This window comes from Streptomyces sp. SD31 (genome assembly GCF_052068475.1).
GTDB lineage: Bacteria > Actinomycetota > Actinomycetes > Streptomycetales > Streptomycetaceae > Streptomyces.
This window is the reverse complement of sequence record NZ_JBQHCX010000011.1, coordinates 227,557-282,827: the sequence shown is the minus strand read 5'-3', so window position 1 is coordinate 282,827 and position 55,271 is coordinate 227,557. Positions and strand designations below refer to the sequence as shown.

The 55,271-nt window shown below is 67.9% G+C and carries 55 protein-coding genes and 7 pseudogenes (1 of these 62 running past the window's edge); 31 read left to right on the top strand and 31 right to left on the bottom strand.

All coding sequences use genetic code 11. From position 1 onward, the window contains the following. The 3 genes in view from ACTMVF_RS24965 to ACTMVF_RS24955 are tightly spaced (at most 20 nt apart) and all read right to left on the bottom strand, a layout consistent with a single transcriptional unit that may run on beyond the window. A protein-coding gene (locus ACTMVF_RS24965) for an aldo/keto reductase (protein ID WP_441273329.1) crosses the window boundary here: on the bottom strand, positions 1-812 show its 5' portion. Its footprint begins 97 nt before the window's first position; the window shows 812 of its 909 coding nt (coding positions 1-812); it begins with the start codon at positions 810-812; its stop codon lies beyond the left edge, outside the window. Then, on the bottom strand, positions 809-1,981 hold the full coding sequence (locus ACTMVF_RS24960; RefSeq protein WP_441273328.1) for a ribosomal protein uL16 3-hydroxylase: 1,173 nt from the start codon (positions 1,979-1,981) through the stop codon (positions 809-811). The genes ACTMVF_RS24965 and ACTMVF_RS24960 overlap by 4 nt, the downstream gene beginning before the upstream one ends. A gap of 20 nt (positions 1,982-2,001) precedes the next feature. Beyond that, positions 2,002-2,151 carry a hypothetical protein gene (locus tag ACTMVF_RS24955; RefSeq protein ID WP_319256329.1) on the bottom strand — a complete coding sequence of 50 codons (150 nt, stop codon included), beginning with the start codon at positions 2,149-2,151 and terminating at the stop codon, positions 2,002-2,004. Positions 2,152-2,316: 165 nt separating this feature from the next. Between ACTMVF_RS24955 and ACTMVF_RS24950 the strand changes: the two genes are divergently transcribed. Then, positions 2,317-3,648, top strand: coding sequence for a hypothetical protein (locus ACTMVF_RS24950; protein WP_441273327.1), 1,332 nt, complete (start codon positions 2,317-2,319; stop codon positions 3,646-3,648). A 281-nt stretch (positions 3,649-3,929) separates the two neighbouring features. Here ACTMVF_RS24950 and ACTMVF_RS24945 read toward each other — a convergent pair whose 3' ends face one another. Next, entirely contained in the window at positions 3,930-5,537 is a 1,608-nt protein-coding gene (locus tag ACTMVF_RS24945; protein WP_441273326.1) for a hypothetical protein, read from the bottom strand. Between the two features lie 646 nt (positions 5,538-6,183). Between ACTMVF_RS24945 and ACTMVF_RS24940 the strand changes: the two genes are divergently transcribed. The 6 genes from ACTMVF_RS24940 to ACTMVF_RS24915 all read left to right on the top strand — a co-directional run bounded on the left by ACTMVF_RS24940 (position 6,184) and on the right by ACTMVF_RS24915 (position 10,701). Then, positions 6,184-6,489, top strand: a complete 306-nt coding sequence (locus ACTMVF_RS24940; protein WP_441273325.1) for a hypothetical protein — start codon at positions 6,184-6,186, stop codon at positions 6,487-6,489. Next, entirely contained in the window at positions 6,483-7,103 is a 621-nt protein-coding gene (locus tag ACTMVF_RS24935; RefSeq protein ID WP_441273324.1) for an RNA polymerase sigma factor, read from the top strand. The genes ACTMVF_RS24940 and ACTMVF_RS24935 overlap by 7 nt, the downstream gene beginning before the upstream one ends. Positions 7,104-7,108: 5 nt before the next feature. Then, positions 7,109-7,816 (top strand): hypothetical protein, encoded by a 708-nt coding sequence (locus ACTMVF_RS24930; RefSeq protein ID WP_441273323.1) that lies wholly within the window; start codon positions 7,109-7,111, stop codon positions 7,814-7,816. A 152-nt stretch (positions 7,817-7,968) separates the two neighbouring features. After that, positions 7,969-8,301, top strand: coding sequence for a hypothetical protein (locus ACTMVF_RS24925; protein ID WP_441273322.1), 333 nt, complete (start codon positions 7,969-7,971; stop codon positions 8,299-8,301). Positions 8,302-8,533: 232 nt separating this feature from the next. Then, the gene (gene uppS / locus ACTMVF_RS24920; protein ID WP_441273362.1) at positions 8,534-9,244 is read left to right on the top strand and encodes a polyprenyl diphosphate synthase; all 711 of its coding nucleotides are present in this window, start codon (positions 8,534-8,536) and stop codon (positions 9,242-9,244) included. Next, positions 9,241-10,701 (top strand): oxygenase MpaB family protein, encoded by a 1,461-nt coding sequence (locus ACTMVF_RS24915; protein WP_441273321.1) that lies wholly within the window; start codon positions 9,241-9,243, stop codon positions 10,699-10,701. The genes uppS and ACTMVF_RS24915 overlap by 4 nt, the downstream gene beginning before the upstream one ends. A gap of 183 nt (positions 10,702-10,884) precedes the next feature. Here the strand turns inward: ACTMVF_RS24915 and ACTMVF_RS24910 are convergent. Both ACTMVF_RS24910 and ACTMVF_RS24905 read right to left on the bottom strand, forming a co-directional pair. Then, positions 10,885-11,379: pseudogene (locus ACTMVF_RS24910) on the bottom strand (transposase); the annotation flags it as partial. Between the two features lie 443 nt (positions 11,380-11,822). Continuing rightward, positions 11,823-12,305: a hypothetical protein gene (locus ACTMVF_RS24905; RefSeq protein ID WP_441273320.1), complete on the bottom strand. Its 483-nt coding sequence runs from the start codon at positions 12,303-12,305 to the stop codon at positions 11,823-11,825. A 119-nt stretch (positions 12,306-12,424) separates the two neighbouring features. On the opposite strand from ACTMVF_RS24905, the gene ACTMVF_RS24900 reads away from it, so the two are divergent. The 3 genes from ACTMVF_RS24900 (at position 12,425) to ACTMVF_RS24890 (ending at position 14,188) form a co-directional block, all read left to right on the top strand. Then, complete coding sequence (locus ACTMVF_RS24900) at positions 12,425-12,577, top strand: hypothetical protein (RefSeq protein WP_441273319.1); 153 nt, start codon at positions 12,425-12,427, stop codon at positions 12,575-12,577. Positions 12,578-12,926: 349 nt separating this feature from the next. Beyond that, on the top strand, positions 12,927-13,436 hold the full coding sequence (locus tag ACTMVF_RS24895; RefSeq protein WP_441273361.1) for an NUDIX hydrolase: 510 nt from the start codon (positions 12,927-12,929) through the stop codon (positions 13,434-13,436). 68 nt (positions 13,437-13,504) lie between these two features. Beyond that, positions 13,505-14,188, top strand: coding sequence for a hypothetical protein (locus tag ACTMVF_RS24890; RefSeq protein ID WP_441273318.1), 684 nt, complete (start codon positions 13,505-13,507; stop codon positions 14,186-14,188). On the opposite strand, the gene ACTMVF_RS24885 is transcribed toward ACTMVF_RS24890, so the two are convergent. The 3 genes from ACTMVF_RS24885 to nadC all read right to left on the bottom strand — a co-directional run bounded on the left by ACTMVF_RS24885 (position 14,116) and on the right by nadC (position 16,497). Continuing rightward, positions 14,116-14,412, bottom strand: coding sequence for a DUF1330 domain-containing protein (locus tag ACTMVF_RS24885; protein ID WP_441273317.1), 297 nt, complete (start codon positions 14,410-14,412; stop codon positions 14,116-14,118). The genes ACTMVF_RS24890 and ACTMVF_RS24885 overlap by 73 nt on opposite strands. A 346-nt stretch (positions 14,413-14,758) precedes the next feature. Continuing rightward, positions 14,759-15,616 carry a PhzF family phenazine biosynthesis protein gene (locus ACTMVF_RS24880; RefSeq protein ID WP_441273316.1) on the bottom strand — a complete coding sequence of 286 codons (858 nt, stop codon included), beginning with the start codon at positions 15,614-15,616 and terminating at the stop codon, positions 14,759-14,761. Then, positions 15,604-16,497 carry a carboxylating nicotinate-nucleotide diphosphorylase gene (gene nadC, locus ACTMVF_RS24875; RefSeq protein ID WP_441273315.1) on the bottom strand — a complete coding sequence of 298 codons (894 nt, stop codon included), beginning with the start codon at positions 16,495-16,497 and terminating at the stop codon, positions 15,604-15,606. Before nadC ends, ACTMVF_RS24880 begins: the two co-directional genes overlap by 13 nt. A 333-nt stretch (positions 16,498-16,830) precedes the next feature. Here nadC and ACTMVF_RS24870 point away from each other — a divergent pair, with 333 nt between their 5' ends. Beyond that, a complete protein-coding gene (locus tag ACTMVF_RS24870; protein ID WP_441273314.1) occupies positions 16,831-17,310 on the top strand; it encodes a winged helix-turn-helix transcriptional regulator in 480 nt (159 codons plus the stop codon). An 852-nt stretch (positions 17,311-18,162) separates the two neighbouring features. Here ACTMVF_RS24870 and ACTMVF_RS24865 read toward each other — a convergent pair. Then, positions 18,163-18,279, bottom strand: a pseudogene (locus ACTMVF_RS24865) (NrdR family transcriptional regulator); the annotation flags it as partial. On the opposite strand from ACTMVF_RS24865, the pseudogene ACTMVF_RS24860 reads away from it, so the two are divergent. After that, positions 18,238-18,450, top strand: a pseudogene (locus ACTMVF_RS24860) (transcriptional repressor LexA); the annotation flags it as partial. The pseudogenes ACTMVF_RS24865 and ACTMVF_RS24860 sit on opposite strands and share 42 nt — an antisense overlap. 118 nt (positions 18,451-18,568) lie before the next feature. Here the strand turns inward: ACTMVF_RS24860 and ACTMVF_RS24855 are convergent. Continuing rightward, on the bottom strand, positions 18,569-19,228 hold the full coding sequence (locus tag ACTMVF_RS24855) for a hypothetical protein (protein WP_441273313.1): 660 nt from the start codon (positions 19,226-19,228) through the stop codon (positions 18,569-18,571). A 359-nt stretch (positions 19,229-19,587) separates the two neighbouring features. Here ACTMVF_RS24855 and ACTMVF_RS24850 point away from each other — a divergent pair, with 359 nt between their 5' ends. Together ACTMVF_RS24850 and ACTMVF_RS24845 are read left to right on the top strand one after the other, a co-directional pair. After that, positions 19,588-19,872, top strand: a complete 285-nt coding sequence (locus ACTMVF_RS24850; RefSeq protein WP_441273312.1) for a hypothetical protein — start codon at positions 19,588-19,590, stop codon at positions 19,870-19,872. A gap of 224 nt (positions 19,873-20,096) precedes the next feature. Continuing rightward, complete coding sequence (locus tag ACTMVF_RS24845) at positions 20,097-20,279, top strand: hypothetical protein (protein ID WP_441273311.1); 183 nt, start codon at positions 20,097-20,099, stop codon at positions 20,277-20,279. A 532-nt stretch (positions 20,280-20,811) separates the two neighbouring features. Here the strand turns inward: ACTMVF_RS24845 and ACTMVF_RS24840 are convergent. From ACTMVF_RS24840 to ACTMVF_RS24820, 5 genes are all read right to left on the bottom strand, one after another. Continuing rightward, entirely contained in the window at positions 20,812-21,294 is a 483-nt protein-coding gene (locus tag ACTMVF_RS24840; RefSeq protein ID WP_441273310.1) for a hypothetical protein, read from the bottom strand. A gap of 407 nt (positions 21,295-21,701) precedes the next feature. Beyond that, complete coding sequence (locus tag ACTMVF_RS24835) at positions 21,702-22,751, bottom strand: pentapeptide repeat-containing protein (RefSeq protein WP_441273309.1); 1,050 nt, start codon at positions 22,749-22,751, stop codon at positions 21,702-21,704. A gap of 688 nt (positions 22,752-23,439) precedes the next feature. Beyond that, positions 23,440-25,212 (bottom strand): pentapeptide repeat-containing protein, encoded by a 1,773-nt coding sequence (locus ACTMVF_RS24830; protein WP_441273308.1) that lies wholly within the window; start codon positions 25,210-25,212, stop codon positions 23,440-23,442. Positions 25,213-25,700: 488 nt separating this feature from the next. Then, positions 25,701-26,993: a tyrosine-type recombinase/integrase gene (locus ACTMVF_RS24825; RefSeq protein ID WP_441273307.1), complete on the bottom strand. Its 1,293-nt coding sequence runs from the start codon at positions 26,991-26,993 to the stop codon at positions 25,701-25,703. A gap of 21 nt (positions 26,994-27,014) precedes the next feature. After that, positions 27,015-27,665 (bottom strand): hypothetical protein, encoded by a 651-nt coding sequence (locus tag ACTMVF_RS24820; protein ID WP_441273306.1) that lies wholly within the window; start codon positions 27,663-27,665, stop codon positions 27,015-27,017. Between the two features lie 296 nt (positions 27,666-27,961). Between ACTMVF_RS24820 and ACTMVF_RS24815 the strand changes: the two genes are divergently transcribed. Next, a complete protein-coding gene (locus tag ACTMVF_RS24815; protein WP_441273305.1) occupies positions 27,962-28,165 on the top strand; it encodes a hypothetical protein in 204 nt (67 codons plus the stop codon). On the opposite strand, the gene ACTMVF_RS24810 is transcribed toward ACTMVF_RS24815, so the two are convergent. The 3 genes and pseudogenes from ACTMVF_RS24810 to ACTMVF_RS24800 form a co-directional block, all read right to left on the bottom strand. Beyond that, on the bottom strand, positions 28,162-28,476 hold the full coding sequence (locus ACTMVF_RS24810; RefSeq protein WP_441273304.1) for a hypothetical protein: 315 nt from the start codon (positions 28,474-28,476) through the stop codon (positions 28,162-28,164). The two genes, ACTMVF_RS24815 and ACTMVF_RS24810, sit on opposite strands and share 4 nt — an antisense overlap. Before the next feature lie 210 nt (positions 28,477-28,686). Beyond that, positions 28,687-28,973, bottom strand: a pseudogene (locus ACTMVF_RS24805) (HNH endonuclease); the annotation flags it as partial. A gap of 181 nt (positions 28,974-29,154) precedes the next feature. Further along, the gene (locus ACTMVF_RS24800) at positions 29,155-29,739 is read right to left on the bottom strand and encodes a TetR/AcrR family transcriptional regulator (RefSeq protein ID WP_391012241.1); all 585 of its coding nucleotides are present in this window, start codon (positions 29,737-29,739) and stop codon (positions 29,155-29,157) included. 155 nt (positions 29,740-29,894) lie between these two features. Between ACTMVF_RS24800 and ACTMVF_RS24795 the strand changes: the two genes are divergently transcribed. After that, positions 29,895-30,770 (top strand): NAD(P)-dependent oxidoreductase, encoded by an 876-nt coding sequence (locus ACTMVF_RS24795; RefSeq protein ID WP_441273303.1) that lies wholly within the window; start codon positions 29,895-29,897, stop codon positions 30,768-30,770. A gap of 33 nt (positions 30,771-30,803) precedes the next feature. Continuing rightward, positions 30,804-31,740: pseudogene (locus ACTMVF_RS24790) on the top strand (IS5 family transposase); the annotation flags it as partial. A 28-nt stretch (positions 31,741-31,768) separates the two neighbouring features. Here the strand turns inward: ACTMVF_RS24790 and ACTMVF_RS24785 are convergent. Both ACTMVF_RS24785 and ACTMVF_RS24780 read right to left on the bottom strand, forming a co-directional pair. Beyond that, the gene (locus ACTMVF_RS24785; RefSeq protein WP_441273302.1) at positions 31,769-32,488 is read right to left on the bottom strand and encodes a hypothetical protein; all 720 of its coding nucleotides are present in this window, start codon (positions 32,486-32,488) and stop codon (positions 31,769-31,771) included. A 131-nt stretch (positions 32,489-32,619) separates the two neighbouring features. Further along, positions 32,620-33,440, bottom strand: a protein-coding gene (locus tag ACTMVF_RS24780; RefSeq protein ID WP_441273301.1) for an IS5 family transposase whose coding sequence is annotated in 2 segments (ribosomal slippage) — positions 32,620-33,083 and positions 33,083-33,440 — 822 coding nt in all. Because the reading frame shifts where the segments join, the coding sequence is not laid out codon by codon here. A gap of 52 nt (positions 33,441-33,492) precedes the next feature. Between ACTMVF_RS24780 and ACTMVF_RS24775 the strand changes: the two genes are divergently transcribed. The 3 genes and pseudogenes from ACTMVF_RS24775 to ACTMVF_RS24765 all read left to right on the top strand — a co-directional run bounded on the left by ACTMVF_RS24775 (position 33,493) and on the right by ACTMVF_RS24765 (position 37,221). Then, entirely contained in the window at positions 33,493-34,269 is a 777-nt protein-coding gene (locus ACTMVF_RS24775) for an MBL fold metallo-hydrolase (RefSeq protein ID WP_441273300.1), read from the top strand. 327 nt (positions 34,270-34,596) lie between these two features. After that, positions 34,597-35,385 (top strand): annotated as a pseudogene (locus ACTMVF_RS24770) (IS5 family transposase). A gap of 384 nt (positions 35,386-35,769) precedes the next feature. Beyond that, positions 35,770-37,221, top strand: coding sequence for an amidase (locus tag ACTMVF_RS24765; protein WP_441273299.1), 1,452 nt, complete (start codon positions 35,770-35,772; stop codon positions 37,219-37,221). 274 nt (positions 37,222-37,495) lie between these two features. On the opposite strand, the gene ACTMVF_RS24760 is transcribed toward ACTMVF_RS24765, so the two are convergent. Both ACTMVF_RS24760 and ACTMVF_RS24755 read right to left on the bottom strand, forming a co-directional pair. Continuing rightward, the gene (locus tag ACTMVF_RS24760; RefSeq protein ID WP_441273298.1) at positions 37,496-37,981 is read right to left on the bottom strand and encodes a hypothetical protein; all 486 of its coding nucleotides are present in this window, start codon (positions 37,979-37,981) and stop codon (positions 37,496-37,498) included. Between the two features lie 318 nt (positions 37,982-38,299). After that, a complete protein-coding gene (locus ACTMVF_RS24755; RefSeq protein ID WP_441273297.1) occupies positions 38,300-39,046 on the bottom strand; it encodes a hypothetical protein in 747 nt (248 codons plus the stop codon). 187 nt (positions 39,047-39,233) lie between these two features. Between ACTMVF_RS24755 and ACTMVF_RS24750 the strand changes: the two genes are divergently transcribed. Together ACTMVF_RS24750 and ACTMVF_RS24745 are read left to right on the top strand one after the other, a co-directional pair. Next, positions 39,234-40,256, top strand: a complete 1,023-nt coding sequence (locus ACTMVF_RS24750; RefSeq protein ID WP_441273296.1) for a S66 peptidase family protein — start codon at positions 39,234-39,236, stop codon at positions 40,254-40,256. A 226-nt stretch (positions 40,257-40,482) separates the two neighbouring features. Continuing rightward, a complete protein-coding gene (locus ACTMVF_RS24745) occupies positions 40,483-41,013 on the top strand; it encodes an AAA family ATPase (RefSeq protein ID WP_441273295.1) in 531 nt (176 codons plus the stop codon). Positions 41,014-41,092: 79 nt separating this feature from the next. On the opposite strand, the gene ACTMVF_RS24740 is transcribed toward ACTMVF_RS24745, so the two are convergent. Both ACTMVF_RS24740 and ACTMVF_RS24735 read right to left on the bottom strand, forming a co-directional pair. Next, entirely contained in the window at positions 41,093-41,389 is a 297-nt protein-coding gene (locus ACTMVF_RS24740; protein WP_441273294.1) for a hypothetical protein, read from the bottom strand. A gap of 28 nt (positions 41,390-41,417) precedes the next feature. Then, on the bottom strand, positions 41,418-41,954 hold the full coding sequence (locus ACTMVF_RS24735) for a dihydrofolate reductase family protein (RefSeq protein ID WP_441273293.1): 537 nt from the start codon (positions 41,952-41,954) through the stop codon (positions 41,418-41,420). Between the two features lie 46 nt (positions 41,955-42,000). Between ACTMVF_RS24735 and ACTMVF_RS24730 the strand changes: the two genes are divergently transcribed. Together ACTMVF_RS24730 and ACTMVF_RS24725 are read left to right on the top strand one after the other, a co-directional pair. After that, entirely contained in the window at positions 42,001-42,498 is a 498-nt protein-coding gene (locus tag ACTMVF_RS24730) for a hypothetical protein (protein ID WP_441273292.1), read from the top strand. A gap of 94 nt (positions 42,499-42,592) precedes the next feature. After that, positions 42,593-42,898, top strand: a complete 306-nt coding sequence (locus ACTMVF_RS24725; protein WP_441273291.1) for a transposase — start codon at positions 42,593-42,595, stop codon at positions 42,896-42,898. Here ACTMVF_RS24725 and ACTMVF_RS24720 read toward each other — a convergent pair. Both ACTMVF_RS24720 and ACTMVF_RS24715 read right to left on the bottom strand, forming a co-directional pair. Then, positions 42,887-43,891: an IS481 family transposase gene (locus ACTMVF_RS24720; RefSeq protein WP_441273290.1), complete on the bottom strand. Its 1,005-nt coding sequence runs from the start codon at positions 43,889-43,891 to the stop codon at positions 42,887-42,889. The genes ACTMVF_RS24725 and ACTMVF_RS24720 overlap by 12 nt on opposite strands. Continuing rightward, positions 43,888-44,772, bottom strand: coding sequence for an alpha/beta fold hydrolase (locus ACTMVF_RS24715; RefSeq protein WP_441273289.1), 885 nt, complete (start codon positions 44,770-44,772; stop codon positions 43,888-43,890). The genes ACTMVF_RS24720 and ACTMVF_RS24715 overlap by 4 nt, the downstream gene beginning before the upstream one ends. 54 nt (positions 44,773-44,826) lie before the next feature. Here ACTMVF_RS24715 and ACTMVF_RS24710 point away from each other — a divergent pair, with 54 nt between their 5' ends. Both ACTMVF_RS24710 and ACTMVF_RS24705 read left to right on the top strand, forming a co-directional pair. Further along, positions 44,827-45,237, top strand: a complete 411-nt coding sequence (locus ACTMVF_RS24710) for a helix-turn-helix domain-containing protein (protein ID WP_441273288.1) — start codon at positions 44,827-44,829, stop codon at positions 45,235-45,237. 487 nt (positions 45,238-45,724) lie between these two features. Further along, positions 45,725-45,889, top strand: a complete 165-nt coding sequence (locus ACTMVF_RS24705) for a hypothetical protein (protein ID WP_441273287.1) — start codon at positions 45,725-45,727, stop codon at positions 45,887-45,889. 39 nt (positions 45,890-45,928) lie between these two features. On the opposite strand, the gene ACTMVF_RS24700 is transcribed toward ACTMVF_RS24705, so the two are convergent. After that, a complete protein-coding gene (locus ACTMVF_RS24700) occupies positions 45,929-46,282 on the bottom strand; it encodes an ArsR/SmtB family transcription factor (RefSeq protein WP_441273286.1) in 354 nt (117 codons plus the stop codon). A gap of 168 nt (positions 46,283-46,450) precedes the next feature. Between ACTMVF_RS24700 and ACTMVF_RS24695 the strand changes: the two genes are divergently transcribed. From ACTMVF_RS24695 to ACTMVF_RS24685, 3 genes are all read left to right on the top strand, one after another. Further along, positions 46,451-47,797, top strand: a complete 1,347-nt coding sequence (locus tag ACTMVF_RS24695; protein WP_441273285.1) for an aldehyde dehydrogenase family protein — start codon at positions 46,451-46,453, stop codon at positions 47,795-47,797. A 512-nt stretch (positions 47,798-48,309) separates the two neighbouring features. Next, positions 48,310-49,422 (top strand): alkene reductase, encoded by a 1,113-nt coding sequence (locus ACTMVF_RS24690; protein WP_441273284.1) that lies wholly within the window; start codon positions 48,310-48,312, stop codon positions 49,420-49,422. A 432-nt stretch (positions 49,423-49,854) separates the two neighbouring features. Continuing rightward, a complete protein-coding gene (locus ACTMVF_RS24685) occupies positions 49,855-50,409 on the top strand; it encodes a GNAT family N-acetyltransferase (protein ID WP_441273283.1) in 555 nt (184 codons plus the stop codon). Positions 50,410-50,645: 236 nt separating this feature from the next. Here ACTMVF_RS24685 and ACTMVF_RS24680 read toward each other — a convergent pair. The 3 genes and pseudogenes from ACTMVF_RS24680 to ACTMVF_RS24670 form a co-directional block, all read right to left on the bottom strand. Further along, a pseudogene (locus ACTMVF_RS24680) lies at positions 50,646-50,849 on the bottom strand (IS5-like element IS4811 family transposase); the annotation flags it as partial. 56 nt (positions 50,850-50,905) lie between these two features. Further along, the gene (locus tag ACTMVF_RS24675) at positions 50,906-52,024 is read right to left on the bottom strand and encodes a fatty acid desaturase family protein (protein ID WP_441273282.1); all 1,119 of its coding nucleotides are present in this window, start codon (positions 52,022-52,024) and stop codon (positions 50,906-50,908) included. Positions 52,025-52,031: 7 nt separating this feature from the next. Next, positions 52,032-53,087 carry a ferredoxin reductase gene (locus ACTMVF_RS24670; RefSeq protein ID WP_441273281.1) on the bottom strand — a complete coding sequence of 352 codons (1,056 nt, stop codon included), beginning with the start codon at positions 53,085-53,087 and terminating at the stop codon, positions 52,032-52,034. A gap of 87 nt (positions 53,088-53,174) precedes the next feature. Between ACTMVF_RS24670 and ACTMVF_RS24665 the strand changes: the two genes are divergently transcribed. Then, the gene (locus ACTMVF_RS24665; protein WP_441273280.1) at positions 53,175-54,314 is read left to right on the top strand and encodes a PucR family transcriptional regulator; all 1,140 of its coding nucleotides are present in this window, start codon (positions 53,175-53,177) and stop codon (positions 54,312-54,314) included. A 195-nt stretch (positions 54,315-54,509) separates the two neighbouring features. Then, the gene (locus ACTMVF_RS24660; protein ID WP_441273279.1) at positions 54,510-54,848 is read left to right on the top strand and encodes a thioredoxin family protein; all 339 of its coding nucleotides are present in this window, start codon (positions 54,510-54,512) and stop codon (positions 54,846-54,848) included. The last annotated feature ends 423 nt before the right edge of the window (positions 54,849-55,271 follow it).

The following is a 55,271-nucleotide window of genomic DNA, read 5'->3' as shown; positions in this document are numbered from 1 at the left end:
CTGGAAGCGGCGATGAGGACGTCCGTCACTCCTGGGCATGACGCGACCGCGAGGACGCACGCCTGTGCGGGGGTCAGGCCCGGCCGGATGAGGTCGGCGAGCTCCTGGTCGACGATGCCGGGGAGCTCACCGCCGTGCAGCGGCGCGGAGGCCATCACCCGCAGGCCCGCGCCGGCGGCGGCCGGGAGCGGGCCCCGGCCGTGAAGGGCCTGCGTGATCGGCGTCATCATCACCAGACTGACCGGCATCTGGACCGCGACCAGGTGGTGCCGGCCGCCCGCGGCTTCGGCGGCCAGGGCGAGCAGTTCCTCCACCGTGAACGCTTCCTCTTCCAGGCCCGCCCACGTGGCGATGCCGTACCCGGCAACGTGCCCGGCTGCCACGGCTTCCTCGAGGACGACGAACGCCTCCCGCAGCGCGCGGTGCAGGGCCGGGCGGTCGCCGGGGTGGGCGCGCTCCGGGTTGTGCAGCAGGACCAGGTCCAGCCGCTCGCGCCCGAGCTGCTCGCGGTTGCGGCCCATCTGCCAGCGCACGTACTGCGGGGCGAGGCTGTGCCCGACCACGGCCTGGTCCTCGGTGAGAACCCCGGCGTTCACGGCATCGGCACTGGTGGCCGCGGTGAAGTAGCCGGCCTTCGTCGCGATCCGCAGGGACGGGTGGGCGGCCAGGGCCGGGGCCAGCAAGTCATGAGCGCGGCCGGTGGCGTAGTTGGGGGCGGTGTCGATCCACTGCGCGCCGGAGGCGGCCGCACGGACGGCCGCCTCCGGGATCGCCCGGCACCGGTAGGTGCCCAGAGCGAGCTCCGCTGTCACAGCAGGCTCCCCACCGTCGCGGCCTGCCCGGCAGCGAGCTCCTGGACCAGCCCGGCGACGTCCTCCAGAGCGAGGCCGGCTGTTTCCGCGAGCGCGGCCAGATCCACGGTCCGGCCGTCGACCAGCGGGCGCAGCACCGCCTCCGCCTCGGGGGCGAACTCGAACGTGCTCCCGGCGGCGGAGAGCGTCACCGCGTCCTCGCCGACCTCCAGCACCGCGCGGGCGGTCGTCAGCCGCACCCGGAGGCCGCCGTCGACGGGGACGCCGTCAATGTACGGCAGGCTCGGCACCATCCGGCCGACGGCCTGGCCGTCCATCGCGGCCCGGTAGCGGGCGAGCAGCGTCGGGTCGTCCAGTAGTTCGGCGAGCCGCTTGCGCATCCCGTCCACGGCGTCGGCCTGGACGTCCGGCGCGGCGAGCAGCGGCAGGTCGCGCCGCCAGTCCTCGTGTCCGAGCAGCTGCTCGGACACCCACGCCATCAGGTCCGTCGCCGTGTGGGTCTGCAGACCGCAGGTGACATGCAGGGAACGGGTGCCCTGATCAGCGGAGACCGCGTGCCACACGCCGCGCGGCACATACAGAACGTCGCCCGGCCACAGGACCAGGTCGGCGACCGGCTCGGTGGGCGCCTCGCCCGGGTCCTCGATGTCGCGGTAGAGCGGGAACGGGCGGGTGGTGCCGTAGATCCGCCACCGCTTCGCGCCGTCCAGCTGAACGACGACGGTGTCGTGATCGTCCCAGTGAACGCCGAACCCCTCGGTGCTGGTCCACGACGCGTAGAGGTTCGCCTGCACGCGGGTACGCAGATCGCGCTCGATCGCTTCGCAGAGGCGGGCGAGCGGCTGGTGGAGTTCGTCGACGCTGTCCAGGGCGAGGGAGGCGCCCTCCTTCAGGCGGGCGTGCAGTTCGGCCGGGTGGAGGCGGTGCCACGCCGTGTGGCGGCGGGTGGCCACCGGCGTGGTGTAGCCGCCGACCAGCAGCGTCTCGCCGTCGCGGGACAGCCGCATGCGCGGCGGTTCCAGTCGGTGTGCGGCCAGGATCTGGTTGAGGTCGTCCCAGCTCATCAGTCCGGCGACATCGAGGGCGCCGGGGACGTGGCGGTATTCGCGGTGCAGTGCCTGGGCGAGGAAGTCCTCGCCCAGGCACGCCGCGATGGACGTGTGCGTCATCGCGTCAGGGCTTCCGATCGTCAGTCGTTGCCGTCGCTCTTGCCGGTGCCGCCGCCGTCCGAGGGGATGGCGTTGCGGCCCCTGGCGGCGACGATCTGCCGGCGGGAGCGGACCAGGCCGCCGGTCGACGGCCCGGACGTGGCGGGCGGGGGCGTGGCGGGACTCTGCATGGAATCCTCCTGCGGGGTTGGTAGCCGGGCCCTGGACAGCCGCGGCCGCGAACACCCCCAGTACAGCCACGGCGGACCCTGGCGATAACCCCGTGACGGGGGCCCCACGGTGGGTATGGCCGTTGGGCTGACGCACTGTCATTCCACGAGAGTTCTGGGGGACTTGTGGACGACTTACCGCCGTCACCCGCCCAGGCGCCGCGCCATCTGCTGGCCGACCCGGTGTTCGTCCGGGCCCTGCGCGAGCGGGACTTCACCACGGTCTTCGCCATGGCCCACGACGTGGGGATCTCCTTCAACCGGATCGCGGAGGCGTGTGCGCTCAAATCCGATCGTGTCAGCCAGATCGCCCGGGGCACCGCAGCTGTCACCGCGCTGGCAACTGTCGAGAGAATCGCCGGCGGACTGCGCATTCCCGGTGCCCTACTGGGGCTCGCTGCGCAACCCTGGGAGGACACCGCCGCCCACAGCACGGAGTCCCACCATGGAGAAGATGATCCGATGAAGCGCCGCAACCTGCTGCGCGGCGCACTGGCCGCCGGCCTCACCGCCCCGGCTCTCGCCGCCCTCACCGCCGCCCGGACCGACGTCGACCAGACCCTCTCCCCCGACATGCCCCAGGACTTGGCCCATCTGGAGGCCGCTGCCGAGAGCTACGGGTACGGCTACCACGGACAGCAGCCCACCCGCGTCCTGGCCGACCTGGTCACCGACTTCACAACCCTGCGCCCGCTGCTCACCGTCCCTCAGCCCGCACCGGTCCGGGCTCGGCTGTGCCGCACGGCCGGGCAGATGGCCGGGATGACCGCGATCGTCTTACACGACCTGGGCAGCCGCCGGGAGTCCCGTTCCTGGTTCGCCACGGCCGCCCGGGCCGCCGCCGAATCCGGCGACGACCAGCTGCACGCCTGGGTCCTCGCCCGCGAGGCGATGGTCCCGCTCAACTACGGCGCCCCGAAGGCGGCGGCCGGCCTCGCCGAACGGGCCCGTCACGTCGCCGGGCACCGGCCCACCGCCGCGGCGACCCTGGCGGCCGCCGTCGCCGCCCGCGCCTACACCCTCAACCACCAGAGCGAGCAGGCCCGCGCCGCGCTCGCCGCAGCCGACGCCCTCATGGACCGACTCCCCGAAAGCGAACGGTCGGACACCTGGCTCACGTACGGCGAGCAGAAGCACCACGTCCACCTCAGCCACGCCTTCACCACGCTCGGGGACACCCGCCTCGCCCACGTCAGCCAGGGGCGCGCCCTGGAGCTGTCCGCGCCGACCAGCACCATGACGCGCACCCTGCTGAACATCGACGCCGCCGCCTGCTCCCATCACGACGGCGACACCGAGCAGGCGTGCCGTCGTACCGTCGCCGCCCTGACAGCGCTGCCCGTCGACTACCGCACCGGCCTGGTCCGCCGCCGTGCCCTGGACCTGTACGAGGCCATCCCTGCTCAACACCACCGCGAGCGCGCTGTACGGGAACTACGCGACGTCGTGGCCAGCTGACAACGAACGCGCCGTCCCGACAGCCCAAGCGGCGGGCCTGTGGGGCATTGCAGGCCAATCTCTGCGGGGACGCGCATCCCACCATGGGGCGGACACTTCCCAGCGGGTGACAGGCGCCACCTGGGGCGCGCCCCGGTGCTCGCCGTGCACAGTGAACACCGTCGCCCATGACCGGGGATCGCGGTGCATGGCGAAAGCCTTACGGCCGGCGTCCACGGGGTCACTGGCCTCCAAGTCGATCTCCCAGCGCACGAGGAAGGAAGTCACGCCCCCGCACGGAGTCAAGCGTCGGCCAAGACAGGCGGCGCCTGCACCGGCGGCATGTCGAAAGTCTGCTTGCGGACTTGGGGGACCGCGAGTAGCGCGACGTAATGCTGGTGGCCTCCGAAGGCCAGCATCTCGCGGACCGCGACGATGTCCCTTTCACTGCGCTCAGCCATCAGCGCCTCAATCAGCCATGTCGCGTCCGTGTCGCTGAGCTGCAGCGCGATGGGTGAGATGAACCAGGCGGGACCGACCCGTGCCACTGCGGTCAGGAGTTGGTAGGCGTCCGCGTCTTGCTTTGACTCCCGCAGCGCAGCCACGATGGCGACCAGTGCGCCGGGCGAGCGGTTCGCTGCGATCGCGCTCAACAGCGCGTAGGCGTAAGCATCCCCGTTGTGGTGGGAGCGCAGCTCGGCCAGAAGGTCACAGAGATGGGATGGGGTTCCCTTGGTGCCTGCGACGTCCAGCAGCTCGTGGGCCAGCTCCCAGTCCTTCTCGCCGTCATCGGAGAGGAGCAAGACCGTCATCATCCCAACGAAGAGATCCGCCGGCGCTTCGAGAGCGAAGGAGACGAACGAAGATCCGTGCTCCTTCATCGCCCGCACCTGCGCCAGGATCCGCTGCGTCAACGCCTCAGCGTCTGGCTGGTCGGCTGAATCACCGGTCTCGGCTATGGCGGCTGAGTTGTCCAATGGATCGTCCTGGTGCAACTCGCAGGCAAGCTGGTCGAGACGCCGGGCACCGTCTTCCAAGTGCCGGGAGGCTTTGGCCAGCGCGTCATCGATGTCGTCCGCTGCTGTCTCGTAGTCCTCGCCTTCGGATGCCGAGGGGCTCGAAACCGTCAGTGGTGGGGAGTTATCCGGTTGTCCAGTGCCCTGACGCAGCCGCTCGAGTTCGTCCTTGAGGATGCGGATCTGCCCGGCTGCCTCTTCGGCCAGCCGGTCGGCCTTGCTGCGTTCCTCCCGGGCGCGGTCGAGTTCGGCTTTCGCGGACCGCCGCTGCTCTTCACTCCGCGCCAGCTTCTGACGCACCTCTGCCAACTGTTGAGGACGGTGTTCGCGCTCCCGAAGCCTGTCGCGCTCAGCTTGCATGGTGGTGATGTCGCGCTGGAGCTTGTCAACCATGGTCAACAGCACAATGACCAGCTGATGACTTCTGGAACGCTCACGATCCAGCTCCATGGCCCGCTCCCACGCCCGCATCAGCTTGTCCTGCAGGGCCAGTGAACGCCGCTGCACGGCGACCAGCTCGTTCGCCAGCGCAGCCGGGTCCGGCTTCCCCCTGGAGGTCTTCGCCGGCCGGGTGGGGTCTTTGCGCGAGGCGAGAGCTCGGGCTTCGGTGAGCATCCGCTCCCGGAGCGCGGCATCATCACCGGAGCAGATATCAGCGATCGCCTGGACGAACTCATTGTCCAGACGCACCCCGGCAAGCCGCTCGCCGATGGTGGAACGGCCAGGTATACGCCCGCTGCTGAAGTGCTCAGGCGTCAGCTGCGCCACGACGTCATCGATACGCAGCTGCGCAGTGTCCAGCCAGCCCCGCAGCAGACTCGCCAGGGCATCGGCCTGCTCCGTGGGACCCTTGAGATCACCCCACGGCTTGGTACGCCGCTTTAAGTCACCCAACCCGCTTCTCCATCCGTCCTGGCGCTGTCCGGCCCTGTCCGGCCCATCGGCCAGACAACTGGAACGGTCCTTCCAGCGCGGTGCAAGGTGTGCAACACCGCATGACACAAGCCCCCCCACTACCAGGGACACACGCCGTGTTCGCACGCACGTTTGGGAGACCCTACCGATGCCCGATCTTCTCCGGCACGCCCTCCACGAGATCATCCACGGACTCGTGACCGAGCTGCCCGCACAACTCGCCACAACAGCCATCGCAGCCCTCACCGCCGGCGCTCTACGCGCCCGACGCCGTCGCCGAATGACGAACCGGACCAAGCCCTCGCCCCCACCCAACAACTCTTAACTCCTGGGACACCACGGCCACTCGGCAGGGGCCAACAGGAAAGCCGCACCTCGGGGCGCCACGCGGGTGCGCAGCGCGAGACCTTCCCGCACGTGCCCGAGGGGTAAGCCCGGCCAGGCTGCACATCCGGCGGGGCACCGCGTGGCCCGTACGTTGCCGTACAAGGCCGGTCAGACTCGGTGTCTCTGCGGGCAGCTTCGGAAGTTTCCGTTCTCCGAGGGGAGAACGGGGAGGGGTCGACCGTCGAGTAGGTGAAGGCGCCACCTACGCGCCACTGAAACCCGACGGAGACCAACTCACATGACGTCGTCCTTGGACTGGGCCGGGCTTGTTTCGGCTGCAACGGCCACCGCGCAGGCGGCGGTCGTCATGGTGCAGGTGTACTGGGACCGGCGGCAACGCGGTACCAGGACGACGGAGCACGAAGAGTGCCGCCGCATGCCCCACCACGGCAAGGCCTCCCTGCCCGACACTCGTATGGTCCGCGTACAGGTCAGCGTCGCAGCCCACGCCCGTACGTCGGTCACGCTGGTCGTCCTCGTGGACGGCGGAGCCGACGGTGTGGACCCGATTTCGCTGCCTGCGAAGGGATACCGCCCGTGGTAGCGGGTGAAGCTGCAGCGGAGTCCTCCGTCCCCGCGGAGGGGCAGCCCTCCGCGGGGGCGGAGGTAGACCTGGCCAAGAGGCTGCTGGACTACTACGACACGTTCCTGGCGCAGGAAACGCGGTTCCTGCACAACACGTGCAACGGCGAGCTCTCGGAACAGGCCTGCGAGGACGTCGCCCAGGAAGCGTTCATGAGGGTGGCGAGGAAGGTCGCAGCCGCACAACTGGGACCCGGCGTGAAAATCGGGGCCTATCTGCGCACGACCCCATGGCATCTGGCAGTCGACACGCTGCGCGCCCAGAAGCGGACCGAGCTGATGGATGACACCGCGCTGGTGGCGGCGTCCAACCCGCGGAGTGAGGACGTCGATCTGCTGAAGGAGCTGGTCCGGCCCGCGATCGAGGCTATGCCGCCGCTCAGCAGGCGCCGCACGGTCGTCCAGCTGCAGAGCCAGGGTCTCGACGACACACAGATCTCCGCGGCCCTGGGCATAACCCCGGACCGGATCCACCGGGACCGGTACGCAGCCGTCAGCGAGTTGCGTAGCAAGCTGGGCAAATTCATCCGGGATGGGCACCGCAAGAAGACACGACGCTCGAAGAAGGACAGGTGAGGGTTGTGCGCCGCTTCACTGGCAGCGGCGGCCGCCCGACGCCGGCGGTACCGGCCGAGCTGCTGACAATCATGGACAAGCTCGTCGGGCCCCCCGACGTCTGGGATCGTCCCGACGGCGACTTCGGCCCCCTGAGCGACCTGTACGAGCTGGACGTCGAGGCGCGCCAGGAGGCGAACTCGTTGTACCGGCTCGGCTCCAAGGCTCTGGGCCGCGACGAGCTGTCCACGGCCGCCGACTGGCTGGGATCGGCGGCCGCCGCCGGCCATCCAGGCGCGCTGTTCCGGCTCGCTCTGGTCGCGCTCCGCTCCGGTAAGGACTGGAAAGACAACGCGTGGTTCCTCATCGCCGAAGCCGCTCGACACGGGCACGGTGACGCCCAGCGGCTTCTCGCCGCGTCCGCTGGCCGCCGCTCCCCTCTCACTGGCCGCGCCCCGCTGATCGAGGACACTTCATTCTTCGAAGAGGTGCGTCTCCTGCTCGGAGTTCCCCTCCCCCTTCTCCAGCCGGCCCCACCCGGTGCCTCGCCAGCTCCCGGTCGGCGGCCCAATACGCCAGACAGCTGCCACACGACGGACACGGACAGCCCAACGGCCGCGCCCGGGCCCGTCGTCGCCGCGCCCACCCGTTACGAGCCCGTACCGCACCCGGACAACACACCAAACCGGAAGCGGGCGCACCTGACCGTGCTGCCCGGGGGCCTGACCCCGTAGGTGCCGGGCATGTAGCCGTCGACAAGCTCGCCGCCCTCGGACTGGACTGGGCAGAGGCATAGGGCGCGGCCGCGGATTCCGCTGGAGACGCGCACCCCGCTGGCAGTGCGTTCGGTACAACGGGAAGTCCTGTTTCTGTTGGGGGGTTGGGAATGACCGCGAGCGAAGCGCCCAAGCGTGCCTTGGGGTACGAGAAGATGGCTCTCATCTGGGCGAAGAAGGCTCAGGAGGGGCAGGCAGGCGCAGCGGAGTTGGCGCAGACGTTCGCCGCACTGGCGATGTCTGCACGGATGGAACACATGCAGTGGCGCCTGCGGGTCCACGGTGATCAGCTCGAAGACGTGAAGAAGTCGATGGACATGCTCCGCCGCAAGCTGCCCGAACGCGCTGTTTCCTGGACCTGCGCCAGCCTCCGAACGCGTAGGCCCGCGGGCTGGTCGCCAGGGGAGGCTACCGACGCCGGTATGACGGAATCAGACGTATGACCCAAGGGTGGAGGCCACCCGTTTGGCCGCTTAGGCTCCTGTCGCACTGTCAGACTTCCGAGATGGAACACCCGGTGGGTGTGGGTGTGGGCGGCGGGGGCGGCGAGACGGGGTAGGTGTGAGGGACCACGGCGTCCCGCGTGCACGCGCGGCGACGGAGGACCTGCCAGACGGGCGACAGTACGACGACGGGCCGGACGAGCAGCGACGGGGCGACGGGTCGGTACGTGCGGTGCCGCGGCACGTGGCCTGCGTGATGGACGGCAACGGCCGCTGGGCACAGCGGCGTTCGCTTCCCCGCACGGCGGGTCATCGGGCTGCCGAGACCACCGTGATCGACATCATCGAGGCGGCCCGGGCCGCCGGTGTCGAGTGGCTCAGCCTGTACGCCTTCTCCACCGAGAACTGGAACCGTCCTGGCACCGAGGTCGACTACTTGATGCGCCTGGTCCGCCGGGTCGTGCGCAAGCACGCACCGCTGCTGCTCGCCCGCGGCATCCGCTGCCGCTTCCTCGGAGTCGCCGACCCGCGTATCCCTCGTGAACTGACCCAGGACTTCGAGGATCTGGCGACGCTGACTGCCGACAACCGGGGGATGACGCTGACCGTGGCCTTCGACCACGGCGGGCGCCGGGACATCGTGGAGGCCGCAAGGTCGCTGATCCGCTGCAAGACGCCCGCTGATGAGGTGACCGAGCGGCTCTTCGCGGACCACCTGCCGTTCCCCGACACCCCCGATGTGGATCTGGTCATCCGCACCTCCGGCGAGCAGCGCATCTCCAACTTCATGCTCTGGCAGGTCGCCTACGCCGAGTGGGTCTTCCCCGAGGTGCTCTGGCCGGACTTCCGGGCCCCCGACTTCCTGGCCTGCCTGCACACCTACCGGCGCCGCGACCGCCGCTTCGGCGGCGTGCCGCCCCGGACGAACGGAGACCCATCATGACCACAGGAACCACAGGAACGGCCGACGAGGCGCCCCTGTTCGGGCCGGAATCGCAGTTCAGCGCCTTCTTCGACGACCCGCGCTGGGCGCTGGCCATGATCCGTGCCACTGTGCTGGAGGCCGCTCACCCGCAGATCGGCGCCGCCCTGGTCGACAACTCCACCTTCGTTGCCCACCCCTGGCGCCGGCTGCGTAACACCTTCCTCAGTATGCGGCGTATGTTCGACAGCGACCCGGTGGTACGCGAACGGGAGGCCGCCCGGCTCAACCGGCTGCACGCGCGCATGAGCGGCTCCGACTCCCGCGGCCGCGCCTACGACGCGATGGACCGGGCAACCCGGGCCTGGGTGGTCGCCACCCTCTTCGAGAGCGCCGTCACCATGTGCCGGCTCAGCGGCCAGCCGCTCGACCAGGACACGATGGAGCGGATGTACGCCGAGTACCGCACGTTCCTCGCCGCGCTCGACGGCGACGCCGCAGAACTTCCCGAGGACCTGAACGACTTCTGGCCGTACTTCGACCGGGTCGTCGAAAACGAGCTGGAGAACACCGAGGCGGCCCGCGTCATCCTCTACCGGCTCTTCGACCACCTGCCCGCCCCGGCCCTGCTCGACGGCGCGCCGACGCTGTGGGCGGCCGGCCGCGCCGTCGCCGGTCCGCTTCTCGGCGCGATCACCGTCGCCTCGCTCCCCGAGCCCTACCGGCGCCGGGCCGGCCTGCCGGAGATGCCCGGCGCCCCGACCCTGATGCAGGGCGCATACCTCGCCGCCGGACTCGCCCGCTTCCTGCCCGAGGGCTGGATCAACGCCGAAAGCATCATCGAAACCCTCTCCCTATCGCCCGACAGCGACGACCCCCGCGCCCGGACCGTCGCCGCCCTGGCCGCCCGCATGAAACGGGCATCGGCCCTGCTCCGCCTCCTCACACCGCTAGGCGGCACCGACCCCGACCCGGCACCTTCCGCGGGCACAGGGGAGGGCCGACGCTCGGCGAAGGAGTTCTTCAGCCGAGTGCTGGACCAGACCGGCGACGGCCACCTCGACTGGCCCGACCTCGCCGCCATGGCCCGCGAACTCTCCACCCGCCTCGACCTGGACGAACCCGAAGAGAGTCGGCTCTACGACGCCTTCGCCGCCTGGTGGCGCGAGCTCCAGGCCGCCCTCGACACAGACGGCGACGGCCGCGTCAGCGCCGACGAGTACGCCGCAGCCGTCCCCACCCTCGCCGGACCCGCGCTCATCCGCGTCGCCGAGGTCCTCTTCGACGCCACCGACAAGGACCGCAGCGGGACCATCGACGCCGACGAATACCGCGCCCTCTTCCGCACCGCCTTCCACCGCGACCTCACCACCACCGACGGCGCCTGCGGCCGGAGTGCCTTCGTCGGCGACTTCCTCTCCTTCATGTCGGGCCGGCGCACGAGCACCCCGTACGACCCCCTCCTCGCCGACGCCTGACGAACTCGCGCCCGTTGGGCTCGCACCACCAACACCAACGAGTGATCAAGCGACGGGTGTTGACGCTCGTCGACGCTGAACGGCGCCGCTCTGCCTGGAGGCCTCTAGTAGTGCTTCGTTAGGTTCTGGTTCTGCTGGTTTTGAGGGGGCGACCGCGGGTGCTGCAGGTGCCGGTCCAGCACCTCAGCAGGTCTTGGAGTGCGTCGAGGGTCTGGTAGAGGCTCGGGTCGGTGCCTCGACTTTTGGGTCGAGCCTGCGGAGGGTGAGGAATGCCTGCGCGGCGGTGACGAGGGTGACGTGGTGGTGCCAGCCGCGCCAGGTCCGGCCTTCGAAGTGGTCGAGTCCCAGGCCGTGTTTGAGCTCGCGGTAGTCATGTTCGATCCGCCAGCGCATCTTCGCCCACCGCACCAGGTCAGCAGTTGGTGTGGTAGGCGGCAGGTTCGATATCCAGTAGTCCGTCGGGGCGTCCTGGCCGTCCGGCCATTCGACCAGGAGGCTCTGGGTGGGCAGGACGCCGTCCCACCGGCTGCGGCCCCCGCCAGATTCCTGAGCGGCGGCCAGGGACTGTTTGCCCGCGGGCCGCACCGTCAGCACCGCGAACCGTGAGGTCATCGCGCCCTTGCTGCCCTGCCGCCAGGTCACTTCGGAGAATCGCTCCGCACCCGCCTCCGCCGCGAGGGTGCCGTCGGCCCGGTCGATCACGACCATCAGCCGCGGAACGCCGTCGAGGTCGCCGTCGAGGTCGATACGGCGCTTCAGCTCGGAGGCGAGGCCGACCAGGGCGTCGTGGATGCCAGCGACGTTGCCGCGGTGCGTCACCGTCGGCGGGTTCCTCGCCCACAGGTGGGAGATGCGGGTGGTGTCGAGGACCAGGGCGTGGGCGCCCTGGTGGAGGAACTGGGCGGTGAGGGTGCGCAGGATGGTCGTGCCGCCGCCGGTGCCGCTGCAGACCAGGATGGGTCAACCGACGGAATTCGTTGAACTGCTGAAACGCGACCTCCGGGAGGCAACCGTCCCGTGAAGGAGTGCGGAGTTTCCCGGTGAACCACGGTACGCCGGTGCCGTGTGACTGAGCGCGCTCCTTGGTTCTGACCGCGCTTGCGTGCCGCCGCGTAGAGCAGTTACCTGAGGGACTCGAACGGGTTCGAGAACGAGGTCAGGTCGCTCACGCGGACCAGGCTGAGCTCACTGGGCTCGACCTCGAAGGCTGACAGGACCACTTCAGTGCTCTCGACGCATCCCCGTGCGACCCAGCAACTGTTGACGCTGTTGCGCCAGAGCTCGAACGTCATGGGATTCCCGTCTGTGGTGATGGTGACGGGTTCGGAGGCCGGCAAACCGGACAGGGGTTCCTCGCCAAGGTGGCAGTACATCCCGAAAGCCCGTACCAGAGCTTCGCCGGCCTCTGCGTTTCCGGAGGAGGCGCTCAAGACCGTGATGTGCGCGACCTGGGGATCGAAGTACGGAGAGCCGAACCACAGGGACACATGGACGTCGCCGGTGACTTGGTCGTAGCCGTGCCCCATGACCTGCCGTGATTCCGGCCAGCTGGCGTCGACGGCGAAGATGCTGAAGCCTTCTGTCGAGAGGCCTTGATCGTTCATGGGATCCCCCGCGTGCTCGTCCGTGATCAGGCATTCTGCCACCGCAAGAGAAGCAGCGGGCGGCTTGGGGCTGGGGCTGGTCGGTGCACGCCCGCACCGGTCTCCTTCCAGGTTGGACGATGAGAGCCTGTTACCCAGCAGATCGGCCGACTGCTCCTGGACACCGCGACGGCATCCTCCTGGGCAGCTGGGCGGCGCACTGGGTCGGCGAGATCACCGAGACCGTCGACGACCGCGACGATCCTGCCAAGCGCGCACGGTTCACCAGGTAGGTGGAGAGCTTCGTCCGAGCTGTCCATGGCCACGCTCGGCAGCGTGATCACCCTCCACCACGACCGAGGAGGCCGCCGGGCTTTGGCGCTGGCCACCGAGTTCGCGTTCCAAGAGCCCCCAAGATCCCCGAGCCGGTCCCGGGTTCCCAGTCTGGGAACCCGGGGCGGCGCGAGCGCCGACGAATGACCTTTCGCAGCGAAGGTTGAGTGATTCTCTGAGGCTGAGCACGATAGGTGTCGTATTTGCACGACAACTGTCGTCATCCGCGTCCGGCCTCCTGGTGCAGGTGCTTTGGGGCCAGCCTCCGCGGGTCGCCGAGAAGCGGCGTTGTCGGTGGGCTCTGCCAGGGTGTGCGTCGTGGATGAATTGGTGGAGCGTGTCGACGGTCGAGATCGCGTGCTGGGGGTGGTCAGCCGTCGGGAGGCCATCCGGGAGGGTTGGCTGCATCGGGTCGCCGTGACGGTGTGTCGTGATGATCGTGGCCGGATTCTCGTCCACCGGCGGTCGGAGCAGGTGTCGCGCTTCCCCGGGCTCTATGAGGTCGAGGTCGGTGGCGCCGCAAATGTCGGCGAGTCCTATGAACAGGCCGCCGCGCGGGAGCTGGCCGAAGAGATGGGCATTCGTGCGCTGCCGCGCCTGCTGTTCACGTTCATCAACCGCAGCGGTTTGAGCCCTCACTGGCTCGGCGTGCACGAAGCCGTGGTGCCGGACGCCGTGGTCCCCGATCCCGATGACGTCGCCTGGCATGGCTGGCTGACCGAGCCGGAGCTCGACTCGGCTTTGCTGGAGTGGCGCTTCACCCCCGACAGCCACGAAGCCTTCAGCCGGTATCTCGCGTTCCGGAGCACGCAGTCCTGACCTCTCCCGCCTCTCGGGCTGGGATGCCTGCTTGCGGCCAACGCGCCTTGTGAGAGCGGCTGATCGCCATGGCCGAACTCCCGGCGATCGCCGGCGCAGACCGCGCGACCGCACACCGCTACTTCGACGACTTCGCCCTCCGCCGACTTCCCGCCGCGCTCGCCACGGCCCGTCAGGACACCGTCACGGCGGCCATGGCACCGCTGGCCGAGATGTTCGCCGACGCCGGCGGCATGGTCCAGCTGAGCCGTGAGCAGGCTCGCGGCCGGGCCGGCGACTTCGAGATCATCGAGTACATCCTGCGTGCTCAGCCCGGAGGCGTGCCCGGCACCTGGGGCCATCACTTCGACGACTACCTCGAACTCTTCGCCCGAGCCCTGATCCGCACCGCCCTGTCCCGCCTGTGCCGCCCCGGAGGCACCTTCTACTTCTCCAACATCGCGACCCCGAACCCGTACGCCGCCCTGATGACCCACATCGGCCGCTGGAACCTCGTCGAACGCACCCCGCCGACATCGAGGCCGACGTTCGAGCCGCCGCGCCGCCGGGAACCGTCGCCGGACTGGACATCACTGCCGATGCCACTGGCCTGGCGCTGTTCGCGACGGTGCGGCGCGCGGACGAGCCGGGGTGGTCCCGGCAGTCGGCTTGGTGTTCGTCGCCGACGCAGCCTCGATCGTCAGTCGAGGCCTTCGATGATGCGGAAGTCGCGCTCGAAGCCGTCGGGGAGTTCGGCCAGCGCCTTCTGGTAGGCCGCACTCTCGTATGCGGCGACCGCCTGTTCGAAGCTGTCGAACTCGATCAGGACAACGCGCTCGACGATTCCGGCTTCGTGTGCGACGACCCGGCTGCCGATGCTGGCGAGCACCCGCCCGCCTGCGGCCTTGACGGCCAGACCGGCCAGTTCATTGTAGGCAGCAAGCCTCTCAGGGTCTGTGATGGTGGGGTAGACGCTGACCCAGTAGCCCTTGGCCACAGTTACCTCCTGTGTTCGGAATTGATGCTCAGAAGCTTGCTCAGATCCATGGCCGGCGCGCTGTAGGTCAGCGAGCCGACGGAGACGGCGTCGAAGTCGGACGGCTTCGATCAACCGGCTGGGGCTGCGGTCGGAGCCGGTCGAGTCGATGACCGGCCTCGCCGGAAGGGCGGCGGCCTGAACTGGAACGAAGAGGAGCCGACAAGTAGGGAGGAGTCGCACCAGTACGGCGTGATCGGCCATCAACCCTGAGCCCCTGCCACAGATGCCGCCAGAACTGGCCGGGCTCTCACCGGAGCAGTTGGACCTGCTGCGCACCGGCACCCTCGCCTTGAGCGCGCGGGCCTCATCGCATGACCCTGCGCACGATCGCTGCCTGGCCGCCGACTCGGATCCGGTGTCCCGTGCGGTCGCGGTGGACGGTCGCTGTGATGGTGGACGGGCTGCCGAGGTGGTCACCCATATCGACAGCGAGGCGGTGTGTGCCGAACTCGGCAGCATGCGCTGCCAGGCAGGCCGTGCTGTTGGCGTTGGCGATGTCCTCGGGGACGCCGATCGACGGGGCGAACATCCGGGCTGCTGCTCGGCCGTGTCGGTCCGGGGGCGAGTAGGCGTAGCAGCCCAGCAGACCGTAGCGGTCACAGGCTGCGCGTAACAGGGTTGAGTCCGGCGTGAGTTCGGCCAGTGCGGCGCGGGATCGGATGGGCAGCAGAAGCCTCGGCCGCCCGTTCGACGCCACGCAGGCGTCGCCGGCGACCGCGTCCTCCGTCAGTCCGAGGCCGCCTGCGACTGCCCTCAGTTCGGGTCCACCGGCGCTACGCAGGCTGACCGGGCCCGGGTCGAACGACGCCGTCAGGCCGTCATCGTTTCGGCTTGCCCGACCGTCGAAGCTGCGGTGGGCCGTACGCAGGACGGCACGGTAGTCGTGGTCGCCGCCTTCCCGTTCGGCGAGCACGGCGAGGGCGGCGACGGTGCCGTGTCCGCAGGCGGGCAATTCGTCCTGGGCGGTGAAGAACCGCAGTGTGTACGCGGGCTGACGACGCTCGATTCCGGTCGCGCGGAGGAAGACGGCGTGCGATGTTCCCAACTCCGTGGGAATGCGGCATCGCTCCTCGTCGGTGAACGGCGCGTCATCCAGAACGGCGGTCGGGCTGCCACCCGCGCCGTCTCGCTGACACGCGTCGACGACCGCTACCTCGGACATGGCACCGGGCCGGTGGTCAGCAGCATGGTCAGGTCCAGTGCGGGCGCGCTGTGCGTCAACGCCCCGACCGAGATGAGGTCGACGCCCGTCCCGGCGATGGCGGGAACTGTGTCCAGGCGGATGGTGCCCGAGGCCTCCAGCAGGATCCGGGAAGCGTCGGCCCGCCCGGCCCGGACCTTCACGACCTGCTCGATGTCGGCCACCGGCATGTTGTCGAGCATGATCCAGCGGGCTCCGGCGTCGAGGGCCTCGACGGCCTGGGTGACGGTCTGCACCTCGACATCGCTCTCCACGGTCTGCCCGGTGCGCGCCATCCCGCGCCTGACCGCCTCGATCGCGGCGGTCACCCCGCCCGCCGCGGCGATGTGGTTCTCCTTGAGCAGGACCATCGCCGCGAGATCGAGGCGGTGGTTGTGGCCGCCGCCGGCGGTGACCGCGTACTTGTCCAGGGCGCGCAGGCCCGGCGCCGTCTTGCGCGTGTCCAGAATGCGCGCCCTGGTCCCTGCCACAGCTTGGACGTAGCGGTCGGTCAGCGTCGCGATGCCGCACATGCGCTGCAGGAAGTTCAGCGCCGTACGCTCCCCGGTGATCAGGCTGCGCGCCGAACCGGACAGGTGCACCAGGACTTGGCCGTCGGCCAGTCGGGCGCCGTCGGCGACGGCCGGCTCGACCTTGACCTCGGGGTCGACCTGCGCGAAGACCTCGGCGACCACGGGGAGGCCGGCGGCGATGCCGCTTTGCCGGGTGCGGATCTCGGCCGTGGCCGCCAGGTCCTCGGGAACGCTCCACTCGGTGGTGATGTCCCTCCCTGACGCGTCCTCGGCCAGGGCGGCAGCGGCGGCGGCCCGTGCTGCCGCCGAGGGAAACTCAGTCGTGGTCATCTGGTCTCCAGCTCTGAGTGGACGTTGGCTTGGGGGCGGCAACCGCTGACGAGGCAGCACTGCCGTTCCGCTGGGCCGGTTTGCAGGACCTGGTGGATCCTGTACTCGATCTCCCGCGTGCCGGTCACCCGTCCCCCCGCCACGAACAGGTTCCGGGTGAGCCGTCCGTGCGACTCGGCGCCGACGTCGGACTCGGGGCACCTTGCGCATGTACCGGTCCTCCCGGCCGGTCTCGCCTCCGTCGACCCGGGCTTTCAGGAACGCCTCTCACCCAGGTCGTCAGGGCAGGTGCCACAACAGCCTCCTCCGTTTCGATTTCCGAAGCGGCCACCGATGCTAGCGTGTCGGAATTCGAAGCATCAATCCTGGAGAGCTGGACATCCCGACATGGCAACACCCAGACCTGGCAGTCCTGTTCGCGGCTCGACCACCGGCCGCCCCCTCATGGCCGCACTCGATCTGTTCGGGCGGCGGTGGAGTCTGCGCATCCTGTGGGAGCTTCGCGCGGGTCCGCTTGGATTCCGCCCCTTGCAGAAGCGGTGCGACGACATGTCCTCCAGCGTTATGCGGCAGCGCCTGACCGAACTGCTGGATGCCCAGGTGATTCACCAACTACCGGACAGCCGCTACGAGCTCACCCCGCTGGGACAGGAGGCGCGCCACGCCCTGAACCCCCTCGCCCACTGGGCGGAACGCTGGGCGGCCACGATCGACCCGCAGGGGTCGGACCACACCGACGGCCAGTCCGCCAGCCGCGTCTCACATCCGGACACCGTGGGCGACGGGGCGCCGGAGAGGGGCTCCGCGGACTGACGCCTCGGATCGGAGGCGGGGCGGGACCGCCGGGTCACGAGGTTGCCGTGCGACTCCAGGTCCTCCGGCTCGATCAAGTCTCGGGGTCGCACGTCGATCAACCAGGTCCCCGCCCGCGTGACCGCGAAGAAGTCCGGCGTGTGGCTGCGCCACTTCTCCGTCGTACGGAACCGGATACGCAGCGGCTGCGACAGCACCTCGACCAGGTCACTGGCGAAGTCCAAGGCCACGGGCAGCTGGTCCTCTTCGAGGCTCTCGAAACCGTGCAGGCGCCTCGTGGACACCAGTGACTCCAGACCCGGGCCTGTGCCGCTGCTCCCGCCGCCAGGTGAACCCCCGCATCGGCCCGCGGCTCGCCACCGGCACCTGCCCCAGGTGTCGGACCGGGCCCGTGATCTCGTCCCCGGCGTACTTCCACGTCGCCGTCCACCGGTCCGGCCAACCATCGGAGATGTCCAAGCCACCCCGCCCCGCGTCCAGCGCGACCGGGACCAGCAGGTCCGTCCACGTACAGCGGTGGGACCACAAAGGGCGCCGGGTATCGCTCATGCTCCCAGGGAAGCCGTACGGCTTCCCTGGGAGGGGCCATCTTCGAAGTTGACGACAACTTGCCTGCAAAGAGCGCGGATCACGTCAGGAACGATGCGAATTCGGCGACAGATGTCGCGCTCAGAGCTTCACGAAAGGCCAGGTCGGGACGGGAAGATGACGACACCTACCGTGCTCAGTCTCACTCCACACCCCTACGCGGGATCCTCACCCGGCGGCGGGTGCGTTTCTGCAGGTCAGCGCATTCCGTCGGTTGGCCACCATCAGCGAGCACGTCTCCACGGTCGTGAAACGACGGGATCAATCAGGACACTGGCGGCGCCTGCGGATCGACGTGCCGTCGTCGGTCGTACGGCTGTCGACGACACGGCTGTCGGGGTGCCTGCAAAAGGGACGTCTCGTCTCACCGGCCGACGGCAGGAGGTGATCGAGGTCATCAGGGAGTCCGTGCAGCGGCGTGGCTACCCGCCGTCGATGCGGGAGATCGGCCAGGCTGTCGGCCTGTCCAGCACGTCCTCGGTCGCACACCAGCTAATGGCACTGGAGCACAAGGGATTCCTCCGACGCGGCCTACGGCCCCCTCGTCCACGCGGCGCGATGAGTTGCGCACGATGCACCGCACTCCCCCACTCGATGGTGCGCACCGAGTGGACTCCGCTGTGCACCCGATGCGCACCACAGTGAGTTGCCGCCAACTTGAAGTCCCAGGTCAAAGGGCTGGTGTGATCGGCCTCTTGCTCAGGAACTGCTTCGCCGCCTCGATTGCTTCCCTGTTGAGCTCCTCGACGGAGACTCCCCAGTTCTCCTCCCATCCATCCAGGTTGAGAGCGCACGAGACCAGGGACTGCAGCTCTTCGGGGTAGCCGAGATCGTAGGCGGTGTCTGCCCAGATGAGGTGGGTGCCGGTGGCGGGGTCCAGGGTTCCGTCGGCTATCTGACCGGCGATCCAGTGGGCCATCGCCCACTCTGCGGCCCGAGGGTCGGCGGGCGGATGGAAGAGCAGTCCCAGTTCCTCCAGTACCCGGTCGAAGAGCGCTGGCGCTTCGGGTTCCTCGCTGCGGAGGAGGCCGGCCAATATGGCGAGGGAGGGACTCTCGACCTCGGCAATGAGTGCGTCAAGTCCTGCCTGGATGAGCCGGTCGGACCCGACGTGCCTACCGAATGCCCGCTCGCGCGCGATGTGGCTGAGCTGCTTGAGGGCGTCATCGCGGGTCATCAGAGTCTTCTCGGTCGGCGTCTTGAAAAAGAAGGCTCGCACATCCGCCGACGCTGCTGCATCGCGTTTCTCTTCGGCCCAACCGTGCTGACAGACGATCTTCTCTTCGGACTCCCGCCCGCGACCAGCACGAGTACCCAGAAGACCAATCACACCAGCCCTTTGACCTGGGAATTCAAGTTGGCGGCAACTCAGTGGCGTCCACTCCCCGACCGGTGCGCACGATGGCGTCCACTCCCACTCGGTGGTGCGCACCGTGATGCGGGAGTGGACGCCGCTCTGCGTCGCGCGCATCGGTTCTACGGACAGTGATGGTGCGGGAGGGAGAGATCTCCCCTCCGGACAAGCGCCACGCGGGCCACTGCGTGCCATCGCCGGGACGGTGGCGGGCGTGGTCAAGGGGAAACACGAAAACTCGTGGCTGGTCAAGGGTTGCGTTTCCCCAGCGGGGGTGGCCCATATGCCCGGTAGACGACCTGGACAAGGGGTGCGCATCGAGTGCACGGCATCCGATGTTCATCACCGTCCGTGTGCACCGGATGGAGCGGCAGGGAGTGGAGTTCACTCCCTGCCGCTCCATCGTGGTGCGCACCGCGCCAGGTTGCGAGTGCACAACATCGTCAGTGCGCGCGCCGGTGCGCACCATGAACTGCATCGTCACCACACGGTGGGCGATGAAGCGCACCGTCGACATCGGCTGCGCGCACCGAATGCCGGGTGTCCTGCACTCACCTCCGGAGGCGGCGCAGGCGCGCGAGCCGCCACGGGTTCGGCCGGCCACCGGGAAACTGCCGTGAACGGCGCCGGACCGGCGCCGGCGTAGGCGACGTGAACAGCGCCGTGCGTAGCCGGGACGCGTCCGCGAGCTGCTGGAGGTACTCCAGGCGCTCCGGCGACAGGTACGGCGGGGTCGGGGCAACCATCGGGGCCTCCGCGCTCAAAGGGGAACGGTCCCCCGCACCCTCCCCGCTCCCGGGTGGCCCCGGGGCCGGGCGCCAGTCGTCTCCCGGCGCCTGGCACGGTGACTTTGTCGTCGGTCCCGCCGGACGGTTCCCGGCCGTCACGGCTGGATGCCCTTGCCGGGACCGGGCTGCGGGTGCTGCTGCTCCTGCTCCTGGCGGCGCGGGTCGACCGGGTCGGCGGCCGGGTCCGGGAGCTCCCGGTCCTCGAGGGCGCGGCGGCGGGCGTCGGCTGCGCGGGGTGATGGCGGCGAGCCGCTCCAGGTTGGCCGGTGTGCGCATCCACGTCGCCGGGTCGGTCGTACGGCCCGCCAGGTACTCCTGCGGCATCGCGGCCTGCTGATGGGCCTGGACGGCGGCGGCCCGCTGCGCCGGGGTGAGCGCGGCGTCCCGCCCGGGGTGGTCGACGCCGTGCGGCGCCTCGGTGTGGCGGTCGGTGGGCGTGGCGGCCGGCGCGGTGCGAGCGGCGCGGATCGCGTTCCGCACGGCGAGGCTGGCGACCTTGGCCCGCTCGTAGCGGGTGGCGGCCCGCGGCGGCTTGCCGTCTACACCGACGCTCCACCAGCTGGTTCTGTAGGTGGGAGCCAGCAACGTTTGTCGACTGTTTCGGGTAGCACTTCGCGATCAGACGGCCGGGAAATGTCGATGAGAAGTGACAACGCTCGGGGGTGCTGAAGCTGAAGCTGGTGCGAAGAAGGCGGACGTGAAGCGAGCGCGGGCCACCTGGCTGGTTGAACAGAAGAGGTTGTGACACAGCGTCCGAAGCGGCCGTGTGGCTCAGGGGTGTAGTTCGGGCCAGTCGATGTCCCGGAGGATCTGGCGCCAGCCCTCGACGTCCCCGCTGTATCGCTTTCTGTCCCAGAACAGAGCCGGGACGCCATCGTCCACGACCAGAAGCCGTACCGACGTGCCTTGCCACACGCTTCTATGGCGCCAACCCCCGAACACCCGCTTCGCCAGACCCTTGCGCCCGGTGTAACAGCGCCTCACGTCGATGCTGTATCCGAGAGTGCCCTCGCCGGACTCAACGTCCCAGTCTCCGACGAAGTACTGCTTCTCGAACCGGTAGAGAACGTCCCTCTCGGATGACCAGGGCCGCAGTTCCTCTGCGGGTCCGCTCAGCCCATGCTCGATAACCACGAAGAACTCCTCGACGCGCGCCGCGTGTCGCTGCTGCCTGTTGAGTTCCTCGATGACCGGGGACAGGTCTCGGGCAGCCGCGGTCAAGACTTTCAGTGTCAGGCTGCGCTCGCGCGACATGCTTCTCCTCAGCAGGGCCAGTGGCCAACGTCAACGTGACTGTAGAGCGAGCCGCCCGACGTCGTCGACGCGGTTCTGAGGAACTCGCGACAGCCGAGGCGCTCTGCGCTCAAGTTGCGGCGGTGTCCTGTGCTCGGGCGGCCCGGGTGCGTGTGTTATCTGGGGGTGCGGGTGTGTTCGCCGAGGCCGAGCGAAGGTTCGCCTGTAAGGCATGTAAGGCAAGCGGTGGGAAGCGTTACGGTCGTAACGCTTCCTGGCTCTCCGACTACCTGGATGGCTGGCCTATCGCGCGGACCTCGGTCTTGGCCCATGACAGTGCTCAGCGTCCCGGCTGCAGCCGTCGTCACAGTGGCAACTCGCATCCCAGCGCGCCGGTGACGAGCCGTTGGTCTAAGTGGTGCGGTGCGCTATCGCTTTACGCCCTCCAAGTCCACCACGCCGACGAGGGTTAGGTTGTCCAGGCTCGCGTTGCGCAGGTCCGCGTTGCGCAGGTCCGCGCCGAAAAGGTTTGTGCCGCGCAGGTCCGCGTGGCGCAGGTCCGCGCCGCGCAGGTCCGCTTCGTACAGGCTCGCGTTGCGCAGGTCCGCGTCGGCCAGGCTCGCGTCGCGCAGGTCCGCGCCGTCCAAGCCCACGCTGTCCGGGTTCGTGCTGTCCGAGTCCGCGCCGCGCAGGTCCGCGCCTTTCAGGTTCGCGCGGCGCAGGTTTGCGTTGCCCAGGTGCACGCCGCGTAGGTCCACGTCGTGGAGGTTGGCGTTGCGCAAGTTCGCGGCGCCTAGGTCTGCGCCGCGCAGGCCCGCGCGGCGCAGGTCCGCAGCGCCCAGTTCTGCCCGGCACAGGTTCGCGGCGGTCAGGTTCGCGCCTTTCAGGTTCGCGGCGGTCAGGTTCGCGCCTTTCAGGTTCGCGTCGCGCAGGTCCGCGCCGTTCAGGTTCGCGCTCTGCAGGTCTGCGGCGATCAGCTTCGCGCGGCGCACGTCCGCGTCGTGGAGGTTGGCGTTGCGCAGGTTCGCGGCGTCTAGGTCTGCGCCGCGCAGATCCGCGTAGCGCAGGGCCGCGTAGCGCAGGCCTGCGCGGCGCAGGGCCGCGCCGCGCAGGTTGGCGCCGGTCAGGTTGGCATCGTGGAGGTCGACGTGGGCGGCCCCGTCGCGGTCCTGGTTGCGGATGGCGAGTGCGGTGAGGACGGCCTGGATGTCGCTGCCCAGTTCTCTGCCGGGCGGAGGGTCTTTGGGTTTCGGTGCGTGGCTGCGGATGTAGGTGGACAGGACATTGACGATGGCCGGCTGGTCGCGGGGGGAGTCCTTCATGATGCGCTGCAGGGCATAGATGCCACCGAGGCGGACTTCGAGGGAGTCGTCGCCGATGTTGCCAACGGCGGCGTTGTACCGGTCGGTGACCTGTCCTTCGCGGGTGAGGGCTTGTTCGTTGTTGACCTGCTGGATGGACTGCCAGGTGAAGAACACCGCGGCGAGGGTGGCGAGCGCGGCGAGGGCGCTGACGGCTTGCTGGAGGCGGGTCCAGCGGTCTGTTGTGGGGGCTGGGTGGGGTGCGGCGGGCTGGGGCGTTCGGTGGTGTCGGCGTGGTGGGCGGGGGCCGAGCGGGGCGGCGGGGCGGCGGGCGGCGCGTCCGGAGCGGCGGGGCGGTGTGGCGGCCATGAAGACGTTGATACGGGCGGCAGGTCGCCAGTGCACCCCTGTTGCGAAGCTGTAGCACTGAGTGGCGAAGATCGGCCGTCGGCTCCGCCTGGCGATCCCACTCCTGCTCTCCCGCCGTGCGGCAGCGCTGCTGCCCGTGCCGGAGCCGGCGCCCAGCGGTACCTGACGGGCCCCGCTTCCTCGGAGCCGTTCACCCCTCCGCATACAGCTTCGAGGTGAGCGCGACGGCCTCGTAGCAGCCGGTGCGGCACATCGTGACTCACAAGGCCAACATGCCTCAACAGCCCCCGGATACCTGCGAGGCATATACGAGGCAAAGACACCTGCCTCACATGCCTTCTCCGAACTAAGAAGTTGATGTTCCGGTTGTCGACGACACGACTCGGACGCTGTGCCCCGATATGCCGAGTGGTGCCCGATACTCCCCGCATGTACACCAGGGCAGCCCTGCCACGTCTGCTTAGATCACCCGCATGACCCCAACTCTGGCCGTGGGTCAGCGTTTGACGCGGTTACGGATGGCCAGGACCGCCAAGCCCAGGAGGACGGGCTCGCTCACGCGGGACGCCATTTCGATGTAGGTGCCGGTGGTGGTCAGGTCCTGGCCGGAGGAGCGAAACACCACGGAGTTGAGCGTGACGTTCAGGGCCTTCTCGAAGCGCTCTCCGGTGAGCCGGTCACCCGTGGGGTTCTGGGGGTCAGATTTGTCGATCTTGAAGGTGACTTTGCCTCCGCCGGGCGGCACGGTGCCCGTCGCTTCCTGCTTCGGGGAGTCCTTCGGGACCCCGAAGCCCATCAGCAGCATGGTGGTGATGAGCATGGCGGCGACGAGCCAGCCCACGGCACGGGAGGCGCGCAGGCCGTAGCCGGACAGCAGCCAGTAGCCGTGTAGCAGTCCGCGTTCGGCGCGGGTGGTGCCGGTGCGGTCATGGCGGCGCATCTCCATCTCGCCGTAGTAAAAATCTGCCGCCCCCGGCTCGTTCTTGCTGTCCTCCAGCGACTTGCGTAGCTGCCGGTAGGCCACGGCGACGGTCTCCGGTCCAGGAATGTGGGCGCGGTCTGGGTGGTACGGACTGGCCTCCCATCCGCCGTTGGCGGGCTGCTGCCCTCGGGCGGCGGCGCGCCAGTGGTGTTCCTCAACCAGGGTGTGTCGTCGCGACCACCGCAGCGGCGCTGGTCCGCGACGGCGCCAGCCGGTCGGAGGCCTGGAGAAGGTGATGCGACCCTCCAGGCGGAGCTGGTCCAGATGTACAGCGCCGGTGAACCGGCACTCGGACAGATCCACGTCCGTCAGCGTCAGGTGCGCGGCGTCCACCCCGCTCAGGGTCATCACCCGAACTCTCTTGCCACGGTCCCCCAGCACATCCTCGCGCAGCTGGGCGTCTCCCCAAAATCGGCGGAAGGGGGCTTGTTCGGCGGCCAGACTGAGCGGGTACTCCAGCACCGCCCCGGCCAGGTGCACCTCGGCATAACGCAGCCGCAGCACGCCCGTGGACTGCCACCGAGCTCGCTCAAGCATCAGTGTGGGCGCGGCGATCTGCACCGTCACCGGCGCACCGAACACCACACCGTCCAGCGACACAGTACCGCCACATCGCAACGGTCCCAGTTGCGGCGCTGTCTCGAACCGGGCCCTGCTGAAGCTAGCGTCGCCTTGGACCAACACCTCGCATAACTGGACCTCATCGGCAAAAGTGACCTCCTTGAACCAGGCGTCGCCAGTGAAGGTCGACGAAAGGAAACTGGCCCGGCCAGCGAAGGTCGCTTCATGGAAATTGGCGCTGACGGCGAAAGTGACGCTTTCGAACTCGGCGCCGCCGGTAAAGGTCGCCGTGCCGAACCAGGCGTCGCCGGCGAACCTGGCCCCATGGAACCAAGCTTTGTCAGTAAAAGTCGTCCGATCAAACCTGGCGACGTTGGTGAAGATCGCCCCGTGAAACCAGGCTGTGTCCGTGAAGATCGCGCCGTCGAAGCGGGCTTCCCCGGCGAAGCGGACCTTTTCGAACCAGGCTGCGTCGGTGAAGATCGCGGCGTCGAAGCGGGCTTCCCCGGTGAACGTGACATGGTCGAACCTGGCACCGATAAAGGTTGCCTCGTCGAACCTCGCCGTGCCGATGACGATCTCCCTCGCGAGCCCGTTGAATGCGAGGGGACCGAGTAGCTCGCCCAGCAGGTGCCCGCTGAAGCGGGTGCCACGGTGGTCGAGGTCAGCGCCGGGGGTCAGCGTGGCGAGGTAGGCGGTGCGGTCGGTCTCGTCCAGGTGGGCCATGCAGACGGCGTGTCCGGGAACGCGGATGCCACGGCAGCCCACCGGGTCCTCCACTGTGGCGTCGTAGCCACAGTGCGGCCAGTCAGGCGGGGTTGGGGAGGGTGTGAGGCTCGGGTGTGACATACCCGAAGGACGTTCGCGCACGGCCGGACAGTTGCCGACCTCGCCTCCGAGGCCGCACTGAAATCTTCGGTGCGGTCCGACAAGACGCTCTGAACTGCGGAAACGCCGAAGTCAGGTAACACGCCTTCTCCGAACAACCGCCACAGAGGTTGGCAGATCTCCAGCTATGTCGCAGTCAGTCCGTCCTATCCCGGTTCTCGGCTTCCCGAACTACGAGTTCGCTGATCGCTGGCATGCCGACGAACACCGGCGAGCTCTTCCGTCTCTCGTTGGCGCTCCATCGAGCAGATAGGCATCGATCTCTCCGCCAGTCAGGCTCCTCGCGGCCCGGGCCGGCGGGGAGACAAGAGGGACGGTGGCAGTCGTCACCTGGGCCTCCCGCCGAAGAGAACCTCGAGGGAGTCGCGGTTATAGGCCGGCGCGGGCGGGGCAGGAGGCGGGTCGTTGCGCTTGCGCTCCTGGCGGGCATGGTGTGCAAGACCTGCCGAGATCACGTCGTCCCTGGTGGGCCGGTTGTAGATGTCCAAGGTGGACAGATGCTTATGGCCGAGGATGTACTGGACGTAGACTGGCGGCATGTTCGGGTCGTCGAGCATCAAGAATGTCGCCGTGTGCCGCAGGTCGTGAAGAGTCCAGTTGGCGCCCAGGAGCTCGTTCGCGCGGTTGAACATCATGCGCGCCGCGTCGTACTCCAAAGGCCGCCAGGGGCGGCGCAGAGTCCACCACAGCGGCTGCGCGCGGCGGCGGGGGACGCCCTTCTTCCAGGCTTCTTCCTGGTATAGCCGCAGCCAGACGAACGCGTCGGGAGTGGCGGGCAACTCCTGGTATTCGCGCGTGCCTTTGCGGATCACGCCGATAGTCTGCTGGCCGACGACCGCATCGCTCTGCTTGGCGGTGAGCAGTTCCTCGGCGCGGGCGCCGGTGGCGACCCAGAAGGCCAGTAGGGCTCGGTCGCGGTGCGAGCGGAGACCTTCGAAGACCTCGGTGTACTTCTCGTCGGGGATGCGGCGCGGGATTCGCTTGGGGACCTTGGGCCGATAGAGGCCGGTGCGCTGCTGCTTGTGTTCCTTCTCGGGGTTGTGGTGGGCGTTCGCTCGTGCTGAGCGCCGATTGCGGACCAGAGGGAATGGATTGACCAGCAGTGACCCGGTGTTGCGCTCCAGGTGGAAGTCGTAGAAGGTCCGCAGCACCGTCTCGCAGTGCGCCCGGGTATTGGGCGCGTACTTCTTGCCGACAGTGGGCTTGCCCGTCACCGGGTTCTGAGCTCCCGGCGCCGGACTGCCGGTCCAGGCGGGTCGGGGTATGTCGGCGGGGTCCTTGCCGCGGTGGCGCCAGTGGACACGTACCGGCTTGTCCGCCAGCTTCATCCACAGCATGAAGTCCCGGGCATCCTCACGAACCGCGCGGTCCCACTCGATTCCGCATGCCCACAGGTAGCGCCACCAGCGCAGCAGATCCATCCCGTACGAGCGCGGCGTCAACGGCGAACTGTCTGCTGCCATCAGGTCTCTGAGGTACGTCGCGACAGGCTCGATCGGTCGTCCGAGCGGGTCCAGCACCTGGTACGGCTCCCAGGGGTCTCCCGTCTCCAGCAACTTGCCTAACTCAGGCAGCACAAAGTTCTTCAGATCCCTGTCGGGACGCTGTTCACCGGGCATGCCGGGAAGCTAGCAGAAACCCTAACTGACCTGCGAGGAAACACGAGTTAGTTCGGTCAACACGCCTGAAGCCTTCCGGCAACCCCAGATACCTGGCGAGGCGGTAGCTCCGCCCAGCACGCTGAGAGCGTGGACGTGGCCTTCGAGGAACGCCTCCTGGCCGCAGGAGGCGAAGACGCGGTGCACGGCCTTGCCCGAATACGACAGGCGCATCGCGAACACGAAGCAGGTGACCAGCTCACCGGCCAGACGTACCTTCACGTCGCCGAAGTCCACCTCCGCCTCGGCCCCCGACCTGTGGGACTGCGGAATGAACGCGTGTACCGCCCCGCGGCCGGCCTCAACAGCGATCTGGGGGCGACGGTCGGCGACATAGGCCCGCACCATCGGATAGGTCACCGCCTCCGCCCCATGCTCGTCCAGGAGCCGGTCGAAGATCCGCTTGACCGTGTGACGCTGCTTGCGCGGCGCATCCAGATCCGCCCGGAGCATCTGGTCGATCAACGGCTTGTAGGCATCCAGGCGGGTCCCGCGCGGCCGCGGCTTCTTCCGCGGCTCCGGCCAGACCGACTCCAACGCGGCCTTCACCGTGCGGAATCCGACTCCGTACTCACGCATCAAGGCCCGGTACGACATCCCTACCCGGGCATCACGGCGGATCGCCGCGTACAAGTCGACCTTGGATTTCGGTGGCGTCATCGCAGCCTCATCCCGCAGGGCACGTCAATGCTCCCACCGCAACCCCTCAAGCGTTGCCAGAACTCACAGACATCGCCCTCCGGCGAAACGAGGCGTTCTCGGCCCTGAGCGACAAGTGGTGTCGGATCCCGTCGACGAAACCAGTACCGGGCCCCTCTTGATGTCGTCGGCCGCCGTCAGCGCGGCGATCTGGCGGTCGAGCAACTACCCACGCCTCCGAGTGGGGTTCGGAGTCGGTTCCCGAAACCGGGGAGTTGGGTGGCGGCCGTGTGGACGACCTGTACGACGACTTCGTGGGCCGCTACACCTTCGCCTTCTGGCGGTTGATAGCCCAGGGTGTCACGGCCGCCGGCGCGCCCCAGACCGCAGCCGGGGGACACACGGCGGCGAGCGGCGCGGACACGCCGTCCCACCGAATGGCCTGCAATCGGCGCAACCCGGCGAACCTTCCTGTCACAGCACGGACCCGCTAAAGGCGCTGGATGGTGATGTGGCTGTGGCCTTGGATGACGCCCTCGGGGTCGAGGGGCGAGAGGTTAAGGGACTCCCCGGTGTCACTCGTTACGTGGACGACCCCCGGCACCTGGCTCGTCACCTGGGTAGTCCCCTCCGCGGCCACCTCGGTCCCGGTAACGCTGGCCTCCACACAGAACTCACCCGCCGTGGAGGAAACCTCGACCCCAGCACATACGGCCGAGGCGGTGGGCGCGAGAGCGATCACTCCCGAAAGGATCAAGGCGGCTGTACCGAACACAGCTGCAAGTCTGACGTTGAGTGTGGCCATGAGAAGTTCCCTCCTGGTGGGTAGGTGAGGACACTCAGGCGAAGAAATCCTCGCCAGTTGAAAGTCCCACCGCCCCCGGCCGCCGTGAAGAGAGAACATCAGATTGAGAGAACGTGCGGACGGGTCTCCGACTCGCCAGCAGGACCGTGAAGCTGGCCAACGCAACTCCCGCCGCCCGCGGACCCGGACGGCCGGGGGCTGGTGGCACGGTCAGGGGGCGGGTTCGTACGTCACCGTCTGGACCGGGCAGCGCGAAGCCGCGCCCTCCAGGGCGGCGAGCTCGGTGTCGTCGACGGCGAGATCCCAGCGGAGCTTGGTGCCCACCTATTCGGCGAGGTATCGGCAGTGGACGTCGAGGGCGGGCGGTAGCCATTCGGCGGGTCCTGGTCGGCCTTGCTGCGGTTGGAGCGTGCGGTAACGGCGATGAGGGAGGGCTCGGCACTCTGGTCGTTGGCGTACGTCTCGCGGCGCTGCGGGGTCCAGGCGGATGCGCCGCTACCACGAGGAAGACGACGGCTTCTCCGAGAACGCCCTGCACGGCGTGCCTTCATCCCCAGCAGTCCCGGCGGATTCTGCCTCCGCCGGGGGCGGCTTGAGCGGCGAGATGTCGGTCGTCGACGTGGCTGGGGTGGTGCGGCGCGCCGCACTAGGGCCTGTTTCCCCGATCACCAGTGGTCCTTACGAGCGGGACACTCCGTATGAACCCACCAGGCGGGCCAGTTGTCGGCCCGTCACCCGTAGTGGTTCCTCGCTGCGGTTGACCTGCGCCGTCACTTCGGCGCCTTCCAGGGCGCTGATGATGGCGGTTGCCAACTCCCTGGCGTCGCGGGCCTGGAAGCCGGAGCGCAGGAGCTTGTCGGTGACGATCAGCTCCCAGCTGCGCAGCGCGTCGGCGCATGCCTGCTGGATCTCGGAGTCGGTTCCCAAGGTTTCCAGTGCCGCTGCCGTGACCGGGCAGCCGTCGGTCCAACCCGATGCGCGCAGCCCTTCGGCGAGCTGTCCGGCGCAGGCCTCTACGGCCGCGCCCGGGTCCTCCTCGCTCTCCATCGCATAGCGGAGGACCGTTGCGAACTCCCGGTCGCTGTACTTGATGGCGGCGACCGCGACGGCCTCTTTGCCGCCCGGGAAGAAGTGGTAGACGGAGCCCAGTGTGGCCTCCGCCTCCTTGGCGATCTGCTTGATGCCCGTGCCGACATAGCCCTGGCGCTGCAGGAGGCTCGCTGCGGCGATGACGATCCGGTCCCGGGTGCTGGCCTGTCCCATGTGCACACCCTACTGGGTAGAACGTTCGTTTTAGAGCCGTGCTACATTGCTCCACACCCTAGATAGAACGCTCGTTTTAGTCTCGTCCTCGCTGCGGCACCCGCTCGTGCCGGGGCGGCGGCTGGTCGTGAACACATCCCGCGGAGGTCTTCCCAATGAGCACCAAGCAGCCTGTGACCGTCATCGGACTCGGCCCCATGGGGCAGGCAATGGTCCACGCCTTACTCGGGCAGGGACACCATGTCACCGTCTGGAACCGCACCGTGTCCCGTGCCGATGCCCTCGTCGCGCGCGGCGCCGTACTCGCAAAGAGCGCCGAAGACGCCGTCGCCGCCAACGAGCTGGTCGTCTTGAGCCTCACCGACTACGACGCGATGTACACCGTGCTGGAACCGGCGTCCCACGCCCTGACCGGCCGCGTACTCGTCAACCTCAGCTCCGACACCCCGGAGAAGACCCGCGCCGGGGCGCGGTGGGTGTCCGAGCACGGCGCGGTCCACCTCACCGGGGGCGTCAACGCCTCGCCTTCCGGCATCGGGCAGCCTGAGTCGTCCACCTTCTACAGCGGGCCGCGCGAGGTGTTCGAGGCACACCGGTCCACCCTCGAAGTCCTGACCAGCGCGGACTACCGGGGCGAGGATCCCGGCCTGGCCGCGCTCCTGTACCAGATGGGCATGGTCATGTTCTGGACGTCCATGCTCAGTTACTGGCAGGTCATCGCACTCGCCGACGCCAATGGACTCACGGCGGCGGACGTCCTCCCGCACGCCATCGAGACCATGACCGGGATGCCGGGTTTTCTCTCCTTCTACGCCGAGCGCATCGACGCCGGCGAGCATCCCGGTGACGTGGACCGCCTCGCCATGGGCATGGCCAGCGTCGAACACGTCCTGCACACCAACGCCGACGCAGGCGTCGACACCACTCTGCCGGCCGCTGTGGCCGCTCTGTTCCGGCGCGGCATGGACGCCGGGCACGCGGCGGACAGCTTCTCCAGCCTGGTGGAGCAGATGAAGACGGCCAGGGCGTAGTCGCGGCTCGACGCAATACCCGCAGGTCTGGACATGATCAACAGGGGTGACTTGACCGACGTGGAGTGGGCCGTGCTGCAGCCGCTGCTGCCGTCGACCAACAACCGGTGCGGCCGGTGGCGGGACCACCGCCAGGTGATCAACGGGATCCTTCACCGGCTCAGCACCGGAGCACAGTGGAGAGAGCTGCCCGAACGCTTCGGCCCGTGGAAGACCGTGCACAAGCGGCACTAACTGTGGTCGGCCGATGGCACCTGGGAGAGGCTCCTCCAGCACGTCCGGGCCCGGGCCGACGCCGAGGGTGACATCGATTGGGACATCAACGTCGACTCCACCTCTGTCCGCGCCCACCACCACGCGGCTGGGGCACCCAGGGCGGCACCGTCCGCACCGCCGGGTTCTTCAGGAAAGAGGGCCCCGCGAAGATCAGTTCGCGGAGCTGATGAGGGCGAGTCCGCGGCTCCTCCTGGAGGAGGCGGTGCGGCGGACGAAGCTCTCGGCAGATCCCGTGGCGGACTGACCTGCAAGATTCATCCGAGCGCGGAGGGCCGCTGCCGTCCGCTGCCCCTGCTCATCACGCCGGGGCAGCGGGCCGACTGCACGCAGTTCGAGCCGGTCATCGGCAAGATCCGTGTCCCCCGGCTGGGGCTCGGGCGTCCGCGCCGCACACCCAACAGCGTTGCCGCCGACAAGGCGTACAGCAACCGCAGGACGCGCGCTTATCCACGGAAGCGTGGGATCCGGCACGTGATCCCGGAGAAGAACGACCACAAGGCCGCCCGCCTCCGCCGTGGTTCACGTGGCGGACGGCCACCGGGTTTCGACAAGGACCGCTACAAGAAGCGCAACACGGTCGAGAGGGCGATCAACAAGCTCAAGCTGTTCAGAGCCGTGGCCACCCGCTATGACAAGCGCGGATACGTCTACCGGGGGCACCGTCACCGCCGCCGCACTCCTCATATGGCTCCGATCGTCATCGAAGAGACAGGCCCTAGTCCTCAGCGTTCTCGAAGATCAGCAGTCTTCCGCGGATCGTCCACCAGAATGCGGGCCGCGAGCTGCCGTACCTGCTGCTCCACGGACTGATCGTGGGTGACGAACAACTCGTACCCGTAGGAACATGTACGCTCCCCCGGTGCCTGGACCTGGTGGAACTCGACATCGACGCCCTCGGGGCTGGTGAGCCCCTCGGGGACGTCGGGCTCCTCGCGTCGTGGCCAGACACCCGTGAGGACGCAGCCCCACTGCTCGAACCAGCCGCTGTCCGCAAGGGTCTGCTCGAGCAGCCGGGCAACGGTGTCCACCCGCTCTTCCCAGCTGCGGTCCGCTGCGGCCCGCGCGAGTTCGGCTTCGTACTGGGCAGCATCGAAGCGGATGTCCGCGGGCAAGGCAGTGATATTGCTGGTGTTTTCCCAGGCGTCCCAGATCACCCGGTCGCCCTCGCGGCGCATGGTGACGTATAGGGCGCCGCAGCAGCCGGCGGTGCAGGTCGGCTCGGTGATCATGACCCTGCGCGGTTCCTCCGTGACCGCCAGCGGCCAGCTCTCGGCCGGGCCTGTCCAATGTCGGCAACTGAGTGCCACCCCTTCCGGGTGGACTTCCTTCAGAACGTCTACGCCGTCGATCAGAGGCCGCACCTCGGCCCAGGGGTCCGCCGCCCAGTCCTCCGGGATCCTGTGCTGCAAAGTCAAGGTACTGATCGCCAGTTGATCGGTCATACTCACATGATCGGCTGACGCCGCGCAGCCGCATACTCATTTCCTGGGTGTGATCAGCCTCGGCTGGTCGTGCCAGGGCGGCCACCGCTCGTGATCGAGAAGCTCGCCCAACTCACCACGTGAGACACGCGCTAAGACGTCGTCTCATTTGGCGAGTTGCGGTAGCAGATGAGGCTGCAGGCGATGGCCGTGAAGGCCAGGAAGTGTTCTGCCTTGCGTTCGTAGCGGCGGTGCAAACGGCGGCAGCCGCCCAGCCAGGACATCGTGCGCTCGATCGTCCAGCGGTACCGGCCGAGCCGGGTGGCGGACTCGATGCCCCGGCGGGCGATGCGGTGCTGAATGCCGCGCTGCCGTAGCCATCGGCGCAGGTCGTCGTAGTCGTAGCCCTTGTCAGCATGAAGTTTGGCGGGCCGTCGTCGGCGCGGCCCGCGCCGGGAGCGGATCGGCGGAATGCCGCGTACGAGAGGCTTGAGCGCCTGGCTGTCGTGGAGGCCGGCGCCGGAGATGCCGATGGAGAGGGGTAACCCGGTCCGCTCAGTGATCAAATGGATCTTCGCCCATTTCTTGCCCCTGTCTACCGGATTCGGACCTGTCAGCTCCCCCCTTTCAAAGCCCGCATATTCACCGAGTCGACCGCGCAGCGCGACCAGTCCAGCTCACCACGCGAGCCGAGTTCGTCGAGGACGAGACGGTGCAGCTTCGCCCAGACCCGGGCGGCGGACCACTCGGTGAAGCGTCGGTGCGCGGTCGCCCCCGACGGGCCGAAGACCGGCGGCAGTTGCCGCCAGGTACAGCCCGTAGTTGCCACGAAGATGATCGCCGCGAGGACCTCGCGGTCCCCGTACCGGCGTCGGCCCCCACCCTGCGGCCGTATTGGAGCAGACGGCACCACACGTTGAAACAGCTCCCATAAAGACTCCGGCACCAACGTCTCGATCACGTCCGCTCCCATCCCCGGAAAATGCCTGCTCACGACAACGGCATGACAGCTACTGTTCTTTGGCATGCAACTGACCGTTCTCGGCGGCTGTGGAGCGTGGCCCACCGCAGTCCAGGCATGCAGCGGCTACCTCGTCGAGTACTCGGGCTTCCGCCTGCTCATCGACCCCGGGTACGCCACGCTGCCACGCCTGCTCGACCACAACACCGTCGACGCCATTGACGCCGTGCTGATCAGCCACGGGCACCCCGACCACTGCGCTGACCTCAACCCTCTCCTGCGTGCCCGGGGCCTGAGTGACACGCCACCGCCGGCACTGCCTGTCTACGCGCCCCACGGCGCCGCCGACGCCGTTCTCGCGCTCGACAAACCGAGCATGCTCGCCGGGGCGTACCACCTTCGCGAGTTCCAGCCAGGCGACCGGTTCGACATCGGCCCGTTCAGAACCGACACCTGGCTCCTTCCGCACTTCGTACCCAACGCCGGCATCCGACTGACCACACCGGAAGCCGTGCTCGCCTACACCGGCGACACGGGTCCAAGCCCCGACATCCTGCGCCTCGCTCAAAATGCTGACCTGCTGTTGTCAGAAGCCACATACATCCACGAGGTGCCGACCGCCGACGCACCGTATCTGCTGACCGCGCGCATGGCCGGCCAGTACGCCAGCCAGGCAGGCGCTGCCAGCCTCATGCTCACCCACCTGTGGCCGGGGACAGATCCGAAAGCCGCACACGAAACAGCCGCGGAATCCTTCCGGCACCCCATATACGTCGCCACTCCCGGGCTCGTCACCAACCTCGCCCGTGGAAGTGGCCATACGGTGCATAGCGCCCAATAGCGCGGACGCCCTGACGCTGACAGAACGACCATGCCCTGTCCCAAATGAGACGACGCCTTAAAGAGCGTTTTGTCCCAGCGAGGTTGTTTGGTGGCGCTTCGGGCGGCGAGTGGACATGAGACCGGTGAGGCAAGCGTGCTCAATGCGGGCTGTGCGACAGCAGACGCCGTACCTCCGCCCGTTTAGGTCGAGTTGCTCCTGTCTGATCCCAAGGAGCCCCTGATTAACGCCGTTTGCGCCCTGGGAGCAGGTCATGCCCGACGGTCCTACCGAAACATGCCTCGGCACCGGCCGTACCCCAGCGACCTCTCCGATGCCCGCTGAGAGTTGATCGGTCCCACACTCACCGCCTGGCGGGCCGAGCGCAGAGGCAGGGGCCTGTGACATCGGCCGCCCGCCTGAGCACGACCTGCGCCGCATCATGGACGCCATCCTCTACGTCGACCGCACCGGGATCCCCTGGCGCTACCTGCCGCACGACTTCGCCCCGTGGGAGACGGTCTACGGCTACTTTGCCGCCTGGCAGAAGGAAGGCATCTTCGACCAGCTCAACGGCCTGCTGCGGCGCCTGGTGCGCGAGGCCGAAGGCCGGGATGCCGAACCGAGCGCCTGCGTGCTGGACGCCCAGAGCGTCAAGACCTCCGCCAACGTCCCCGCGGCCGTCCAAGGCATCGATGCAGGCAAGAAGATTGCAGGCCGCAAGCGCCATCTCGGTGTCGACACGCTCGGCCTGCTGCTGGCCGTGTGGGTGACCCGGCGAGTGTCTCCGACAACGTCGGCGGCATCCACCTGCTCTCCCGGATCGCCACCGCGAACCCCCGCGTGATCAAGGCATGGGCCGACACCGGCTATCGAACGAAAGCCATCGACCACGGCGCCCGCCTGGGCATCGACGTGGAAGTCGTCCAACGCGACCCCGGCGCCAAGGGATTCAAGGTGATCCCTCGACGTTGGGTTGTCGAACGAACCCTTGGCTGGCTGATGCATCACCGCCACCTCGCCCGCGACTACGAAAGGCACGCACACCTCTCCGAAGCCATAATCCACATCGCGATGATCGACCCCATAAGCCGCAGACTCACCCGCGAATCCACCCCGAACTGGCGCGACACCTGAACCTGGAACCAAACACCACCAGCAGAACAAAACGCTCTTTGAGGCCCGGCCGCACTGCGGCTGCACATGTGAGGCGTTGATGAGACTCGCTGTTCAGCCTGCTCGAACTCCGGATGACAGCAACCGGTACCTGGCCTTCTCCGCAGTGTGGGCGGGCATGGAGGCAAGAGGCCATGACGTGGGGCGGGAAGGTTCACGTGGCCAACTCCCTCCGTGACAGTGCGTCTGCGTCCGCGCGGCGGCGAAGCCGCCGCGCGTCGCCATCGCCAACGCTCGGGAAGATTCTCTGTGGCCAGAGAGCCGCATCATGAGTATGGGGACATCCAACCGGTTGTGCGAAGCGGCATTTTCTGCCCTCATCCAGGGGCCGATACGGTCCGATTCATGGAGCAGATTTTTCCGACGGCCGAGAAAATCACGGCTGCCTTGCGTGCCGGTGAAGTGACCTCGGCAGAACTGACCGACGAGGCGATCGCCCGTATCGAGCGGGACGACAAGGTGATCAACGCGATCTGTGCGCCGGACTTCGACCGTGCGCGGGCCGCCGCGCGCGGTGCCGACCAGGCGCGCGCCCACGGTGAGGACAGGCCGCTGCTCGGCATTCCGGTAACAGTCAAAGAGTCCTACAACATCGCTGGCATGCCCACGACTTGGGGCATGCCGCTACATCGGGACTACATGCCGGCCGAGGACGCGGTGCAGGTGTCGCGGCTCAAGGTCGCGGGCGCGGTGGTGCTGGGTAAGACCAATGTGCCCTTGGGGCTGCAAGATATACAGAGCTTCAACGAGATCTACGGCACCACTAACAATCCGTGGGATCACGATCGCACGCCGGGCGGATCCTCCGGCGGATCAGCGGCGGCCCTGGCTTCCGGATTCGGCGCGCTGTCCATCGGATCCGACCTCGCCGGTTCGCTGCGCACCCCCGCGCATTTCTGCGGCATCTATGCGCACAAGCCGACACTCGGACTGGCGGCAACCCGCGGCATGGTCGCGCCGCCGGCACCGCCATTGCCGGTCGACCTCGACCTCGCCGTCGTCGGTCCGATGGCGCGCACTGCCCGCGACCTCATGCTCCTGCTCGACGTCATGGCCGGACCGGACCCGCTGACGCTCGGCAAGGCGCACGACTTGACGCTGCCGCCCGCGCGCCACGAGCAGCTCTGCGACTTCCGGGTACTGGTCCTCGACGAGCATCCGCTCATTCCGACCGCATCCGCCGTGCGGGCGGGCGTGCAGCGCGTGGCCGACGCGCTGGTCGACGGCGGCGCCCACGTCGAACGGCACAGTCCGCTGCTGCCCGATCTGACCGAAGCCGCCATGCTCTACACGCAGTTGCTGTTTTCGAGTTCCGTTGCACGTTTTCCCGTCGAAGCGTACGAGCAGCTGCGGACCCGCGCCGCCGTACTGAGCGCAGACGACCAGAGCCTCGACGCGGCACGGCTGCGCGGCATGGTGTTCAGCCACCGCGACTGGATCGAGGCCAACAACCGTCGCGAACTCCACCGCCACGGCTGGCGGCAGCTCTTCGCCGAGTTCGACGCCGTGGTGTGTCCCATCACGCCCACTCCCGCGTTCCCGCACGACCACAACCCCAACCCGCTGGAACGCCGGATCGACATCGACGGCGTCGAGTACCCGTACTTCGACCAGCTCGTCTGGGCCGGTGTGGCCACCATGCCCGGCCTACCCGCCACCGCCATACCCGCGGGCCGGTCCCCCGAGGGTCTGCCGGTGGGAGTGCAGCTCATCGGCCCGATGTTCGAGGACCGCACCCCACTTCGGCTGGCCGAACTGCTCGAGCACGAAATCGGCGGCTTCCAGGCGCCGAAGTAGGGCGTACTGCCTGGGTGTCCGTCGAAGCGGCCTGGCGAACCACGGGGAAGTGCGGCGGGGTTGATACGGCCCACCGATGAAACGGCCTGAGACAGCGCGGAAGGCGCAGGTCACAGCGCCGCCACAGGAAGCCGATCGCGAGATCCTACAACATCTGTGGGATCTCAGATTCCGTGGCCGAATCTCACGATCGATGGCCACTCGGCGGCCGATTGGCCACGAATCAGAGACCGGCTGGTCAGCCTGTTGTTCGTTCTCACTGAAGTCATTGTTGTCAACCGGTCGAAGGTTCCTGGAGTTGGTCCCACCGCTCGTCCACGGTGACGTGGGAGGGGAGCAGCCTCACAAGCGCTTGGCCCAATGTGGGATCGTGGTCGCAGACGAATGATCGGCTTCCATCGCGCCAGTCCAGCCGCAGCGATGTCTCCACGTAGCCGCTTGCCGTGTCGCCGGAGTGGGCAACCCCCACCGCCCTCACGTCTGCGATGCGCACCGTCCGCACGTCCGCGCGGCTTTCCAGCCGGACCTGTGCCTTGGTGAACTCGACCACGCGCACGACGTACCGGCTCCTGAGCAGGCCGGTGCAGACGGTCAGCGCCAACAGCCCGCCGAGGATGAGGAACTCCCCGGGATGCGTGGGATCGTGGCGCAGCCACCGGAAACCCGCTACCCCCAGCCCGCCGAGCCACACCAGGCCAGTTCCCACCACGACGGGTGCGAAGTAGGGGACTTCGCACCGCACCGACTGCTCCGCTTCCACCCCTTCACCATGACCGGCCCCGTCGAAGGATCGCAACCACCGGCGAGGCTGCCGCAGCGCTCATCCGGCTCGTTCGCGGCCCCAATGAGATTGGGTGCGGCCCTTCCTGAGTGAGACTCAATTTGCTGACAGATTTAGGTTGTACCCGGGAGGCCGTTATCGTGGTCCGTTATGGATGGGATCCGGGATGCGAGATTCCCCCCGGGAAGGCCAACCCACCGCGTACCGCGTGAGCTCTCTCCCTTCAGATCTCCTTGCGGTCCCGCCTCCCACGGGACGACCAGGTCAGCACGCCGCTGCGAGAACGGTAGGACAAGCTCAGCGACGACGGATCGCGACAGCGACGAGAGCGACCACACCAGCCACGACGGGCAGTCCCAAAAACAGGGCCACAGGGTGGAGCAGTGTATCGGCGAGAGGGTTCGGGTGGGGGTCGAGGTTCTGCGAGTACATGCCCAAGGCCAGCGCGATGGCAAAAATTGCCCACCCCGCCCAGAATGCGAAGAACGCCGCGAGAAACGCGATCGGCAACAGCGAGGCAATCTGCTGGTACCTGCCTTCCACCTGAGCATTTTCGGTTTCGATCCAGCGGGCTCTCCGGACTGGTCGCCAGTACGTCCGGTGGAGGAACAACAGGACTAGCAGCAGAGATAGCAAGGCAACTGATACGAGCATTCCATAGAACTGGGCGTCGTCGTTGGACTCGTTATTGTCCCAGGCTATGGAAGCGATGATCGGGCCGAGGAAGGCAGCCGGGACAGCGATCCAGAAGTACAGGTAGGTCCGGATGACCTCGACCAAGCGGAGGCGAGACCTGCCGACGAACTCGTACTCGATTGTCGTGTGGACAGAAAAGAACCCACCCTCTTCGGTGATCTTGCCTTGCCGCACGTAGTAGCGGCCCAGCGGGACGACCGGCAGGATGAACACGATCCAACAAGTGGCGAAGAAGCAACCACTGCCGTCCTGACGAGAGTTGTGCAGCAGTGTGGTCCCCATAGCGTTGTACGTCCCTAGCGGGGGCAACCTATCGCCTGAGGGCAGCGGATACACGGGATCGGGCATGGCCGAAATGATATTCACGCCGTTGGGGACGGGTCCCGACATCGGTCGGCTAGGGCGGTGCTATTTGGCTCCACCCGAGGCGACTCCAACTGGCCCCGGAGGGCGGCTTGTTCTGGGCCCAGGGGCTTCGTGGATGGACGCCGGTAAATGTGTCGCGTGTTACTGAGGGTGTCGGGATACTGCCTCGGTGACTCTTACTGCGCTGCCTCAACTGCTTCGACCTCGTGCCCTGAGGCCCGGAGATCTCGTCGTTATCGCATCGCTGTCTGGGCCGCTCCATGCCGTTTACGAGCCCGACCTCAAGCAGGCGGTGGTCGTGCTCGAGCGGATGGGATTCCGTGTGCGTCGGGCACCGCTCCTCGATGCAGGGCGGCACCGTTGGTGGAGCGCGGCTCGGCCGGCGGAGATCGCCGAAGAGCTCAACGCTCTTCTGCGGGACCCCGAAGTGCGCGCGATCATCGCGCATGACGGCGGCCAGACGGCGCTCGGCTACCTCGACCTCATCGACTTCGAGGCGATCACCGCCGACCCCAAGCCGATCCTCGGCTTCAGCGACATCTCGCTGTTGCATCTCGTGTTCTACGCGCGCACGGGTCTGGTCGGCTTCCATACCGACCTGGCCACCCCTGGACTCGGCGGACACTGGCAGCGTGCGCCCGCAGCACGCCGAGCGGAACTTGAGAAGCTCTACTCGACGCTGCTGACCGGCACGGTGCCGATCGGCGCGCTGCCGGCCACCCCGACGTGGGAGTGCTGGCGTGCCGGTCGCACCGAAGGCCGCCTGATCGGCGGAGTGATCAACCGCATCGTGCTGGCCCAGGCGACGCCTTACGCGCTGCCGCTCGAACGGTTCGACGGCGCGGTGCTGTTCTGGGAGGAGGCTGGCGGCCAGGCCGCGTATGTGTGGAGCTATCTGCAGGTACTGCGGCACGCCGGCATCCTCGATCGGATCTCCGGCATGGTCGTGGGCATCCCGGACGGGATCGACGGACTCGACTCGCCCGACGCGTCCCCGACCCTGCGCGAGATCGTCCTCGATGTCCTCGGCGACCGTGACATCCCGGTCCTGGGCAACGTCGAGTTCGGACACGCCGGCCCGAATCTGCCAATGCCGGTCGGTATCCGCGTCGCCCTCGACGCGCAGCAGCGGACGCTGTCGCTGCTCGAACCGGCAGTGCGCCCGCTCACGGGGAGCGGAGCGGGCGGCTGAGCGATGCGGATCAGTGAACCGACAGCCTCGGCAGCACGCGCCACGATGTGAGTCACGGCGCTGATTGTGTCGGTGGGAAGCGGCAGCGCGTGCTGGTGAGTTCCGGGAACGCTTGATCGCCAAGCGGCTGTTGGGTCGGATCGGGTGGTGGTTCTCGGTCGCGGATCCTGGAGATCGGGCCGGGGGAACCGGGGCGCCGGAGCGGAGTACTCAGGAGGGCCGCGCCTTGAAAATACGATTGCTCGCCACCAGGCGCGCTGCCACGATTGCGGGCCTGATCACTGCGGAGACGCCGGACTGCCTGATCGTGACGGGGATGCCCGGGGCCGGGAAGTCGACGGTGACCAGACTCGTCGCCGAGCGCCTGCCACGCTCCGCCCGGCTCGACGGCGACTTCATCAACAGGCTGGTCGTCAGCGGTCACGTCTGGGCTCTTGGTGAACCTGCCGACGAGGCGGCGCGGCAGGTGGAGCTGTGCAACCGCAATCTGTGCACGCTGGCGAACAACTCCTCCGACGCCGGCTTCACGCCCGTGATCGACTGGGTGATCCCCGACCACAGGCAGCTGGACTTCTTCGTCTCGCTCCTTCCGGCACAAACAGGGCGTGCACGTGCCCTTCGAAGAACGCCTGCTGGCCGCACGAGCGGGAGATCCGGTGCACGGCTGCGTCGGCTCCGGCGTGTGACTGCCTTGCGCACCGGTTCGGCAATGCGGCGGACCAGCAGCATCGCACCCCGTGTTACCTGTCGGATGTGACGGACGCCGAGTGGCAAGAAGTCCGATCTTTACTGCCGATCCCGGCATGGCTTGAAGGACGTGGCGCCCGTCCCTAAGGCTACTGCCACCGCGTGATGCTGGACGCGGTCCGGTACATCGTGGACAGCGGCGCCTTCGCTGACCGCTGGCGGGGACGGTCGAGCATGTCCCCGATCCAGGCGGCAACCGTGTCCGCCCCGGCCAGTACGGGATCTGTGCTTTCAACTGCACAGAACCGCAGGTGGTCCTCGACCGCCCGCCCGTACGCGTCGATCGTGTTGGAAGCCCGACCGATGTTCGCCATGAACTTCAGCCACCGTCGGGCCAGTTGATGTTCAGCGAGAGTGGGGAACTTGCCCCACGGGATGGGGGCCATGACAGCAGGCCAGTAGTTGCGAGCGTGCCTACTTGCGCACGTGGAAGCGCAGCATGGTGACCCCGCCCGACTGGACGTTGCTGAACGGTTCCAGGTCGATCCGGTCGAGGCCCGGCGGCGCGAAGCGGACGCCGTCGCCGAGCAGCACCGGCAGCACGTACACCAGGATCTCGTCGACGAGGCCGTGCTGCAGGCACTGGGCGGCCACGTCGGCGCCGAGGATCTCCAGGTTCTTGTCGCCGGCGGCGCGGCGTGCCGTGGCCACGGCTTCCTCGATGTCGCAGGTGAGGAAGGTGACGTTGGGGTCCGGCTCGTCGGGCGGGCGGTGGGTGAGGACGAACTGCGCCCCGCCGTCGTAGTCGGTGTTCTCGTCGGACATACGCTTGCCGACCTCGTACGTGCCCCGGCCGATGAGCATGGCGCCCGTGGCCGCCATGACCTCCGGGAACGTCGCCGACGTCATGTGCTCGAAGATCCAGTCCATCGTGTGGCCCGGACCGGCGATGAACCCGTCGAGGGACATCACCCTGTTCACGACCACTTTGCCGGTGCTCGCATCCGTCATGCGTCTTCTCCAAGCAGGTGGAGGGCCGGGATCGCATCATAGGTCGGTGAGCAACATCTTCTCCGGCGGTAGCCACGGCCTGGACCTGTCCAATGGCGCCACCGCGGTGTTCATCGACGTGCTGATGCTGGCCGTGTCCGATCTCGCCTCCGAGGACTGGGACTTCCGCTTCGCGGCGCTGCTGACCCTGCAGGACCAGAACGTCATGGGGCGCGGTGCCGTCGGGTTCGACCTGGCGGAGTTCGACTGGGGTGCGACGGAGCGGGAACGCGCCCGCGCGAAGGACTTCGTGCTGCGTGCCACAGCACTCGCGGCGAGCGGACATCGCTGGAGCGAGCTGGGCTACCACCCGCCCCGCGTGCATGGCTACCTGCACCGCTTCACGACCATGGTGGAGTCCTGCACCCCGCCCGTCGACAGCAGCGCCGCACGCGGCTTCCCCGGCCCTGACGAAGCCGCGATGGCCTCGTGCGTGCGCCACCACGTCCTCAGCGCGCTCCCGCTCTGGGACGGTTGCTTCCTCTGCAATCGGCCGCACTACTAGCCCGGCTCGACTCCACATAAGGGCGAACCTCCCTGCAGACTTCCCGCCGTTTCGGCGGGTGCATGCTTTCACTCACCGCTGGCAGGTGACGGGCTTGCCCGCCGAGCTGCACGACCGGCTGCGTGACAGAGTGCGCCATAAGGAGGGCCGCGAGGTCGACCCGACGGCAGCCATCGTGGACTCGCAGTCAGTGCGGGCAGCGACGAACGTCCCGGGCTCCACGACAGGCCGGGACGGCGGCAAAAGAGTGGGCGGTCGCAAGCGCCACCTGGTGGTGGACTGCCTCGGCCTGGTCCTGGCCGTCGCAGTGACCACGGCGAGCGTGCAGGACCGGGACGCCGCAGTGCCTCTGCTGGAACGGCTACGCAGGCTGTACCTCTCCGTCCGGCTAGTTGTATGAGGCCGTGACGTTGGTGACACGTCGATCGAGGGCTGCGGCGGGTGGTCGACCGCCGATTGCTCCGTGAGGGCGGTGGTATTTGTAGTGCACGTTCCAGGTGGCGAGAGCGTCGGAGCGTTGTTGTTCGGAGGTCCAGGTGCGGGCATAGAGGAACTCTTCGGCCAGGATGCGGTTGTACCTCTCCACCTTCCCGTTGTGCCTCGGTGTGTAGGGCTTGGTGCGCTTGTGTTTGGCACCGAGCAAGGCCCTGGTGAAGGCGTCGGCGCGGTAGCAGGCACCGTTGTCGGTGACGATTCGTTCGATGTGGGTGATGCCGTGCCTGGCGAACCACGCCCGTGCGCGGTGCAGGAATCCGACTGCTGTTGCGGCTTTCTCGTCCGGCAGTGGTTCGGTGTACGCGAGAGGGGTACGCCCGTCGACGACGGAGTGCAGGTACACGTATCCACGTTTTCCGGTCCTGGTCTTGGTTCGAGCTGCGGCGCGGGCTTGGTCGGAGTCGCGGTCGTGGGCACGCCAGCCGCCGCCGTCGGGGATGCGCCCGACTTTCTTGACATCGACGTGCACCATGTGTCCGGGCCGCTTTGCAATGATCGCGCGTGGTTTGCGGTTGGAGTCACCGTCGGGGTCGATGAATCTTCGCCGGTTCAACCCGAGCTGCCCCAGTATCCGAGTGACAGTACGGCGGCTGATCGTGACGCCAGTCTGGTTGAGTTCGAACGCGATCCGAGCCGCGGACCATTTGTGCTCCCGCCGCATCGACTCAATCCGCTCCACGACCTCGGGCGGCGTCGCGGTCGGTTGGTGGTGCGGGGTCGATGAACGGTCGAGTAGGCCGATGTCGCCGTGCTTGCGCCACCGGCTCCCCCACTTCGACGCGCACGCCCGCGAGGCACCCATCTCGGCTGCGACGTGCGCGATCGGACGAGTCTTGCACGTTTCGGTCAGACGGCGACGCCCCTCGATAGACAGCGGTGCATTGGCATGAGTTCTCACCTGTCCATACCTTTGCCGTCGCACGTGACAGATTGGGCGAGCCAGACGCTGAGTGCGCGAGACACACGCGACGGCGTTTCGACAGGGGCAAGGTGCCCAACCTTGCCCAGCATGATCACGGGTGGATTCCCGGGGAGCCGGTCTTGCAGTTGAGCTGCCTGGTCGACAGGAATCCAGGGGTCCTGCTCACCCCAGCCGATCGTCACCGCGCAGCGCACCTGCTGCAGGCGTTCCACGACCGGCCGGGTGTGTTCAGGCCGGAGCGCAGCGATCTGACGGTAGAAGGCCGGCTGATTCGACGCCCCCGACCACGGCTGACTCAAAGCGTTTACCCAACCGGTTGTCAACTGGTGGCGTGCCGCACCGGCGATGTACTCCTTGACCAAGGCCATGTGGAGCGCGGCTGGGAGTTCCGCGAACACGTCGGCATGGTCGGCGACCAGACGGAAGAACGGCGATCCCCACGGATCGAGTGTCACCACGTCCCAGAGGAACAGACCCGCGTACTCACTGTCGTGAAGCAGGTGAGACCCGAGGGCCACGGCTCCTCCGATGTCGTGTGCGACGACGTATGGCCTGTCCAAGCGCCAGTACGTGAGCAGCTGAGCGAATCGCGACATCTGGGAGGCAAGATCGATCGGTACTGCCGGATCCTTCGTTGAGACGCCGTAGCCGGGCATGTCCCACAAGAACACCCGATAACTGCTGCTTAGGTGCCGTGCAGCCTCCGCCCATACCTGTGACGACCACGGCGTGCCATGGCAGAACACCACATCCCCCAGAGGAGTCCCCCGCTCGGGAGCCAGTACGTATGTTGCGACGCTTGCCCCGTCGACCGTGATGTGGACAGGATCCGGCAGCCGCGATTCCCTCGTATTCATGCGATGAAGCTAGAACCTCAGGTCGACCTGAGGTCAAGCAGGGATAATGGCCTCATGAAGATCGGAGAGGTCGCTCACCGTCTTGGAGTAGCGGTGCATGTGCTGAGGCACTGGGATGATGTGGGTGTCGTCGTGCCCAACCGCACCCCGTCAGGCCAACGCGACTACAGCGAGGAGCACCTCCACCGCTTGCGGGTTCTGCGGGCATGCCAGGGCGTCGGCATGAGCCTGCCGGAGATCCGGCAGGCTCTGCACCGAGGTGAACCCGAGAGAACCGGCGCGATCGAGCGGCAACTCCACAGGATCCGGACGCAACGAGCACGACTCGAGGATGCCGAACGATTCCTCGTGCACGTGATCAACTGCGAGCACGACCTACTTACAAGGTGCGATGCGTGCACGAGATATGCCGAAAGCGTCCCCCTGCATGAGGACGAGCACGTGACGCCGTCAACAACGCCCTGACCCGCAACAGCTAGACCTTGCGACGTTCAGCGAGCTGATCACCAGCACGGTCGTCGCCACTCAAGGCGCTCGGCACGGAGGTCCTGGTGGCTGGCTGGCAGCTCCGAGTGGGAAGGTCGCGGCGAGCCAGAGTTACGGGCTTCCCTCCGAGGGGCGTGCTGAAGGAGGGCTGTGAAGGGCGGCGTCGAGGTCGAGTGCGAGACTGCGCGCGACTTGGGGCCAGTGGGTGGTGAGGTAGAAATACCCGCCTGGGTAGATTCTCTTCCGCACCTCAGCATTGCTCAGTTCGCTCCACGCGCTGAGCGCTTCTGGCCAGATCACGGGGTCTCTCCCCCCTCTCCCCCCCGAATACGCTGACAGGACATTCGAGTGGGAGCAGGCCCTCAGGGCGATACGTGCGGTAGACGGCCGCCTCTCCGCCTGTGCCGACGGGGAACCGGGTTCGGCGTGGTACGTCGCCTCCGTGTAAGCGGGTACGTCGGGGCCGGTGGCGTATCGCCTTGCTGGGGCACCGGTTACTGCCGCTCGGCGCACGCGCGTCGGGCGGCCGGCCGGCCTCGCCCGGCTCGGCCGCGGCCCGGTCGACGCGGTGCCCAGGGTGTCGTTCGACATGATCGATGCCGACCGCAAGCTGGACGCCTGGCTGCGGTGAGTCCGGTTCGTCGCGGCCACGCAGGGGTGCCCCGGAGCGTCAGGCGCACTCGGTGTTCACGTAGGGCTCCACGCGGCCGACGCTCTCCTTGAGGACGAGGTCGAGCAGTCCGGGGAAGCGCTGGTCCAGATCTTCCTTGCGCAGCGTGTTGATGCGGCGGGTGCCGACGTCGTGTTGCCGGATGAGACCGGCCTCGCGCAGGACGCGGAAGTGGCGGGTGAGTACGGAGGCGGTGACGTCCTGGGTGAAGCCGCTGCAAGCCAGACCGGGGGAGGCGGCGAGAGTGACGACGATGGTGAGCCGGGTCTCGTCGGTCAGCGCGCTCATGATCTTGAAGAGGTCGAGGTCGTCCGTGTCGGGGTGGACGAGGGGGGATGAGGTGCGACTGGCCATAAGGAAAGAATACCCCCGCCTCATGTTCGCGTCGGCGCGTACATAGGTTACAGTGAAAGCACGGATCGACCCTTCATCCGTCATCCACCGGGTTGCCCATCACCGGTACTACGGCATGCCACCAACGCCTTTGACGGCGCGGCCTGCATCAAGAACGGAGCACACCCCATGACCACAACACAGGCGACCGAGCCGAGGACGCACCGGACCGAAACTGCCGCGGAGGTGGTCGGCCGCCTTCGTACGACGTTCAACACCGGCGTCACCCGCGGACTGGACTGGCGCGTCAACCAACTGCAGCGGCTGCGGGCACTGCTGGTCGAGAACGAGCAGGAACTGATCGAAGCCCTCTGGGCTGACCTGAGGAAGAACGCCGCCGAGGCCAAGACTCAGGAGATCGACTTCACCGTCGCCGACATCGACGAGGCTCTGGCGAATCTCGAAAACTGGCTCCAGCCTCGCCCGGTGGAGGTTCCCGCCCACTTCGGTCCCACGACAACGGCCTACACCACGTACGACCCGCTCGGGGTCGTCCTGGTGATCGCTCCGTGGAATTTCCCGCTGCACCTTCTCATCGACCCCATCATCGGCGCGCTGGCCGCCGGGAACACCGTGGTGGCCAAGCCGAGCGAGATGTCGGTGCACACCTCGGCGGTCGCTTCACGCCTCCTGCGTGAGTACTTCGACGCCGACGTCCTCACCGTGGTCGAGGGAGGCGCCGAGGAGACCACGGCCCTGCTGGCACAGCGTTTCGACCACATCTTCTACACCGGCAATGGCGCGGTCGGCCGGATCGTCATGGCCGCAGCAGCCAAGAACCTCACCCCCGTCACGCTCGAACTCGGAGGCAAGTCACCGGTCTTCGTGGCGCCCGACGCCGACGTGGACGAGACCGCGAAGCGGCTGGTCGGCGCCAAGTTCGGCAACGCGGGCCAGCAGTGCATAGCCCCCGACTACGTTCTGGCCGATCCTGCCACCGCCGCCGCACTGGTCCCCGCCCTGGGCGCGGCGGTCGAAGCCCAGTTCGGCGCCACCCCGCAGACCGCGGCCGACTTCGGCCGGATCATCAACGAGCGGCACTTCGACCGGCTCACCCGTCTGCTGGACTCCGGCCGGGCGGCGGTGGGAGGCCAGCACGACCGCGACGACCTGTTCATCGCACCGACCGTGCTCACCGATGTCGACCCCGCATCGCCGGTCATGCAGGAGGAGATCTTCGGTCCGATCCTCCCCGTCGTCGAAGTCGAAGACCTCGATGCCGCCATCGCCTTCATCAACGAACGCGAAAAGCCCCTCGCGCTCTACGCCTTCACCACGTCCGAGGCCACCAAGTCGCGCCTGGTGAATGAGACGTCCTCCGGCGGCGTCGCCTGGGGCCAGCCGGTGATGCAACTGCTCATGCCCGGCCTGCCTTTCGGTGGCGTCGGCGAAAGCGGCATGGGCCGGTACCACGGCCGGTACTCCCTCGAGACGTTCAGCCACCTCAAGGCCGTCGCGGACGTGCCGCTCAACTAGGCCCGCGCTTTCGCGGAGCAGGCTGTCCGATGGGCGATCGGCCGGCGGAAGTGCCTCAGGCCGGCGAGAATGAGCAGCGCTGAGATCGCTGTTCCCGCCACCGCCGGAAGCGCGTTCCAGGTGAAGTATCGGTCCTCTTCACGGGGGCGCGACGAGGGAGCCGGTCGCGCGGCCTGCAGACACCGATCCGTACCGACTCCGGCGGCGGCGCCCATGACTTCGTCGCCTGGCTGACTGCTGATCGGGCGCAAGGAGCGAACGCCCGTACACCGGCGGGCAGTTGCGCTTGACCGGCGCCGACGCCGACGGCATGCGGCTCTCACCGCGTTCGCCCCCGCGTTCGCCGCCAACACCACCCACACCCCGATCGCGGTCCTGAACCGCGTCACCGTCAGCGGGCCCGCACCTGCCCGAGGACCGCATCCGCGCATCCGCGCCTCCGTCGGCACAGCGTGGCCCCCCTGCGTCGCAGACCTTCATCCCGTTTCCCTCCGTATTGCAGAAAGAAACCCATGACTGTCAATATTTCAGACGTTTCGCCCGTTTCATCTCTTTTCTCCCCCGTCTCTCTCGGGAAGATCGAGCTCGCCAACCGCATCGTCATGGCACCGCTGACCCGGGTCCGGGCCGGTTCCTCCGGCATCCCCGGGGACCTCATGGTCGAGTACTACCGGCAGCGGGCGAGCGTCGGAATGATCATCACCGAGGGCACCTACCCCGACCACGCGTCGCAGGGGTATGTCGGTGAGCCGGGCATCGCCACCGACGAGCAGGCGGCCGGCTGGCAGCGGGTGTTCGAGGCGGTGCACGCCGAGGGCGGCCGCATCGTCCTGCAGATCATGCACGCCGGCCGCGGCACCCACCCCGACATCAACGGCGGCCGCCGCATCCTCGCCCCCAGCGCGATCGCCATCGACAATAAGACGTTCACCGAGAAGGGCGAGCAGCCCTACCCCGTACCGGAAGCGATGACCACCGCAGAGATCCGGGCAGCCCTGGAGGACTTCGTCGCCGCGGCCCGCCGGGCCATCGAGGCGGGAGCGGACGGCGTGGAAATCCACGGCGCCAACGGCTACCTGCTCCAGCAGTTCCTCTCCCCGGCGGCCAACCAGCGCACCGATGGATACGGCGGCTCGCCGCAAAACCGCGCCCGCTTCGCCGTCGAGGTCGTCACAGCGGTCGCCCAGGCCGTCGGTGCCGAGCGGGTCGGGCTGCGGATCTCGCCGGAGGTCGACCTCGGAGACGTCTTCGAGACCGACCGGGACGACGTCCTGGCCACCTACGGCACCCTGCTCGACCAACTGCGCCCGCTGGGCCTGGCCTACCTCTCCGTACTGCACGCCGAGCCGGGCGGCGACCTCGTACAGGAGCTACGGCGGCGCTTCGACGGCAAGCTGATCGTCAACAACGGCCCCTTCGGGGGGCAGACCACCCGCGAGCAGGCACTCCAGCAGATCGAGGCCGACCACGCCGACGCCGTGGTCGTAGGCCGGGCCCTCATCGCCAACCCCGACCTGGTCGAGCGCTGGCAGGGAGGCCACCCGGAGAACGAGCCGCGGCCGGAACTGTTCTACGGGCCGGGCGCCGAGGGCTACACCGACTACCCCTTCCTCGAAACGGCTTGAGGCCCACGGTCACGCCTGTCCATGCGGGAGCCCCACTCCCACATGGACAGGCGCCCGACCGGCGACACTGTGCCCGCCCCCCCCTTTGAGCCCGCGGTCACACCCGCGACCACCGGCTCAAGGACCGTCAGGTCCGTCAGGGCGTCGGCAGACCGCAAGTTCCTGATCAGCAGCCTGCGTTCGGAGACCTCGCCGAGCACATCGCTCCCGTGCGCAGCCACCGCGCCGGCCTTCGGCCACAACTGACGCCAATGACAGTTCTCCAGCGGCGGCCCATCCACCAGGTCCGCCTTCCGCAAGGAAGTCCTCCGCCGACATCCACCCCCGCTGCACACCGACACCCAATACCACCCCACCCGAACGCTGCGAACAGGGGTGAGTGCCTGTTTCGATCCCGTAGATCGCCGCTACTGCACCTGACAAGATCAACCCGTGGATCAACATTCGGTGACCTTGACGAGAATTGAGCTCGCAGACTGGCGAGCCGTCCACTCCTGGGCTTCCCTCGCCCAGGTCTGCCGTTTCCAGACCTGGGGGCCGAACACCGAAGAGGAAACACACGCGTTCGTGGTGGCTGCTGTCGAAGCCTGGTCACACTCACCTCAGCAGCGGTTCGCTTATGTAGCGCGTGTCGAGGGCGACGTAGTCGGCATGGGTGAGCTCCACCTTCGGAGTCGAGGACAACGTCAAGGTGAGATCACCTATGCCGTGCATCCTCGGGTTTGGGGTCAGGGCGTCGGAACGGCAATCGGGAAGGGACTACTGGAGCGAGGGTTCGGGGACCTCGGGCTCCACCGCGTCTATGCCACCTGTGACCCGCGGAACCTCGGGTCAGCCCGGATACTCAGCAAGCTCGGCATGACGTGGGAAGGGCGCCATCGTGATACCGCGTTGATTCGGGACGGTTGGCGAGACTCCGAAGTGTTCAGCATCCTGGAAGATGAGTGGCGCGCGCTCACGCCATCTCCGCGCCCACCGCACGGATGAACTGGTTTCGCCTCGTTCACTGTCCCGGGTTCCTTCGACCAGCTTGCCGCAGTCCCCTTGCCTGCTCATCACGATGATCAGCGCCCAGTGCAGCGTGTGCTTCGGAGTGCTGGTGCGGGCGCTCCACGGGCGAGCCACCGGGAGGTCGGTGGTTACGCTGTGGGTTCGCTGTAGTGATGGGAGGATGGGCCAGGCCCGGGGAATCGGGCGACCTCTGGGTGGCGGTGGTCCAGGCGACCGTCAGTCCCTGTCACCACCCAGCGGCGGCCGTTGGTCTTCTTCGCGCCGTCGTAGCCGCGAGAGTCCTTGCCGACGGTTTCTGCAGCCTTGACGGACTGGGAGTCGATGGCGGTGGCGACCGCGCCGGGGGCCCGGCCCATCGCGCGGCGGATGCGCTTGCGGAGCTGGTCACCGAGCTGGTCACGGATCTGGCCGACGACGGTCTGATGTCGCGGCCGCCCACCGTCCGCAACGGGTCCCACCGAAATACCGGGAATCAGGCCGCGACGAGCTCCTGCTCGCGGTCCGGCGTCTTGACCTTGGGCTTCTTGTTCGGCAGCGAGAGCCGGAAGACCTTGTGCCACGCGGAGAACACCTGCTTGGGCAGCGGGCCGGTGACGTACTCCAGCTCGTACTTCTCGAACAGCGCGCGCACCTTCACCGCGACCTCGGCGTACCGGTTGCTCGGCAGGTCCGGGAACAGGTGGTGCTCGATCTGGTGCGACAGGTTGCCGGTCATGAAGTGCATGGCCTTGCTGCCGCTGATGTTCGCCGAGCCCATCATCTGGCGCAGGTACCACTGGCCGCGCGTCTCTCCCTTGATCGACCGGCGCTCGAAGACCTGCACGCCCTCGGGGAAGTGCCCGCACATGATCACCGAGTGGGACCAGAGGTTGCGGACCAGGTTCGCGGTGAACGTGGCGGCGAGCGTGGGGAGGAACGACGGGCCCGACAGCAGCGGGTGGATCACGTAGTCCTTGAGCACCTGCTTGCGGATCTTGCGGCCCACGGCCTTGGCCCGCGCGCGGAACTCCGGGTTCTTGCGGCGGCGCTTGTGCAGGTTCTTGCCGAGCTCCAGGTCGTACGCTGCGATGCCGTACTCGAAGAAGCAGGCGTTGAGGAAGTTCCACAGCGGCTGGCCGAGGTGGAACGGGTGCCACTTCTGGTCCTCGTCGACGCGCATGATGCCGTAGCCGAGGTCGTTGTCCTTGCCGATCACGTTGGTGTACGTGTGGTGCAGCTCGTTGTGCGAGTGCTTCCACTGGTCGGCCGGCGAGACGTGATCCCATTCCCAGGTGGTGGAGTGGATCTTCGGGTCTCGCATCCAGTCCCACTGACCGTGCAGGATGTTGTGGCCGATCTCCATGTTGTCCATGATCTTCGCCACGGACAGTCCGGCGGTGCCGATCAGCCACGCGGGCGGGAAGATCGAGAACAGCAGCACCCCCCTGCTGACCAGCTCGAGCTTGCGCTGCGCCGAGATGACCTTGCGGATGTAGGCGGCGTCTTTCTCGCCGCGGCCGGCGATCACCTCGTCGCGGATCGCGTCCAGCTCGCGGCCGAGCTCCTCGATCTGCTCCGCGGTCAGGTGGGCGGTGGGGTCGATGGCGGTCAAGGTGCTCCTACCGTTCGATGTCGCAGGGGCCCGCCGCGGCGGACACGCAGGTCTGGATGAGGACGCCCGGCTCGGCCTCGGTGATCTCGCCGGTGCGCAGGTCGCGGACGGCGCCCGCCTTGAGCGGCGTGATGCAGCCGAAGCAGATGCCCATGCGGCACCCGGAGGGCATGAGCACGCCGGCCTCCTCGCCGACGTCCAGCAACGGCGTGGCGCCGTCCGCGTCGACGGTCTTGCCGGTGGCGCTGAACGTGACCTCGCCGCCGTCGCCGGCGACGACGATGCTGGGGCGGAAGCGCTCGGTGTGCAGGCGCTCTTGTACGCCGTGCTCGGTCCAGTGCTCTTCGGCGGCGTCGAGCAGGCCCGCGGGCCCGCAGGCCCAGGTCTCGCGCTCGGCCCAGTCGGGCACGAGGTCGTCGAGACGGGCGATGTCGAGCATGCCGTCTGTGTCGGTGTGCACCTCGGTGAGCCGCAGCTTCTTGTCCGCGACCAGGTCGTGCAGTTCGTTGCGGAAGATCACGTCTTGCGGCTGTGGCGCGCAGTGGACCATGACGACGTCGTCGAACTCGGTGTCACGCAGCATGCCCATCACGGGCGTGATGCCGCTGCCCGCCGTCAGGTAGAGCACCTTGGCGGGCTTGGCCTGCGGCAGCACGAAGTCGCCGGTCGCCTGGTCGAGCTGGATCAGCGTGCCCGGTTTCGCCCTGCGGACCAGGTGGTTGCTGACCTTGCCGTCCGGGATCGCCTTCACGGTGATCGTGACGCGGCCGTCCTGGCGGCTTGTCGGCGAGGTGATGGAGTAGGCACGCCACAGGCGCACCCCGTCGACATCGACCCCGATCCGCACGTACTGACCGGCTGCGTGGCCGCGCCAGCCCCGTCCCGGCCTGATCACGATGGTCGCGGCGTCACCCGTCTCGGGGTGCACGGCCTCGATGCGCCCACGCAGGTCAGCGCCCGCACGCAGCGGGCTGACCAGGTCGAGGTAGTCCGACGGCAGCAGCGGCGTCGTGACCATCTCCAGCAGTTTCCACGCCCTGCTGCGGAGGGCTGCACTCGTCATGACTCCAGCTTGCTGTGCCTCAGGGCGTAAAGTCCTGACCGCAGGACGTAAATCTGGCTGGCTGAATTGTTCGCAGGGAATAGAAACGTGAGCCATGCAATCCAGAGGGCCAGCGAACTGGCCCTGGATGAGACGACGGTCACCGCACTGCGGGCCGCGCTGAAGACCACCGCCGACGAGGTCGTCCAGGCGATCATCGACGAGGTCCCTTCCTACGCCAACGCCCTATCGGGCCACATGGGCGCCACCATCCGCCGAGCCGTCCGCACCGCCCTGGGGCACTACCTGGACCTCGCGAGCGGGAACGCCACCGGCGGTGACGCCGGTGACGCAGCCTACGAGCTGGGCCGCGGCGAGGTGCGCGACGGCCGTTCGATGGACGCCCTGCTCAGCGCCTACCGCGTCGGCGCCCGCGTGGCCTGGCGATGCCTGGCAGCGGGTGCCGTACCCGCAGGTCTGCCCGCCGCCGAGGTCGCCAAGTTCGCCGAGCTGACCTTCGCCTACATCGACGAGCTCTCCGCCGCGAGCGCCGCGGGCCACGCCGACGAACTGGCCGCCCGGGGCAGGGACCACGAGCGCCACCTGGAACACCTGGCCCGCGATCTCCTCGCCGACGCGAGCCCGGACGTGCTGCTGGCCTCTGTTCAACGGGCCGGGTGGCAGCCTCCGGTTTCGCTGACCGCGGTCCTGCTGCCCGCCGCCCAGGCCCGGCCTGCCTACCGCGCGCTCGACCCGAGCACCCTCGTCCTCGACGATCTGCCGGACGCCACCGGTGTACTGCTCGTCCCCGATGCCGACCGATCACATCTCTTGCGGCAGCTGACCGACCGCAGCGCCGTGGTCGGCCCGGCCCGGCCATGGACTCGTGCGTCCGCCTCGTACGCACGAGCCGTACGCGCGCGCTCCCTCTCCTCTGATATTCGCGACACCGAGGACCACCTGCCCGAGCTGGTGCTGAGCGCCGACGTGGACGCGTTGGCAGACCTGCGTGCCCGAGCCCTCGCACCGTTGCGGACGTTGCCTGTCGCGACCGCACGGCGGCTGGAGGAGACGTTGCGGGCGTGGCTGCTGCACCAGGGCAGGCGGGACGAGGTGGCGGCGGCGTTGTTCGTCCATCCCCAGACGGTCCGGTACCGGATGTCGCAGGTGAGGGAGCATTTTCCGGATCTCGCATCGCCACAGCGAGTCCTTGAACTGACGCTGGCGGTTGGTCTTCGGGCCAGCTGACGCGTACTTCGACCGTCCACGACCGCGTCCGCGAGCGGTCCAGGAATCGTGCCTCGTTCTCGGTGCCATCAGCCGGCTCATGCGGGCCGGGGAAGAGCGGTATGAGCCGGCTGAGACCGGGGGTTGATGTGAAGACCAGACAAGGCGCGAGGGATGATGGGGATGGAATGACGGAACGTGAGGTCAGGAGCTTCCATGGCGAAGCGGGTTCACCGACCCCGTGAGGACGCGGAGTTCGATTTCATCCTCGGAATGAGCGGAGTTCCGGTCCTCGCATACTTCACCGGGACATGGCCCAAGGCAATCGAGCCCTGCCGGGTGATGGACCTCGTCGTGGGTCGCATCGCCGACGACTACACGGGCCGCCTGACGGCCGTCCGCGCCGACATCACGCGTTGTCCGGCCGCAACCGAGCGATACGGGATCACCGGAGCCCCGTCCTATGTCCTGCTGAAGGAGGGAGATGCGGTGGCGCACGGCACGGGGCCCATGACCATCGCCGAGGTACGGAAGTTCCTGGACGGCCACCTCTGAGCGGCCGCTGCGGCACGTGGCCGCGACGCCCGTCGCGTCTCGTCTCGTCTCGTCTATGGGAGCTGCGCCGCTTGAGACACCTTGGGGCTGAGACACCCCCAGGTCCCATAGCACCATCCAGCGCCGTCGCGTCCGGCAGCTGCGCGGTTGCCGCCACGATCTCGGGAAACATCCCTGCGAGATCGGTGCCGCGGCCCGAGCGCAGGACCACTTGCTCGTGATCCAGCCCATGGGCGGCGCTGATGGACAGAAGGAGGCACATGGATGGTGAGTCGGTCTCTCCCATCACGAGGCTGCCGCTGCGGCGTCGCGGCGACCGGCCCGTCTCCGCCTGGAGCTGCTCCCGCAGCCCGTCCGCGAGCCGCAGCAGCGGAATGTACCCGGGTTCGCCGAGGTGGGCGGCCCGGTAGATGCGGCTCTCGC

Coding starts and splice junctions, on each gene's coding strand:
- ACTMVF_RS24870 (WP_441273314.1), top strand. CDS start 16,831: ATGCTAGCGTGTCGGAATTCGAAGCATCAATCCTGGAGAGCTGGACAT.
- ACTMVF_RS24955 (WP_319256329.1), bottom strand. CDS start 2,151: ATGCAGAGTCCCGCCACGCCCCCGCCCGCCACGTCCGGGCCGTCGACC.
- ACTMVF_RS24775 (WP_441273300.1), top strand. CDS start 33,493: ATGCAACTGACCGTTCTCGGCGGCTGTGGAGCGTGGCCCACCGCAGTC.
- ACTMVF_RS24925 (WP_441273322.1), top strand. CDS start 7,969: ATGACCGCGAGCGAAGCGCCCAAGCGTGCCTTGGGGTACGAGAAGATG.
- ACTMVF_RS24830 (WP_441273308.1), bottom strand. CDS start 25,212: ATGGCCCACCTGGACGAGACCGACCGCACCGCCTACCTCGCCACGCTG.
- ACTMVF_RS24940 (WP_441273325.1), top strand. CDS start 6,184: ATGACGTCGTCCTTGGACTGGGCCGGGCTTGTTTCGGCTGCAACGGCC.
- ACTMVF_RS24695 (WP_441273285.1), top strand. CDS start 46,451: ATGACCACAACACAGGCGACCGAGCCGAGGACGCACCGGACCGAAACT.
- ACTMVF_RS24890 (WP_441273318.1), top strand. CDS start 13,505: ATGGCCGAACTCCCGGCGATCGCCGGCGCAGACCGCGCGACCGCACAC.
- ACTMVF_RS24960 (WP_441273328.1), bottom strand. CDS start 1,981: ATGACGCACACGTCCATCGCGGCGTGCCTGGGCGAGGACTTCCTCGCC.
- ACTMVF_RS24710 (WP_441273288.1), top strand. CDS start 44,827: ATGAAGATCGGAGAGGTCGCTCACCGTCTTGGAGTAGCGGTGCATGTG.
- ACTMVF_RS24850 (WP_441273312.1), top strand. CDS start 19,588: ATGTTCATCACCGTCCGTGTGCACCGGATGGAGCGGCAGGGAGTGGAG.
- ACTMVF_RS24740 (WP_441273294.1), bottom strand. CDS start 41,389: ATGGCCCCCATCCCGTGGGGCAAGTTCCCCACTCTCGCTGAACATCAA.
- ACTMVF_RS24670 (WP_441273281.1), bottom strand. CDS start 53,087: ATGACGAGTGCAGCCCTCCGCAGCAGGGCGTGGAAACTGCTGGAGATG.
- ACTMVF_RS24840 (WP_441273310.1), bottom strand. CDS start 21,294: ATGTCGCGCGAGCGCAGCCTGACACTGAAAGTCTTGACCGCGGCTGCC.
- ACTMVF_RS24660 (WP_441273279.1), top strand. CDS start 54,510: ATGGCGAAGCGGGTTCACCGACCCCGTGAGGACGCGGAGTTCGATTTC.
- ACTMVF_RS24785 (WP_441273302.1), bottom strand. CDS start 32,488: ATGACCGATCAACTGGCGATCAGTACCTTGACTTTGCAGCACAGGATC.
- ACTMVF_RS24810 (WP_441273304.1), bottom strand. CDS start 28,476: ATGGCCACACTCAACGTCAGACTTGCAGCTGTGTTCGGTACAGCCGCC.
- ACTMVF_RS24690 (WP_441273284.1), top strand. CDS start 48,310: ATGACTGTCAATATTTCAGACGTTTCGCCCGTTTCATCTCTTTTCTCC.
- ACTMVF_RS24755 (WP_441273297.1), bottom strand. CDS start 39,046: ATGCCCGATCCCGTGTATCCGCTGCCCTCAGGCGATAGGTTGCCCCCG.
- ACTMVF_RS24825 (WP_441273307.1), bottom strand. CDS start 26,993: ATGCCCGGTGAACAGCGTCCCGACAGGGATCTGAAGAACTTTGTGCTG.
- ACTMVF_RS24700 (WP_441273286.1), bottom strand. CDS start 46,282: ATGGCCAGTCGCACCTCATCCCCCCTCGTCCACCCCGACACGGACGAC.
- ACTMVF_RS24800 (WP_391012241.1), bottom strand. CDS start 29,739: ATGGGACAGGCCAGCACCCGGGACCGGATCGTCATCGCCGCAGCGAGC.
- ACTMVF_RS24900 (WP_441273319.1), top strand. CDS start 12,425: ATGAGAGCCTGTTACCCAGCAGATCGGCCGACTGCTCCTGGACACCGC.
- ACTMVF_RS24715 (WP_441273289.1), bottom strand. CDS start 44,772: ATGAATACGAGGGAATCGCGGCTGCCGGATCCTGTCCACATCACGGTC.
- ACTMVF_RS24905 (WP_441273320.1), bottom strand. CDS start 12,305: ATGAACGATCAAGGCCTCTCGACAGAAGGCTTCAGCATCTTCGCCGTC.
- nadC (WP_441273315.1), bottom strand. CDS start 16,497: ATGACCACGACTGAGTTTCCCTCGGCGGCAGCACGGGCCGCCGCCGCT.
- ACTMVF_RS24880 (WP_441273316.1), bottom strand. CDS start 15,616: ATGTCCGAGGTAGCGGTCGTCGACGCGTGTCAGCGAGACGGCGCGGGT.
- ACTMVF_RS24735 (WP_441273293.1), bottom strand. CDS start 41,954: ATGACGGATGCGAGCACCGGCAAAGTGGTCGTGAACAGGGTGATGTCC.
- ACTMVF_RS24795 (WP_441273303.1), top strand. CDS start 29,895: ATGAGCACCAAGCAGCCTGTGACCGTCATCGGACTCGGCCCCATGGGG.
- ACTMVF_RS24915 (WP_441273321.1), top strand. CDS start 9,241: ATGACCACAGGAACCACAGGAACGGCCGACGAGGCGCCCCTGTTCGGG.
- ACTMVF_RS24765 (WP_441273299.1), top strand. CDS start 35,770: ATGGAGCAGATTTTTCCGACGGCCGAGAAAATCACGGCTGCCTTGCGT.